The organism is Salinispora fenicalii (genome assembly GCF_000514815.1).
Taxonomy (GTDB): domain Bacteria; phylum Actinomycetota; class Actinomycetes; order Mycobacteriales; family Micromonosporaceae; genus Micromonospora; species Micromonospora fenicalii.
Genome location: NZ_AZWQ01000026.1, coordinates 1 through 57,671 on the forward strand (window position 1 = coordinate 1; position 57,671 = coordinate 57,671).

43 protein-coding genes and 5 pseudogenes (1 of these 48 running past the window's edge) are annotated in these 57,671 nt (G+C 69.4%); 31 read left to right on the plus strand and 17 right to left on the minus strand.

Features of this window, described 5'->3' with window-relative positions; translation table 11 throughout:
- The first annotated feature begins 63 nt into the window (after positions 1-63).
- The 8 genes and pseudogenes from B116_RS0114460 to B116_RS0114495 all read left to right on the plus strand — a co-directional run bounded on the left by B116_RS0114460 (position 64) and on the right by B116_RS0114495 (position 7,898).
- Positions 64-363, plus strand: coding sequence for a type II toxin-antitoxin system Phd/YefM family antitoxin (locus B116_RS0114460; RefSeq protein ID WP_188116001.1), 300 nt, complete (start codon positions 64-66; stop codon positions 361-363).
- Positions 360-603 (plus strand): annotated as a pseudogene (locus B116_RS27510) (type II toxin-antitoxin system RelE family toxin). The gene B116_RS0114460 and the pseudogene B116_RS27510 overlap by 4 nt, the downstream one beginning before the upstream one ends.
- Before the next feature lie 917 nt (positions 604-1,520).
- A pseudogene (locus tag B116_RS26715) lies at positions 1,521-1,687 on the plus strand (prevent-host-death family protein); the annotation flags it as partial.
- A gap of 9 nt (positions 1,688-1,696) precedes the next feature.
- Positions 1,697-1,858, plus strand: a pseudogene (locus B116_RS29010) (type II toxin-antitoxin system RelE family toxin); the annotation flags it as partial.
- Positions 1,859-2,104: 246 nt separating this feature from the next.
- Entirely contained in the window at positions 2,105-3,697 is a 1,593-nt protein-coding gene (locus B116_RS0114475) for a GGDEF domain-containing protein (RefSeq protein ID WP_027660483.1), read from the plus strand.
- Positions 3,698-3,877: 180 nt separating this feature from the next.
- Positions 3,878-5,857: a Na+/H+ antiporter NhaA gene (nhaA, locus tag B116_RS0114485; protein WP_027660484.1), complete on the plus strand. Its 1,980-nt coding sequence runs from the start codon at positions 3,878-3,880 to the stop codon at positions 5,855-5,857.
- Between the two features lie 92 nt (positions 5,858-5,949).
- Positions 5,950-6,255, plus strand: coding sequence for a hypothetical protein (locus tag B116_RS0114490; protein ID WP_018723490.1), 306 nt, complete (start codon positions 5,950-5,952; stop codon positions 6,253-6,255).
- A 197-nt stretch (positions 6,256-6,452) separates the two neighbouring features.
- Positions 6,453-7,898, plus strand: coding sequence for a glucose-6-phosphate dehydrogenase (locus tag B116_RS0114495; RefSeq protein WP_027660485.1), 1,446 nt, complete (start codon positions 6,453-6,455; stop codon positions 7,896-7,898).
- A gap of 25 nt (positions 7,899-7,923) precedes the next feature.
- Here the strand turns inward: B116_RS0114495 and B116_RS29015 are convergent.
- Both B116_RS29015 and B116_RS0114500 read right to left on the minus strand, forming a co-directional pair.
- Positions 7,924-8,022, minus strand: a pseudogene (locus tag B116_RS29015) (IS5/IS1182 family transposase); the annotation flags it as partial.
- Positions 8,023-8,147: 125 nt separating this feature from the next.
- Positions 8,148-9,140, minus strand: a complete 993-nt coding sequence (locus B116_RS0114500) for a GlxA family transcriptional regulator (protein WP_027660486.1) — start codon at positions 9,138-9,140, stop codon at positions 8,148-8,150.
- Positions 9,141-9,191: 51 nt separating this feature from the next.
- Here B116_RS0114500 and B116_RS0114505 point away from each other — a divergent pair, with 51 nt between their 5' ends.
- The 13 genes and pseudogenes from B116_RS0114505 (at position 9,192) to B116_RS0114565 (ending at position 27,976) form a co-directional block, all read left to right on the plus strand.
- Positions 9,192-9,587 (plus strand): cupin domain-containing protein, encoded by a 396-nt coding sequence (locus B116_RS0114505; protein WP_027660487.1) that lies wholly within the window; start codon positions 9,192-9,194, stop codon positions 9,585-9,587.
- A gap of 359 nt (positions 9,588-9,946) precedes the next feature.
- Entirely contained in the window at positions 9,947-13,594 is a 3,648-nt protein-coding gene (locus B116_RS0114510; RefSeq protein ID WP_027660488.1) for a DUF4132 domain-containing protein, read from the plus strand.
- Complete coding sequence (locus B116_RS0114515) at positions 13,591-14,727, plus strand: ATP-binding protein (RefSeq protein ID WP_027660489.1); 1,137 nt, start codon at positions 13,591-13,593, stop codon at positions 14,725-14,727. The genes B116_RS0114510 and B116_RS0114515 overlap by 4 nt, the downstream gene beginning before the upstream one ends.
- Positions 14,727-17,006: a DUF5682 family protein gene (locus B116_RS0114520; protein ID WP_027660490.1), complete on the plus strand. Its 2,280-nt coding sequence runs from the start codon at positions 14,727-14,729 to the stop codon at positions 17,004-17,006. Before B116_RS0114515 ends, B116_RS0114520 begins: the two co-directional genes overlap by 1 nt.
- Positions 17,003-18,136, plus strand: coding sequence for a VWA domain-containing protein (locus tag B116_RS0114525; protein ID WP_027660491.1), 1,134 nt, complete (start codon positions 17,003-17,005; stop codon positions 18,134-18,136). Before B116_RS0114520 ends, B116_RS0114525 begins: the two co-directional genes overlap by 4 nt.
- Positions 18,133-20,178, plus strand: coding sequence for a hypothetical protein (locus B116_RS0114530; RefSeq protein WP_027660492.1), 2,046 nt, complete (start codon positions 18,133-18,135; stop codon positions 20,176-20,178). The genes B116_RS0114525 and B116_RS0114530 overlap by 4 nt, the downstream gene beginning before the upstream one ends.
- A gap of 175 nt (positions 20,179-20,353) precedes the next feature.
- Positions 20,354-20,676, plus strand: a pseudogene (locus B116_RS28300) (hypothetical protein); the annotation flags it as partial.
- Between the two features lie 113 nt (positions 20,677-20,789).
- Positions 20,790-22,322, plus strand: coding sequence for an ABC transporter substrate-binding protein (locus B116_RS0114535; protein ID WP_027660493.1), 1,533 nt, complete (start codon positions 20,790-20,792; stop codon positions 22,320-22,322).
- Positions 22,323-22,372: 50 nt separating this feature from the next.
- Positions 22,373-23,317, plus strand: coding sequence for an ABC transporter permease (locus B116_RS0114540; RefSeq protein ID WP_018723500.1), 945 nt, complete (start codon positions 22,373-22,375; stop codon positions 23,315-23,317).
- Positions 23,314-24,195 (plus strand): ABC transporter permease, encoded by an 882-nt coding sequence (locus B116_RS0114545; RefSeq protein ID WP_027660494.1) that lies wholly within the window; start codon positions 23,314-23,316, stop codon positions 24,193-24,195. The genes B116_RS0114540 and B116_RS0114545 overlap by 4 nt, the downstream gene beginning before the upstream one ends.
- Positions 24,192-25,181 (plus strand): ABC transporter ATP-binding protein, encoded by a 990-nt coding sequence (locus tag B116_RS0114550; protein ID WP_027660495.1) that lies wholly within the window; start codon positions 24,192-24,194, stop codon positions 25,179-25,181. The genes B116_RS0114545 and B116_RS0114550 overlap by 4 nt, the downstream gene beginning before the upstream one ends.
- Complete coding sequence (locus tag B116_RS0114555; RefSeq protein WP_027660496.1) at positions 25,178-26,200, plus strand: ABC transporter ATP-binding protein; 1,023 nt, start codon at positions 25,178-25,180, stop codon at positions 26,198-26,200. Before B116_RS0114550 ends, B116_RS0114555 begins: the two co-directional genes overlap by 4 nt.
- A 306-nt stretch (positions 26,201-26,506) precedes the next feature.
- Positions 26,507-27,976 carry an MDR family MFS transporter gene (locus B116_RS0114565; RefSeq protein WP_027660498.1) on the plus strand — a complete coding sequence of 490 codons (1,470 nt, stop codon included), beginning with the start codon at positions 26,507-26,509 and terminating at the stop codon, positions 27,974-27,976.
- A gap of 207 nt (positions 27,977-28,183) precedes the next feature.
- Here the strand turns inward: B116_RS0114565 and B116_RS25155 are convergent, their stop codons facing one another.
- The gene (locus B116_RS25155) at positions 28,184-29,521 is read right to left on the minus strand and encodes an MFS transporter (RefSeq protein ID WP_223874583.1); all 1,338 of its coding nucleotides are present in this window, start codon (positions 29,519-29,521) and stop codon (positions 28,184-28,186) included.
- A gap of 72 nt (positions 29,522-29,593) precedes the next feature.
- Here B116_RS25155 and B116_RS0114575 point away from each other — a divergent pair, with 72 nt between their 5' ends.
- A complete protein-coding gene (locus B116_RS0114575) occupies positions 29,594-30,499 on the plus strand; it encodes a LysR family transcriptional regulator (protein ID WP_027660499.1) in 906 nt (301 codons plus the stop codon).
- Between the two features lie 57 nt (positions 30,500-30,556).
- On the opposite strand, the gene B116_RS0114580 is transcribed toward B116_RS0114575, so the two are convergent.
- The 3 genes from B116_RS0114580 to B116_RS0114590 form a co-directional block, all read right to left on the minus strand.
- Positions 30,557-31,258: a cation transporter gene (locus B116_RS0114580; RefSeq protein ID WP_018723507.1), complete on the minus strand. Its 702-nt coding sequence runs from the start codon at positions 31,256-31,258 to the stop codon at positions 30,557-30,559.
- Complete coding sequence (locus tag B116_RS0114585) at positions 31,255-31,635, minus strand: ArsR/SmtB family transcription factor (RefSeq protein ID WP_188116030.1); 381 nt, start codon at positions 31,633-31,635, stop codon at positions 31,255-31,257. The genes B116_RS0114580 and B116_RS0114585 overlap by 4 nt, the downstream gene beginning before the upstream one ends.
- Positions 31,636-31,716: 81 nt before the next feature.
- The gene (locus tag B116_RS0114590) at positions 31,717-33,588 is read right to left on the minus strand and encodes a hypothetical protein (RefSeq protein ID WP_027660500.1); all 1,872 of its coding nucleotides are present in this window, start codon (positions 33,586-33,588) and stop codon (positions 31,717-31,719) included.
- Between the two features lie 201 nt (positions 33,589-33,789).
- On the opposite strand from B116_RS0114590, the gene B116_RS0114595 reads away from it, so the two are divergent.
- Positions 33,790-34,215 (plus strand): SCP2 sterol-binding domain-containing protein, encoded by a 426-nt coding sequence (locus B116_RS0114595; protein ID WP_026321946.1) that lies wholly within the window; start codon positions 33,790-33,792, stop codon positions 34,213-34,215.
- Positions 34,212-36,287, plus strand: coding sequence for an amylo-alpha-1,6-glucosidase (locus B116_RS0114600; RefSeq protein WP_027660501.1), 2,076 nt, complete (start codon positions 34,212-34,214; stop codon positions 36,285-36,287). The genes B116_RS0114595 and B116_RS0114600 overlap by 4 nt, the downstream gene beginning before the upstream one ends.
- A gap of 39 nt (positions 36,288-36,326) precedes the next feature.
- Here the strand turns inward: B116_RS0114600 and B116_RS0114605 are convergent, their stop codons facing one another.
- Positions 36,327-37,181 carry an alpha/beta hydrolase family protein gene (locus B116_RS0114605; protein WP_027660502.1) on the minus strand — a complete coding sequence of 285 codons (855 nt, stop codon included), beginning with the start codon at positions 37,179-37,181 and terminating at the stop codon, positions 36,327-36,329.
- Positions 37,182-37,340: 159 nt separating this feature from the next.
- The gene (locus B116_RS0114610; protein ID WP_027660503.1) at positions 37,341-38,615 is read right to left on the minus strand and encodes an SGNH/GDSL hydrolase family protein; all 1,275 of its coding nucleotides are present in this window, start codon (positions 38,613-38,615) and stop codon (positions 37,341-37,343) included.
- Between the two features lie 405 nt (positions 38,616-39,020).
- Here B116_RS0114610 and B116_RS0114615 point away from each other — a divergent pair, with 405 nt between their 5' ends.
- On the plus strand, positions 39,021-41,120 hold the full coding sequence (locus B116_RS0114615; RefSeq protein ID WP_027660504.1) for a DNA gyrase/topoisomerase IV subunit B: 2,100 nt from the start codon (positions 39,021-39,023) through the stop codon (positions 41,118-41,120).
- 71 nt (positions 41,121-41,191) lie between these two features.
- Positions 41,192-43,675 carry a DNA gyrase/topoisomerase IV subunit A gene (locus tag B116_RS0114620; protein ID WP_027660505.1) on the plus strand — a complete coding sequence of 828 codons (2,484 nt, stop codon included), beginning with the start codon at positions 41,192-41,194 and terminating at the stop codon, positions 43,673-43,675.
- Between the two features lie 141 nt (positions 43,676-43,816).
- On the opposite strand, the gene B116_RS0114625 is transcribed toward B116_RS0114620, so the two are convergent.
- From B116_RS0114625 to pseB, 6 genes are read right to left on the minus strand one after another with little or no spacing between them, the layout of a single operon-like run.
- The gene (locus B116_RS0114625; RefSeq protein WP_027660506.1) at positions 43,817-44,872 is read right to left on the minus strand and encodes a PseG/SpsG family protein; all 1,056 of its coding nucleotides are present in this window, start codon (positions 44,870-44,872) and stop codon (positions 43,817-43,819) included.
- Positions 44,869-45,600: a cytidylyltransferase domain-containing protein gene (locus B116_RS0114630; protein WP_026321948.1), complete on the minus strand. Its 732-nt coding sequence runs from the start codon at positions 45,598-45,600 to the stop codon at positions 44,869-44,871. Before B116_RS0114630 ends, B116_RS0114625 begins: the two co-directional genes overlap by 4 nt.
- The gene (locus B116_RS0114635) at positions 45,597-47,372 is read right to left on the minus strand and encodes a methyltransferase domain-containing protein (RefSeq protein WP_033667644.1); all 1,776 of its coding nucleotides are present in this window, start codon (positions 47,370-47,372) and stop codon (positions 45,597-45,599) included. The genes B116_RS0114630 and B116_RS0114635 overlap by 4 nt, the downstream gene beginning before the upstream one ends.
- A gap of 22 nt (positions 47,373-47,394) precedes the next feature.
- Positions 47,395-48,252: a hypothetical protein gene (locus tag B116_RS0114640; RefSeq protein WP_027660508.1), complete on the minus strand. Its 858-nt coding sequence runs from the start codon at positions 48,250-48,252 to the stop codon at positions 47,395-47,397.
- 10 nt (positions 48,253-48,262) lie between these two features.
- Positions 48,263-49,408: a DegT/DnrJ/EryC1/StrS family aminotransferase gene (locus B116_RS0114645; RefSeq protein ID WP_188116031.1), complete on the minus strand. Its 1,146-nt coding sequence runs from the start codon at positions 49,406-49,408 to the stop codon at positions 48,263-48,265.
- A gap of 5 nt (positions 49,409-49,413) precedes the next feature.
- Positions 49,414-50,391 (minus strand): UDP-N-acetylglucosamine 4,6-dehydratase (inverting), encoded by a 978-nt coding sequence (gene pseB, locus B116_RS0114650; protein ID WP_027660510.1) that lies wholly within the window; start codon positions 50,389-50,391, stop codon positions 49,414-49,416.
- A gap of 251 nt (positions 50,392-50,642) precedes the next feature.
- Here pseB and B116_RS0114655 point away from each other — a divergent pair, with 251 nt between their 5' ends.
- The 5 genes from B116_RS0114655 to B116_RS0114675 are packed head-to-tail and all read left to right on the plus strand — an operon-like array spanning position 50,643 to position 55,278.
- Positions 50,643-50,885, plus strand: coding sequence for an acyl carrier protein (locus tag B116_RS0114655; RefSeq protein WP_027660511.1), 243 nt, complete (start codon positions 50,643-50,645; stop codon positions 50,883-50,885).
- A complete protein-coding gene (locus B116_RS0114660; protein WP_027660512.1) occupies positions 50,866-51,618 on the plus strand; it encodes an SDR family NAD(P)-dependent oxidoreductase in 753 nt (250 codons plus the stop codon). The genes B116_RS0114655 and B116_RS0114660 overlap by 20 nt, the downstream gene beginning before the upstream one ends.
- Positions 51,615-53,012 (plus strand): AMP-binding protein, encoded by a 1,398-nt coding sequence (locus B116_RS0114665; RefSeq protein WP_027660513.1) that lies wholly within the window; start codon positions 51,615-51,617, stop codon positions 53,010-53,012. Before B116_RS0114660 ends, B116_RS0114665 begins: the two co-directional genes overlap by 4 nt.
- A complete protein-coding gene (locus B116_RS0114670) occupies positions 53,006-54,055 on the plus strand; it encodes a LuxE/PaaK family acyltransferase (RefSeq protein WP_018723526.1) in 1,050 nt (349 codons plus the stop codon). Before B116_RS0114665 ends, B116_RS0114670 begins: the two co-directional genes overlap by 7 nt.
- Positions 54,052-55,278, plus strand: a complete 1,227-nt coding sequence (locus tag B116_RS0114675; RefSeq protein WP_018723527.1) for an acyl-CoA reductase — start codon at positions 54,052-54,054, stop codon at positions 55,276-55,278. Before B116_RS0114670 ends, B116_RS0114675 begins: the two co-directional genes overlap by 4 nt.
- Before the next feature lie 120 nt (positions 55,279-55,398).
- Here the strand turns inward: B116_RS0114675 and pseI are convergent, their stop codons facing one another.
- The 3 genes in view from pseI to B116_RS0114690 are tightly spaced (each overlapping or abutting the next) and all read right to left on the minus strand, a layout consistent with a single transcriptional unit that may run on beyond the window.
- Positions 55,399-56,451 carry a pseudaminic acid synthase gene (gene pseI / locus B116_RS0114680; protein ID WP_027660514.1) on the minus strand — a complete coding sequence of 351 codons (1,053 nt, stop codon included), beginning with the start codon at positions 56,449-56,451 and terminating at the stop codon, positions 55,399-55,401.
- Positions 56,448-56,951, minus strand: coding sequence for a GNAT family N-acetyltransferase (locus tag B116_RS0114685; RefSeq protein ID WP_018723529.1), 504 nt, complete (start codon positions 56,949-56,951; stop codon positions 56,448-56,450). Before B116_RS0114685 ends, pseI begins: the two co-directional genes overlap by 4 nt.
- A protein-coding gene (locus B116_RS0114690) for a glycosyltransferase family 2 protein (RefSeq protein WP_027660515.1) crosses the window boundary here: on the minus strand, positions 56,948-57,671 show its 3' portion. The gene runs 377 nt beyond the window's last position; the window shows 724 of its 1,101 coding nt (coding positions 378-1,101); its start codon lies beyond the right edge, outside the window — the gene reads right to left on this strand; it ends in the stop codon at positions 56,948-56,950. Before B116_RS0114690 ends, B116_RS0114685 begins: the two co-directional genes overlap by 4 nt.

Sequence of the window (57,671 nt, forward strand, 5' to 3'; positions counted from 1 at the left end):
CGGGGTCTCGGGCTGCGCCGCTTCTTCTCATGTCAAACGGTACCGCATGGTACGGTGTGGTGCATGACGAGGATTACGTTGCGGGAGTTCCGTGATGGCGCGGGTCGGGTGCTGGACGGGGTTGAGCGCACTGGTGAGCCGGTGATCATCACGAAGTACGAGCGGCCCGTGGCCGTCCTGGTGGGTATTGACGAGTGGGAGGAGATTGAGGCGTTCCGGGATCGTCGGGACGCTGCGGTGATTGCTCGGTCCCGTGCCGAGGGTGAGTTCGTGTCGTTGTCGGCGGCTCTGGAGTCGCTTGGGGTGGATCCTCGTGAGGTGGAGGCGCTGCTCGCCGACCGGGCCGGCGGTGCGGCGGCGTGAAGGTTCAGATCGACCGGGACGTGCTGGTGTGGCTGCACAAGCAGCCCCGCAACGTCTTCCTGACCGTCCTGAGCGCGATCCTCGGCCTGGTCTCCGACCCCGCGCCCACAGAACTCGACCGAGATGCGCGACGGATCCGGGCGCCGATTGCGCGTCGGTGACTACCGCGTCCTCTACCGCCTCGACGGCAACGAGCTGACCATCCACGCCGTCGGGCACCGCAAAGACGTCTACTCATGAGCCGTCCCGCGTCCCTATCCGGCTGCAATGGGCTCACGGCCAAGGACCACCACTCACCGGCGTCGCCGCGGTGTCCGAGGAATTGAGCAACAAGGAACTCTTGGATGGGATCAACAATCCCGCAGATGGTGATGGAATTCTTGGCTCCCGTGACGGGAGTATTCTTGGAGGTCGCCACCGCTTGGACGAACTTCAGCGAAGGATCAGTGACGGCGAATCGGCCCGAAGACACAAATCCGCATCGACGTCTACGACGGAGGGTGGCGCCCAATGCCTGTTATTCGTTCTACCGACCATGAATTTCGGGTCTGTCAGATCAGCTTCGATACGCTGATTGAGATTCAGTTGGAAGCGGAGGGTCGAGGATGGGCGACCCGGTGGACCTCGGTAGACGCGCTCCGCAGCCAGGTTAAGGAGGACTTCATTGTCGTTCAGTCGCTGTTGCGGGAGGAGCGAGGAGGGGCTGTGCGCGCCTACCGATGCCTCCTGTTGTTTTCGACCTTGGATGATGGAGGCGCCGGAGGAGTTGCCACAATGGATATTGATCCGGCAAGGTTCGAATCGCTGGAGCGACTCGATCGAGATCCAGATGTTCGAAAGGTACTTGCCCGGATGTTCTCCCTTATGTCGGGCGGGACTTCGACAGTTTCCAAGAAGTAGTGGCTCTTCTCGTGCTCCAAGGGCGGTGCGGTCACTATTGGAGGCGGTTACATGATTGCCTTGGAGTGCCTTTGGTGGCGCGGCAGAGAATGGCCTTTCATGGCTGTATGACGGGATAGCGCGTCGCTACCTAACGTATTCGCGCTGCTTCCTTGTGCTCTTGGGTGGTGGTTGTTCGCGGAGGTTGCTGTCAGGACCTGGGCCCTTATCTAAATAAATGAAAGGGGGCGCGATCGCGACTGTGGGCAAGTATCCGCTGGGAGGAGATCGAGGCGTTCCGGGACCGCCGGGACGCTGAAGTGATCGCCCGTTCCCGGTCTGAGGGTCAGTTTGTGCCGCTGTCGGCGGTTCTTAAGTCGCTTGGGGTGATCCTCGTGAGGTAGAGGCGTTGCTGGCCGACCGGGCCGGTGGTGCGGCGGCGTGAAGGGCTCCGATCCTCGGTCTGATGTCCGACCCTGCGCCGCAGAACTCGACTGAGATGTGAGACGGATCCGGGCGTCGGTTGCGCGTCGGTGACTACCGCGTCCTCTACCGTCTCGACGGCGCTGAGCTAACCTCCCACGCCGTCGGGCGCCGCAAGGACGTCTACTCGTGAGGTGATGGTGCCGCCCAGGCTCGGCGTCATGTCCGGCCGTAGTGAGCTCCGGGGCCAAGGGCCACTATCGGGCTGTCGTACGGCGGCGCCGTCGTACGACTTGTCGAGGCCGGGCACCGGGTGACGGGAATCTGACGTCGCTCGACCGCGAACCGGTCACGCACGACGCCCGGGTCGACGGGATCATGGTTGCGGTGCCAAAACGTGGTCGTTGCCGCTAGCATCGTGCTGTTCTGAGGAGACCGGATGGACGACGTCACCCTCCGGGCCCTGTGCCTCCTCGAGGAGGCACAGGCCGGCGGCGCGGCCCAGGTGCTGGTGGCCGCCGAGTCCGCGCTGCGGACACCGACCGGGGACATCTGCGACGGCCCAGCCGCGATGCACTTCGCGCGCGTTGTGGCGTTGACCCGACTGGGTGACCTGCGGGGCGCCGTCACCGCAGCCGACCTGATGCTGGCCGCCGCCGACCGGGAGCACAGCGTGGGATGGCGTTCGTGCGCGCTGTCGCTGCGTGCCATCCGGCGGCTGCGTCTCGGCGACCTGGACATCCGTGAGCACGACATCGTCGCGGTGCTCCGGGATCTGGTCACCGCGGAGACCGCTCTGCTCGCCGGTGAACCCGACCCCGTGATCGCGGGCAACGCCCACACCGGGATCGCGATCGGGTACGCGCAGCTGCGTCTGTACGAGCTGGCCGAGCCCCAGTTCCAGGCGGCGTACGAATCCACCCTTCAGACGACGTACCCGGACAACGGCAACCGGGCGATGTGGTTGTGCAACCTCGCCGAAAGTAACCTGATGTGGGCCCTGGAGCTGTACCAGGTCGGCCAGGTGGCGGAGGCGGAGCAGCATCTCACGGTGGCCGAGGACTACGCGGTACGGGCGGCGGCGGAGGCCTCCGGGCCGAAGGCGGAGGTGTGGCGGCACCTGGGGTTGCTCTTCGCGGCGTCCGCGCGTGCCGAAGGCCGGGATCCGACCGGCGCGGCCGATGACATCCCTCGGTGCATCGCCCAACTCCAGGCCCTCGGCGTGCCCGCGCAGCAGGCGGAGGTACTGCTGTGCCGGCCTTTTCACGCGGTCGCGCTCAACCGCTCCGGTCGGCTGGACGAAGCCCTGCGCGTCATCGAGGAGGCTGTCGTCGACCTGTCATCCGACGTCGCCTGGCTGGTGTCGGCGGCGTTGCACCGGACGCACGCGGTGTTGCTGGCCAAGAATGGTGCACGCGATGCCGGGCCGGGGCTCACCTACGGCGACACGCTCGCCGAGCTGTTGTGGCGCCAACGGCACCGTTGGCTGCACGCGGCGGTGACGATGCAGTCGTACGACCTCCTGCGCTGGCAGCATGAGCAGGCGGAGCGGGCGGCGCGGACCGACCCGCTCACCGGGGTGGCGAATCGGCGTGGGCTCGACACCTTCCTGCGGGACCTGGCGGCCCCGGGGACGACCGACGACCACCGGGTCGCGGTGCTCGCCCTGGACATTGACTGTTTCAAGCGGATCAATGACTCCCAGGGGCACGCCGCTGGCGACGAGGTGCTGCGCGCTGTGGCGCAGGCGCTGACAGCCAGCGTCCGCAAGGGCGACTTCGTGGCCCGGCTGGGCGGCGACGAGTTCGTCGCCATCCTCCCCGGTGCCGACTGCGCCGCCGCGGAACAGGTTGCCCTCCGGGCAGTTTCCGCCGTGGGCGGATTGACGCCGTGGCGGACGGGGGTCAGCGTCGGGGTCGCCAGCGGTGCCGCCCATTCGCTCGGGATATCGCTGGCTGATGCCGACCGTGCGATGTACGCCGCGAAGCGGGCCGGCGGCAACCAGGTGAGCCGCGGGCACGTCGCGACCTGAGCTCGGCAGCGACTCCAGCCGCGTCGGGGCGATGAGGGTCGGCCTCGTCGGGCGTGACGGTGGTCGGCCGCGTCGGCGTGACGATGTTCGGCCGCGTCGGCGTGACGATGTCCGCCCCCATGGGCGCGGTGGCTGCCGATATCCGGGCCAGCCCGTGAGTAGGTGGGGGAGGATCCCCACGTGACGGGCGAAATTCCTCGTGGGCGCCGGTGGTCCGCCCGGAGCACCGGGGCCAGCCGGCGCAGTTCCCCACTGCGGGCGTTCCTGCACACCGAGACCGGCAGCGCGCGGGTGCTGCTGGCCGCCGCCGTGGTCGCCCTCGTGTGGGTGAACCTCGACGAGTCGTCGTACGAGTCACTGTGGGGCACCACCTTCTCTGTCCAAGTCGGCAACTGGCAGGTCGCACACGATCTGCGGTTCTGGGTCAACAGCGGACTCATGACGTTTTTCTTCCTGGTAATCGGCCTGGAGGTACGGCGCGACTTCGATCTGGGCGAACTGCGGGAGCGGCGCCGGTTGATGCTGCCGCTGCTGGCGGGGATCGGCGGCATCCTGGCGCCGATCGCGATCTACCTGGCGTTCAACGCCGGGAAGCCGACGGCTATGGGTTGGGGCGTGGTGATGGCGACGGACACCGCGCTCGCGTTGGGCATGCTCGCCGTTCTCGGCCCCCGCTTCTCCGACCGGTTGCGGAACTTCCTGCTGACCGTCGCCGTCGTGGACGACCTGATCGTGATCGCGGTGTTGGCGATCGCCTACCCGGAGCACCCGTCGCCCACGGCGTTGTTCGTCGCAGCCGGCATCTTCGCGCTTGTCCTGCTGATCCGTGCGGCCGGTGTGCGGTGGGGGCCGGGATACCTGCTGCTGGGGGTGGCGGCGTGGCTGGCGGTGTCGGAATCGGGGGTCGACCCCGTGGTGGTTGGTCTGGTGATGGGGCTATTCACCTACGCCTACGTCCCCGCCCGCACCGAGCTACGGCAAGCAGCCGATCGGTTTCGGCTGTTCCGGGAGCAACCCAGCCCGCAACTGGCGCGATCGGTCCGAGACGGGCTTGCCGCGGCGCTGTCCCCGAACGACCGGCTGCAACACATCTACCACCCCTGGGCCAGTTATCTGATCGTGCCGCTCTTCGCGTTGGCGAACGTCGGCGTGGTGGTCGACGGTGACCTGCTGGCTCGGGCGGTGACCTCACCGGTCACCCTCGGCGTCCTCTTCGCCTACCTGGTCGGCAAGCCGGCCGGAATCGTAGTCGCCTCGCTGCTGGTGGCCCGGCTCAGCCAGAACCGATTCCGGGCACCGGTCGGCTGGGCCGCGATCATCGGAGTCGGCACCGTCTCCGGTATCGGGTTCACCATCGCGTTGCTGATCGCCACCCATGCCCTCCACGGGCCCGCCCTCGACGAGGCGAAGGTCGGCATTCTCGTGGCGACAGTCGGCGCGTCCCTCACCACCTGGCTGGTGTTCCGCCTCGCCGCCCGGCTTGCCCCGGCGCGGCGGGCCCGTGCGCTGCTGGGCGCCGCGGAGGGGATCATCGACCTGATGGTCCCGGTCGATCCGGATCGAGACCATATCCGTGGTCCCCGCGAGGCACCGGTGACAGTAGTGGAGTACGGCGACTTCGAGTGCCCGTACTGCGGGCAGGCCGAGCCGGCGGTCCGGGAGCTGCTGGCCGAGTTCACCAGCATCCGGTACGTCTGGCGGCACCTACCCCTCACCGAGGTGCATCCCAATGCCCAGGTGGCCGCCGAGGCCGCCGAGGCAGCGGGGGAGCAGGGGGCCTTCTGGGAGATGCACGACCTGCTGCTGGCGCACCAGGGTGAGCTGCGCCCTGCCGATCAGCTCCGGTACGCCGAACGACTCGACCTTGATCTGGACCGGTTCCGCGAACACCTCGCCGATCGTCGCGGCGCTGCCCGGATTGCTGAGGATGTCGACGCGGCCGATCTGAGTAGCGTCTCCGGTACGCCGACCTTTTTCGTCAACGGTCGCCGACACCACGGCCCGTACAACATCGAGGCGCTCTCCGCGGCGGTCACGGCGGCGTTCGCCAGCGCGCGGCTTCGCCCCGAGGGCGGCCGGGAACCGGGCCACCGACGCGAGGGTGGGCCGGAGCGGCCGGACACGGAACCGGGGAGTTCAGAGTCCCGGCCGGCAGAGTGACCGGGGCGGGTGCCGACGGCGTGACGGATGCGGACAGCCGTGGGCGGCGGGGCGGGAAGGTTTCTGGTCGACCCGTCGGGGAAGTCAGCGGTATGGCCGAAACCTTCGCGGATCAGGATCTGGCTACCCTGCGGTCCATCGCGCGTGGCGCCGGGATAGCGGACACCGAACGCATGCCGCACGACGAGTTGGTCGAGATGCTACGCCGGGCCGGCTTGGCCGAACCGGACAGCGATGCGGCCGAGCAGCCGACTCGGGATCCGGCCGGGCTCGCCGGCCTGCCCCGCAGTGATCTGACCTTGGGCGACGAGAGCACTGGTGGACGGGCCGCTGAGGAGTCGATCGGTGCCTGGCCGGGCGAGTCGGGCACCGAGATCCCCGACCGTACCGAGCGCTGATTGCCGACTGCTGACTACTGAGTAAGGGCGCACCGCCCCCGGGGCCGAACCAGCCTGTTCGGCCGGGGGCGGTGCGTGCTCAGCCCAGCCCGGGAACCCCGTCGAGCCGGAGGCCGGAGCGAGCCCGCGATGTGACTGGCGGGCGGTCCCCGCCGAACCGGGCCGTGTCGACCGGCCCGGCAGGGCATGGTGGGGGTATGACGACCTCGCAGTCCAACGCCGCTGGTCACCCCGCCGATCGAGGGGACTGCCACCCCCAGACGTTGCTCCTGCTGGGGGCGTCCGGTGATCTGGCCGACCGGCTGCTGCTGCCGGGCCTGGGTCGGCTGGTGGCCACGGGTGACCGGCCGAATCTCACCCTGCTCGGCAGCGGCGTGGACGACTGGGATGACGAGCGTTGGCGGCGCCGGGTGGCGGACGCCTTCGCCGCGGCGGGCGCGACCGGTCCCCGAGTCAAGGAGGTGGTCCGCACCACCTGCTATCTGCCCGCCGACGTGACGAAGGAGGAGGATCTACGCCGGCTGCTGTCGAACTGTCACGACCAACTCGTGATCTTCTTCGCGCTGCCGCCGGCGATCACTGCCAAGGCCGCCGCTGCGCTAACCCGGATCGGCGTGCCACCGGGCACCCGGCTGATGTTGGAGAAGCCCTTCGGTACCGACGCTGTCTCGGCCCGCTCCCTCAACGAGGTGCTGGCCCGGCTGGTACCGGAGGAGCAGGTCTACCGCATTGACCACTTTCTCGGTAAGTCCACGGTGATGAACATCCTCGGGCTGCGCTTCGCCAACCGGATCTTCGAGCCGATGCTGACCTCCACGCATGTGGCCTGCGTGGACATCGTCTTCGACGAGACACTGGGACTGGCCGGGCGGGCCGGCTACTACGACGGTGCCGGCGCGCTCATCGACATGGTGCAGAGTCACCTGCTCCAGGTCCTCGCGCTGATCGCGATGGACGCCCCGCCCACCCTCGCCGCCAGAGACCTGCGGGGTCGGAAGGCGCAGGTGCTGCGGGCCACCCGGGTGTGGGCGGACGACCCGGCGACGTGGAGCCGTCGGGGTCGGTATGCGGCGGGGGAAGTCAACGGGAAGCGGCTGCTCGGGTACGCCGACGAGTCCGGCGTTGACCCGAACCGGGGCACCGAGACGTTCGCCGAGGTGGTCCTCTGCGTCGACACCTGGCGCTGGGCCGGCGTTCCGTTCCGACTGCGTACCGGCAAGGGGCTCGCGGCTCGCCGCAAGGAGGCCGTGGTCACGTTCAAGCAACCGCCCCGGGTGCCATCCGGCCTGATCGGGTACGACCAGCCCGACCGGCTGCGGATCGGCTTCGGCCCGGACCGGCTCGGCCTCGACGTGAACATCAACGGCCCCGGGAACCCGTTGGAACTGGGCCAGGCGCACCTGGTGGCCGACTTCGGCCCGGGGGGCCTGCCGCCGTACGGGGAGGTGCTTCGCGGCGCCTTCGACGGCGACCCCACGCTGTCGGTCCGGGGGGACACCGCCGAGGACTGCTGGCGGATCATCGCGCCGGTGCTGGAATGCTGGCGGGCGGGGGCGGTGCCGCTGCGGGAGTACCCGGCGGGCAGCTGGGGCCCAGAGGATTCCCTGCTGATCCCGGTGCCGGGCGTGGCGACCGGGGGCTGACCCGCCAATGCCCGGCGCAGCGACTGCGCCGCAATGCTCGACGTGGCGGTGGGCTGACCGCAATGTGGACCAGTGCGGCGATGACGTGCTTGAACACGACCCGGTCCGGGATTCGGCGGCGGTGGTGCAGGCAGGCACGGGACTCCATCGATCACTGAGCGTAGACAACTCTGATGATCGACGTCCGGTGCCTGTTTGCTACATCGGAGTACCGGCGGATCTTGGATACCTACTGCCGGTCGCTCTAAGCTAGACCGCTCCGAGGCTGAACCGGCGCCGATACTGCGAGGGAGCTAGCCCCGTCTCGCGGCGCATCAATGTACGCAGGTTGGCGGTGGTGCCGACCCCGCTGTTCCGCGCGACCACCTCGAGGCGTGACTCACCTTGCTCGATCAGCCGACATGCCAGGTTGAGGCGTTCCCGAGTGAGCCAGGCCAGCGGCGTTGTGCCCAATTGCGCTCGAAAACGGCGGTGCAGCGTCGCCGGGCTGACCGAGGCATGCCTCGCCAGGTCAGCAACGGCTAATGGCGCGTCGAGCCGCTCCTGGGCCCATGCCAGGGTGGGCGCGAGGGACTCGTCGGGAATGTCGAGCGTGGGCCGCTCGATGAACTGCCGCTGGCCACCGTCGCGGTGCGCCGCGAAGACCAACCGTCGACTGACATGGTTGGCGATCTGCACGCCGTGGTCTCGGCGGACGATGTGCAGCCCGAGGTCGAGGGCGGCCGCGCTGCCCGCAGCGGTGAGGATGTCGCCGTCGTCCACGAACAGTACGTTCTCTTCGAGTCGGACGGCGGGGAAGCGGTCCCGGAACGAGTCCGCCCACTGCCAGTGCGTGGTCGCCCGTCGCCCGTCGAGCACTCCGGCCTCGGCAAGGGTGAAAGCGCCGCTGCAGAATCCGACCAGTCTCGTACCGCGTGCGTGCGCCCGCCGTATGGCATCGAGTACAGCAGGGCGGCGGGGCACGTCAGGGTCAGGCCGATTCGGGACGATCAAGGTGTCTGCCGTGTCGGCCGCCTCGAGACCGTGGACGCCGGTCAAGGTGAAGAAGCCGTCCCGCATCAATGTGCTCAGCCCGGGCGAGCAGAGACGGAAATCGTAGAGATCGCGGCCGACCTCGGGTCGACGCAGGCCGAAGATCTCGGTTGCGCAGCCGAGCTCGAAGGGGTTCGAGTTCTCGTCCACGATGACGACGACGCGGTGGGGCTGCGTCGAAGCAACTGGCTGCGAGGATTCTTGCGACATGCGCTATTTATAGCACCCACACCGACCTGGTCAACGGAGGATGATTTCCGCATGAGCCATGAACCGATCGCCCTCAGTGCGGCCCTGGCCTCCTTCGACGCGCTGTGGAGCCCCCGTATCGTCACTCGCGTCAATGACTACGACGTGCGCATCGCGCGGGTTTCGGGCGAGCACATCTGGCACGTCCACGAGGACACCGACGAGTTCTTCCTGGTCCTCGACGGGGAGCTACACATCTCCTTGCGCGAGCCGGCTGGGGAGCGCACGGTCCGGCTTGCGCAGGGTTCGGTCTTTACCGTCCCACGGGGTACGCAGCACAAGCCGTACGCTCCCGCCGGCGCGGCAATCCTGATGTTCGAGCCGACAGGAACGCCGACAGTCGGCGATCGCCATGACGAGATTCCTAATCACATCGACGCGACGACGGGACACCTCCTCGACTCCTGAGGCCCAGGCATCGCCGCTTTTCACGGTGTAGGTCATCCAGCTATCCGCGACACGTTGCGCCCGGACCGCCAGGCTTGGCGGTCCGGCAGGCGCGAGGTGGTACGAAGCGGCCGTCGGCTTCCGCGCCTCGTCCACCAACCGTTGCTGTCCACCCACTTTGCCGCTCCCGCCATATGGAGGACCGCGCGGCCCGTGCTGTTGGGACTCCGTCGGTCGCCACCGCTATGGTTCCGTCGTTGCCCCGCCAGAGGGGGTGCGATCGCGCTGATGGTGTCGCCAGCCGCGCCGATGGCTAGTGCACGCTGTCACACACCGCGTGGCCCGGCAGCGACCGGTTCGTTCGAGCAGGAGGTTCGTGAGTGGGCAGCACCCGTAGCTTGGAGTTCGTAGGCGGTGGGTCCCCGAAGTTCTGGGAGATCACCTGCGACGGCCGTGAGGTGGTCGTCCGGTACGGCCGGATCGGAACGACCGGCCAGACCACCACCGAAACCCTGAACACCGAGGACGCGGCCGCCGTCTACGTCGACAAGCTGATCGCGGAGAAGCTGCGTGAGGGGTACCTCGAATCGAGCAACGCCCCGGGGCAACCGTCAGCCGCCACTCCGGTCGCGGCGGCACCGACGGTCGTCGGGGTCAACCAGGAGGATGAGCCGGCCCCGGCAGAGGTCGCCGCCTCCGCGGCGCCTGCCGTCAGCGAGGACACCTTCGTTGTGCCGCCGTCGTGGCGCCGCAACCTCTTCCCCCGTCGAGGGGCTGCCGGTGCGGCGGTGCGCAAGCCCGACCTGACCTCCCGCGCCAAGGGGGTGGCGCTGCTTGACAAGCTCTCCGGGCACATCGAGCAGGCCCTTCGGCACACCCAGACCGAGCCGGAGGTGGCCGCGGCCGGCCTCCAGCAGCTGGCTGGAAGCCCGTCTCCGCTGGGGGCGGCGGCGGTCGCCGCCGCCGTGGTGGACAGATTCACCTGGCGCGAGCGGGACGAACCGCGGGGGCTTGCCGACCTGTGGCTGGCCGACTACGGTCTTCGCTTTGCCGTGGCGGCGGCGGTCGAGCTGCTGTCGCTGGGCTGGAACTGCGGCAGCCGCCACCAGTCGGGAGCCACCCCGATTCGCCATCTGCACCCGGACGAGATTCGATCGTGGTGGGTGCACGAGCCCGGGCTGACGATCGCCGGACGGGTCCGAGCCGCGCTCGCCGTCGCACCGGACGACCGGTATGCCGACGCCCTGGCGGCCCTTGGCCCGTTCCGGGAAGGCACGCTGCACCAGCGGGTGGCGGCGGCGTTTCTCGCACCCACCGAGACCGACTGGCACGACGAGACCGTCGCGGCCGTCTCCGCCGCCGGCAACCGGGTTCTGGCGACGATCCTCCTGACCGTGGTGACCTCCCCGACGCACGTCGCCCAGGCCGTTGACAACGCCCAGGACCATTCTGTTTTCCCGTCGGCGGCACTGCTCTACTCGTTCGTGGCCGGTGCCGGCCCGGCCGCGGCACCCACGCTCGCCGCCTGGCTCGACGACGCGTACGCCGATGCCGACATTAAACGCAGGCTGCTCGCGGCGTTGGCCGCGTTGCCGGGCGACGAGGCGTTCCACCTGCTGCTCGACCGGTGCGACCAGAAGTACGTGCCAGCTGCCCTGCTGGACGCCGCCGGACGGTTTCCCGTCCGTGGGCTTCGGCTGCTCGCGGGAAGCCGGCAGCGCGGTGTGGGTGACCTGCTGCGGGCGCACGTGCTCGCCAACCCCGAGCTGGCCGAGCGGATGCTCCCGACGCTGCCGGACGACACGGCGGGACGGATTCGCGCCGTCCTGGCGGCGACGGTCGCGGTCACCGAGGCATCCGCGGAAGTTCTTCCCAACCTGCTCGTCCGTCCGCCCTGGATGGGCAAGCGGCCGGCCCGCCGACCGATCGTCGTCGACGGCCTGGTGTGCCGGGACGAGCCGACGATGGTGTGGGGCGCTGGCGAGCGCGAGGCGTGGCGTGACGACAGCGGCCACCACCGGGCCTGGTCCAATCGCAACCGCAGCTGGGAGTCGCTGACGGCGCGGGTGCGCGACGGCCAGGCGACCTGGTGGGAGGCGGCTGACTTCTTTGTTCGCGCGTCCGACGAGATCGCCCGCCCGCTGATCAGCGGCTGGCGTCCGCAGGACCTGTGGGACGGCGGGTCGTGGATGCGCATCGTGGTGGGCCGTTTCGAACTCGACGCCCTACCTGCCGCCCTCGACGCCGCCCGGCGCAGCCCGGTGACGATGGCCGGAACGCTGCTGCCGTACGCGGCCCCGGAGATCGCGGTCTTGATGGTCGACTGGCTTGGCCGGCTCAAGTCGACCCGGGCGACGGTCCATGCCTGGTTGACCCGGCATACCGCGGTGGCCGCCCGGGCACTGGTCCCGCCGGCGCTGGGCCGGCCCGGAGCCGCACGGCGTCAGGCCGAGCGGGCGCTGTGGGCGTTGGCTGGCAGCGGGCACGCCGACGACATCCGCACGGCCGCGAAGGAGTACGGAGCAGAGGCGGCTGAGGCGATCGACGAGTTGCTGGCCGTTGACCCGCTCGACGTGCTGCCGGCAAGGATCCCGAAGCTGCCGGACTGGGCAGATCCGGGCCTGCTGCCGCGCGTCCAGTTGCGCGACGGGTCAGGTGTCCTGCCGCTGCCGGCCGCCGGCCACGTGATCACCATGCTCGCGATGTCGCGCCACGGCGATCCGTACGCTGGTGTCGCGGTCGTCAAGGACGCCTGCGAGCCGCGCAGCCTCGCCGACCTCGCCTGGGCGCTGTTCCAGAACTGGCAGGCCGCGGGTACCCCGTCGAAGGAGAGTTGGGTGCTCGACGCGCTCGGGCTCGTCGGCGACGACGACACCGTGCGCCGGCTCGCGCCGGTGATCCGGGCCTGGCCCGGCGAGGGCGGTCACACGCGGGCGGTCGCCGGCCTCGATGTACTCGCCGCGATCGGCACCGACGTGGCGCTGATGCATCTGCACGGGATCGCGCAGAAGGTGAAATTCAAGGGCCTCAAAGAACGCGCCAACGCCAAGATGCGCGAGGTCGCGGCGGGGCTGGGGTTGGCACCGGATCAGCTCGCCGACCGGCTGGTACCGGACCTGGGGCTCGACGCGGCGGGCAGCCTGACCCTCGACTACGGCCCGCGGCGGTTCGTGGTGGGTTTCGACGAGCGTCTCAAACCGTACGTGCGCGACGCTGACGGCAAGCGGCGCAAGGATCTGCCCAAGCCCGGCGTCAAGGATGACGCTGCCCTCGCGCCCGCCGCCTACCGACGGTTCACTGGGCTGAAGAAGGACGTCCGTACCATCGCCAGCGAGCAGATCCGCCGGCTGGAACAGGCGATGGTGACGCAGCGACGGTGGACCGGCGCCGAGTTCCGTCAGCTCTTCGTGGGGCACCCGCTGGTGTGGCACCTGGTACGGCGGTTGGTGTGGGGGCGCTACGACGATCGGGGCGAGCTGGTCGGTGCCCTGCGGGTGGCCGAAGACCGGACGTTCGCCGATGTGGATGACGACCCGGTCTCGCTTCCCGACGACGCCGTGGTCGGTGTCGCCCACCCGGTGCAGCTGGCCGATGCCGTGGCCGCCTGGGGCGAGGTGTTCGCCGACTACGAGATTCTGCAACCGTTCCCGCAGCTCGGCCGGGACGTACACACGCTGGTCGAGACGGAGCTGACAGCGCACCGGCTGACTCGGTTCGAGGGGATCACCGTGCACGTGGGCAAGCTCCTCGGCCTGGAGCGCCGTGGGTGGCACCGGACATCACCGGGAGACGGCGGTGTCCAGTATGTCGAGCGCGAACTGCCGGGCGGGGGCGCCGTCGTGATCGGGCTCGACCCAGGCATCGCCGTCGGCCTGGTCGGCGAGTTCGTTGACCAGAAGCTCACCGAGATCTGGGTGCGGCGTGCCCAGGACAGTTACTGGGACAACGTACGGGTGGTGTCGTTCGGCGACCTGGACCGGGTTACCGTTTCCGAGATCATCCGTGACCTTGAGGAGATCACCGCATGAGCGTGGCTAACGGGCGATCGGCCGGCGCGGTGCGCGCCGACGGCGGCGCTACGCCCCAGGCGCAGCGGCCGCCGGCCGAGGTGCGCTACGCCGACGAGTTGGCGCGGCTGCGCGCCGAGGACACCGCGGAGCGGCCGCCCGGCTGGGCGCTGAGCCTGCAGGCGGCACGGCGGTTCATTCTCGGTGACGAGCAGGCCGGCATCCGTCGCAAGTTCGTCGGTGACCCGTCGCTCATCGACCGCGCCCTGGTCACCCTCGCGACCAGTCGCGGCCTCATGCTCGTCGGCGAGCCGGGCACCGCCAAGTCGCTGCTGTCGGAGCTGCTGGCCGCCGCGGTTAGCGGAAACTCCACATTGACCATCCAGGGTGGCGCGGCGACAACCGAGGACCAGATCAAGTACTCGTGGAACTACGCCCTGCTTGTCGCCGAGGGCCCGTCCCGGCGGTCCCTGGTGCCGGCGCCGCTGTTGCACGGCATGGCGGAGGGCAGGGTGGTCCGGTTCGAAGAGATCACCCGATGTCCCCTGGAGGTGCAGGACTGCCTGCTGTCGCCGCTGTCCGACCGGGTGCTCGCGCTGCCGGAGCTGACCGGCGACGACGCGATGGTCTTCGCCCAGGAGGGATTCAACATCATCGCCACGGCCAATACCCGTGACCGTGGTGTCAACGACATGAGCTCTGCGCTCAAGCGGCGGTTCAACTTCGAGACGGTCTTCCCGATCGCCGACTTCGACACCGAACTGGCGCTGGTCGTCACCGAGGCGGGTGAGCTGCTACGTCGCTCCGGGGTGACGGTCGAGCCACGGCGCGACGTACTCGAGGTACTGGTTACCGCCTTCCGCGAGCTGCGTATCGGCCAGACATCCCGCGGCGACGCGATGGAGCGCCTGTCAGCCGTGATGAGCACCGCTGAGGCGGTGTCGGTCGCCCACGCCGTCGGGCTACGCGGCTGGTTCCTGCGGGGCGAACCAGGCACGGCGGCCGATCTCGTGTCGTGCCTCGCCGGCACGGCCGCCAAGGACAACCCCGACGACCTGGCCCGGCTGCGGCGCTATCTCGAGCAGCAGGCCAGTCGGCGCTCCGGCGGGCAGTGGAAGGAGCTGCACATCGCCCGGCACCTGCTGCCCGGCTGATGGGAGCCACCTTCATCGGCGTGCGCCACCACAGCCCGGCCTGCGCCCGGCTCGTCGCCGAGACAATCTCGGCACTACGACCGGCGTACGTACTGGTCGAAGGACCAGTCGACATGAACGGGCGGCTCGACGAACTGCTACTCGGCCACGAGCTGCCCGTCGCGGTCTTCACAAGCTACCGCGACGCGGAACGGCAGCATGCCTCCTGGGCGCCGTTCTGCGCGTACTCCCCGGAGTGGGTCGCGCTGACCACGGGCCGCGAGGTGGGTGCCCAGCTGCGCTTCATCGACCTGCCCGCCTGGCATCCCGCGCTCGCTGGCCGACGTAACCGTTACGCGGACGCTGAGCAGCGGTACGCCGACGTGGTGGCGTCGCTGTGCCGCACGTTTACCGCCGACAACGTCGACACGCTGTGGGACCACCTGTTCGAGGTCCCCCCGGCCGATGGCCTCGCCGAGCGGCTCGCAGTCTACTTCGACCTGGTCCGCGGCGAGTCGACGGCTGGTCCGGAGGACGCCGAGCGGGAGGCGTACATGGCCCAGTGGGTGCGGGCGGCCGTCGCCGACGCCGGGGACCGACCGGTCGTGGTCGTCACCGGCGGGTTTCACCGGCCGGCACTCATCCAGCTCAGCGCCACCACCAACAGCGCCCCCTCCCCGGTCGACCCCACCTGGCCGCAGGCACCAGAGCTCCCGGCGACAGCGGCCGGCGGCAGCTACCTGGTGCCGTACTCGTTCCGCCGGCTCGACGCCTTCGACGGCTACCAGTCCGGGATGCCGTCGCCCGACTACTACCAGCGGCTCTGGGATACCGGGCCGGAGTCCGCCGCGGACCAGTTGATGGCCGCGGTGGTCGGGCGGCTGCGGGAACGGCGACAGACGGTGTCGACGGCGGACCTGATCGCGGCGCGAGTCTCGGCGGAAGGGCTGGCCCGGGTACGCGGCCACCGGCACCTCGCCCGGGTCGATGTCCTGGACGGACTGGCCGCCGCACTGGTCAACGAGGCGCTCGACGTACCCCTGCCCTGGTCGACCCGGGGCACCCTGCGCACGGGCACCCATCCTGCGATAGTCGAGATGGTCGCCGCTCTCAGCGGCGACCGCGTCGGCCGGCTGCATCCGTCGACCCCACTGCCACCGCTGGTGCACAACGCCGAGGCCGATCTGGAGCGGCACGGGCTCGACCGGCCCGGCGACATACGCCTGAAGCTGACCGACCCGACCGACCTGGAGCGCAGCCGGATCCTGCACCGGCTGCGAGTCCTGCGGATCCCCGGCTTCACCCGGCACGCCGGCCCCACCACCGGCATCGACCCGGTCCTCGACGAGGAGTGGAGCGTACGGGTCGACGACAACCGCTTGCCGGCCCTCATCGAGGGCGGCGGCCACGGCCGGACGCTCGATGAGGTAGCGGCCGCAGTGCTGGCGGATCGGATCGCCGCCGCCCGCGGTGACATGGACCAGCTGGCCGCCGCCCTGTTCGACACGGCCCTGTGCGGCAGCGGGCAGGTATCCGACCGGGTGCTGCACGACATCATCGGGGCGGTCGCCGCCGCACCCGAGGTGGGACCCGTCGGCCGGGTACTGGCGGTCGTCCTCGCGTTGTGGCGCCACGACCACCTGCTGGGCACCGCTCGCACCGGAATGCTGGGCGCGGTCGTCAAGGCCGGGGTAGAGCGCGTCCTGTGGCTCGCCGAGGGGGTTTACGGCGGGGCGACGCCAGCCGAGGCGGCGCGGATCGACGCGCTGGTGGCAGTCCGCGATGCCCTCGTGCACGCCCGGTCCGCGCTCGGGCTCGACCGCGAAGCGGCCCTGACCGTGGCAGCTCGGATCGCCGGCAACGCGGACGTGCCGCCGGACCTCCGCGGGGCGGCGTTCGGCTTCGCCTGGTCGCTGGGCGCCCAAGTCGAGCCGGTTCGCGCCGTGCGCGGCGCGTTCGTCCCGGGGTCGGTCGGTGACTGGCTCGCCGGGATGTTCGCGCTGGCCCGGGAGGAGGTCCTCGCGGCCGACGGCGTCCTCGACCTGCTTGACGAGCTGCTCAGCGGGATGGGTGAGCAGGAGTTCCTCGTCGCCCTGCCGGCGCTGCGCCAGGCGTTCGGGTACTTCCCACCCCGGGAACGCGAGACGATCGCCCGGCACGTGCTGGCCCGACGCGGCGTCGCCGGGTCGGGCCGGACGCTGCTGCGGCTGCCCATCGCACCCGACGTGGTCGCGGCCGGCCGCGACCTTGACGAGCGGGTCAACGCGCTTCTCACCAGGGAGGGACTGATGGGCACGTGACCGATCCCGAACTGGAACGGTGGCGGCTCGTGCTCGGCGAGCCCGGCAACGCCGCCCTCGGTCGCCGATCGCTCGCGGCCGAAACCGCGGCCCGCGACGCCGCGCTCGAATGGCTGTACGGCCGCGACGAGGAACTCGATCGCCGGGGCGTGCGCCGCGCCGGCGGCCGGCCCGGCGGCGACGGTCCCTCGACGCTGACCACAGTGGACTGGCTCGACGACATCACCCGGCTCTTCCCCCGCGAAACCATCGAACGACTGCAGCGCGACGCGGTGGAGCGGTACGAGATCCACGACATAGTGACCGACCCCGCCGTGTTGGAACGTGTGGAGCCCAACCAAAGCCTGCTCAGAGCGGTGCTGCGCACGAAGCACCTGATGAACCCGCAGGTCCTGCGGCTGGCTCGGCGCATCGTCGAAGCGGTCATCCGCCAACTCATGGACAAGCTGGCGACCGAGGTGCGGGTGGCGTTCACCGGCGCACGGGCCCGGCGGCCGAGCCGGTTCCGGCAGGCACGCAACTTCGACGTCCGGCGCACCATCAACGCCAACCTCGGCCACTACCGGCCCGACGAGCAGCGGCTGTTCATCGAGACGCCGTACTTCTTCTCGCGCACCCGCCAGCACATCGACCAGTGGCAGGTGATCCTGCTCATCGACCAGTCCGGGTCGATGGCCGACTCGGTCATCCACTCCGCGGTCACCGCCGCCTGCCTGTGGGGACTGCCCGGCGTCCGCACCCACCTGGTCGCCTTCGACACCGACGTCGTTGACCTGACCAGCGATGTCGACGACCCGGTCGAGCTGCTGATGAAGGTGCAGCTCGGCGGAGGCACCAACATCGGCCGCGCGGTCGACTACGCCGCGCAGCTCATCGAGCAGCCCCGGCGGGCCATCGTCGCGCTGATCACGGATTTCTACGAGGGCGGATCGGAGGAGCGGCTCGTGCGTGCCGTAAGTGGCCTGGTTGAGCAGGGCACCAAGGTGCTCGGGCTGGCCGCGCTCGACGAACAGGCCACCCCGGTGTACGACCGGGCGGCCGCGCAACGCCTGGCCGACGTCGGCGCGTCCGTCGGCGCGATGACGCCGGGCGAACTCGCCACGTTCGTCGCCGAGCAGGTGGGCCGATGAGCGCACCCCCCGCCACCCCCCGCGGCGACCTGCTGGCCCTGACGCCCGATTCCCTGGCCGCCCTGACCAACCGAGGGCTCGTCAAGCGGGCCATCAAGGAGCTCGACCAGGCCGCGCCGGCCGTCACCGTGGATGGTGACGGCACCGTGCGCAGCACCTTCCCCGACGGCACCGCAGCCAGCCTGCCAACCGGCGGCCTGGACGCTGGCGCCTGCTCCTGCGACGCCACCGCGGTCTGCCGCCACCTCATCGGGCTCATCCTCGCCTACCAGCGGCAACAATCCGCTGCCAGCTCGCTCGCCGACCCCGGCCCACAGCCACCCCGGCGGCCGGCGGCACCGCGTTCCCCGATCGACGTTCCGTCCGCCACCCCGCCGAGCACCGGCACTGCCCCGGACCCGTGGTCACCGGGTGCGTTCACCGACGAGCAGCTCACCAGCCGCATCGGCGCCCGGCTGATGGCCGCCGCCCGGCGGGTGGAGCGCGCCGGATTCCTGGCCCGGGTACGCCGTCCCACATCCACCGACCCCATCCCCACCGTCGAACTGGGCTCGACCACCGTACGCTTCCTCGTCCCCCACGACCTCGGGTTCGTACACACCGACGCCGTCGCCGGCACCCGCGACGACGTGGTAGCACTCGCGGTGTGGGCGTTCCGGATCGCGGACGAACGCGCGCCCGGGTTGGCCGAGGCCCGGGTCGAGGTCGGTGGCCCGGCCAACGACGACGGCAGCGGCTCCGGGTTCGAGGCGACGATCCTGCTCGCCGACCGGGTGCTGCGCGACGGCGCCGTGCACGTCGGAACCGGTATCGCGGCGGCTGTCGCCGAGCAGCAACAGGCCCTGGACGCCGGCGGACTGCGCTGGCCGCTGCTTGCCCTCGGCGACCTGGCCGACCAACTGACGGCGTACCGGGAACGCAGTGCCCGGTACCGGCCCGACACGCTGGCCGGGCTGATCCTGGAGCTGCATGCCCGTCACCGAGCGGTCTGCAACGGCGGCGGCAGTCTGCGGGCCCTGGTGCTCGGCACAGACGAGACAGCCGAAACCCCCCTTCGCCGATTACGGCTCGACTCCCTCGGCTGCCGGGTATCGGCGGTGGGCGAGCAGCGTACGGTGGAAATCTTCTATGCGCACGCCGAGACGGCCACGGTGCTGGTGCTACGCCGTAGCTGGGACGGAGAGGCCGACGGCGCCGCCCTGGCCCGCCGACGCATCGCTGGAACCACCGTCGATGCCTTGGCCACCGGCAACGTGATGACCGAGTCCGCCGTACGCAGCGCGAGCCGCGCTGTTCGGCTGGCCACCAGCCGGGTCGCGCACACCACAATCAACCCGTCACAGGGGAATTGGGACGCGCTACCCGAGGCGCTCGTCGTGCGGGACATCGATGCGCTCGGCGTCGAGCTCGATGCGCTACCACCGCGGATGGTCCGGCCCCGCATCGAGGCCGAGCTGGTACGCGCCGTGGCGGTCAGCGATGTCCTGACCGTCAACTACTCGCCCGGTCAGCAACGCCTCGACGCCGTCATCGTTGATGCGCACGGCACCCGCGCCACCGTCACCGCCACCCACACGGTTGCCGCGCCCGGCCGACTCGACGCGGTCATGGCGGCCCTCACCGGCAAGCACGGCCGGGTTCAATTCGTCAGCGGGATCGTGCACCGCTCCGCCGGCGAAGTGGTGATCGATCCTCTGGCGTTCGCCGTGGAGGGTGCGATGGTCGTACCGGACCTGGCGCCTTCGGTGGCGAGTCACCTCGGGTTCGACAGCGGCGACGAGCCCAGCCCGCTGGTCGCCGCGCTGCAAGGATCCCGGACGCTACTCACCACTGTTGCTCACCAGGGGCTGCTGCACCTGCCGACCACCTACCCCGACCGCCTGCTCGGCGCAGCCCGCGAGCTCACGACGGTGGGGCTGCGGCGGGTGGCGAGCGCCGTTGACGGCTTCGCCGGGACGCTCGGCGCGGACCCCGGCGAAGACGCGGTGCAGGCATGGGTGGACGCGTACTTGCGCGTAGAGGTGGCCCTCGACCTGTGTTGATGCGAGTCCGAGGCGTGACCGCCTCCCCCGCTCATCGGCGGACCGTGCGGCAAGCCTTGTCCCAACGCCCGGCGGCACTCATCGAAGGGTGCAGATATGTGCTACGCCGCGAGTCGGGCGGAGCATCGCCTGGAGCCGAGGAAGCTGCGACGGTCGGCGTGAACCCCCCGACCGGACGATCCGCCGGCGCTTGCACCTGTGGGCCAAGGCCGGCCTGGGCGAACGACTGCACGAACTGGCCCTGGACGCCTATGACCCGGATGATCGGCCTGGACCTGGCCGACGTCAGCGCCGACGGCGCCATCACCAAGGCACCCTGCGGCGGTGATCGGGCCAGCCGTTCCCCGGTCGACCGCGGCAAGGGCGGCATCCGACCACAACGCGGCGATCATCGACTTCTACCTGTACCCGACCGCCGCGATCGTCACGATCCGTCAACTCGTCCAACGAGCCCGCACCCTCTACCGCTGGAACACCCGACCGACAACCCGCCGACTCAAACGACGCCTGTTGCCGGTCGCTCTGAGCCCAATATTTTTGACATGGTCCGGCTCGGGAGTGAGACTCACATGATCGTTCACTTTGCCGGGAAGAGTCCACAGGGGGGACCATTGTCCAGCAAGAGATTCCGGGGGGCCGGTGTCGCGTTCGTCCTGACGTTCGGTCTGCTGGCGGGCTGCAGCGCCGGGGAGGGCGTCGAGGTCGACGGGGGACAGGCCGGCGCCGGTGGGGTGCTCACCGCCGTGATCAGCGGGGAGCCGGATCAGCTGGACCCGCACCAAACCTCGGCCTACCCCAGCTTCCAGGTGCTCGAGAATGTCTACGACACGCTCGTCGAGCCGGACGCGAACCTGGTGATGAAGCCTTCCCTGGCGACCGAGTGGGACACCAGCGATGATCAACTGACCTGGACGTTCACCCTCCGTGAGGAGGTGACTTTCAGCGACGGATCCCCGCTCACCGCCGAGGACGTGGTCTATTCGTACAACCGGATCATCGACGAGGAGCTGAACGCCGCGTACCGGTTCGCCACGGTCGAGTCAGTGACGGCCCCGGATCCGGGCACTGTCGTCGTGCAACTGACCGCACCCACCCCGAACCTGCTCGCCAGCCTCGGTGGCTTCAAGGGGATGGCGATCGTCAAGAAGTCCAACGTGGAATCAGGTGCGGTGAAGACGGAGCCGATCGGTAGCGGCCCGTTCGCCGTCTCCTCCTACAGCGCCGGGGACAGCATCAAGCTGGTGCGCAACGACAACTACTGGGGCACGAAGCCCAAACTGGACGGGGTGACCTTCACTTTCGTGCAGGACCCGACGGTGGCGCTGCAGAACCTGCGTAGCGGCGAGGTGCAGTGGACCGACAACCTGCCGCCGCAGCAGGTGTCGGCGCTTCATGAGGACAACGACCTCGTCGTGCGTTCCGCGGCGTCGAGCGACTACTGGTATCTGGCTCTCAACCAGGCTCGCAAGCCCTACGACGATGTCAACGTGCGCCGGGCGGTCGCCTTCGCGCTCGACCGGGCGGCGATCACCAAGGCCGCCAAGTTCGGGCTGGCGACGGTCAACCAGACCGCCATTCCGAAGGACAGCACCTACTACTACGACTACGCGCCGTACCAGCAGGACCTGGCGCAGGCGAAGCAGCTGCTGGCCGAGGCCGGCGGGACCGACTTGACCATGGATCTGATGGTCACCAACGAGTACCCGGAGACCGTGACCGCGGCACAGGTTATCGCGGCTCAGCTCAAGGAGATCGGCATCGCCGTCAAGATCCGCACGTTGGACTTCGCCCAGTGGCTCGACGAACAGGGCAAGGGGAACTTCGACTCGTTCATGCTCGGGTGGCTGGGCAACATCGACCCCGACGAGTTCTACTACGCCCAGCACCACAGTGACGGCACCTTCAACTTCCACGGGTACCGCAACCCGGCCGTGGACAACCTGCTCGACCAGGCCCGGACCGAGACCGACCAGGCCGCGCGGAAGCAGCAGTACGAGCAGGCGGCCAAGCAGATCGTCGACGATGCCAGCTACCTCTACCTCTACAACCCGGATGTGGTGCAGGGCTGGTCGCCGCAGGTCAGCGGTTACGAGGTCCGCGCCGACCGGGCGATCCGGTTCCGCGACGTCGCTCTTGCTCAGTGAGGTGGCGGAACCTTGCTGGTGATGCTCGGTGAGTTTACGGGTCGCTCCAGGTGACCCGCTTCATCCTGCGTCGGCTGCTCCAGTCCGGCATCGTCCTGCTCGGCGTGACGTTGGTGGTGTTCCTGCTGCTGCAACTCGTCCCCGGCGATCCGGTGCGGGTGGCGCTCGGCACCCGCTTCGACCCCGAGACGTACGAGGCGCTGCGTTCGCGGGCCGGGCTGGACCAGCCGCTGCCGGTGCAGTACGCCAGCTACGTCGGGCAGGCGTTGACCGGCGATCTCGGAGTCAGCTTCCGCAGCGGTCGGCCGGTGACCGAGATCGTGCTGGAGCGGTTGCCCGCGACGCTTTCCCTGGCGATCACCGCGGTCGTCTTCGCGCTCCTGGTCGCCTTCCCGCTGGGGGTGCTCTCAGCCCTGCGTAGCGGCTCGGTGTTCGATCACGCCGCGCGGGTGTTCAGCCAGTTCGGGGTCTCGGTACCGGACTTCTGGATGGGCATCATGGGCATCCTGCTCTTCGCGGGGGTGCTGGGTTGGTTTCCGCCCTCGGGTTACGTGGCCCTCACCGAGGATCCCGTCGGCTGGGCGTCGCACGTCTTTCTCCCGGCGGTCACGGTTGGCCTGGTCACCGCGTCGATCTTGACCAGGTTCATTCGATCCTCCGTGCTGGAGGTGCTCGCCGAGGACTACGTCCGGACCGCCGAGGCGAAGGGGCTGCCCACCCGCGTGGTGGTGGTGCGGCACGTCCTGCGGAACGCGCTGATCCCGGTGGTCACCGTCGTGGCGGTGCAGCTGGCCAGCCTGCTCGGCGGCGTGATCGTGATCGAGGTGCTCTTCGCCTGGCCCGGGGTGGGCCGGCTCACCTACGACGCGGTGCAGGCCCGGGACTACCCGGTGCTCCAGGGGGCGATCCTGCTCGTGGCGGCGTTGTTCCTGTTGGTCAACCTCCTGGTGGATCTTCTCTATGCCCGTCTCGATCCGAGGATTCGGGTGCGATGAGCGGAAACGGTGACTCGACGTCGCGCCGTGCCCTGGTGGCGCTGGGCCGCGACCCGTTGGCCGTGACCGGCGGTGTGGTGCTCGTATTGCTGGTCGTGGCGGGCCTGGCCGGGTCCTGGCTGGCGCCCGCCGGCATCAACGAGGTGGACGTTGACCGGATGCTTCAGCCGCCTAGTTGGGCGCATCCCTTCGGCACCGACGAACTCGGTCGAGACGTACTCAGCCGGGTCCTGGTCGCCGCCCGCGTCTCGCTTCAGGTCGGCGCGGTCAGTGTGGGGATCGCCCTGCTGGCGGGCGTGACGCTGGGGCTGTTCGCCGGCTACTACCAGGGGTGGCTGGACAACGTACTCATGCGTTGCATGGATGTGTTGTTCGCGTTCCCGGTCCTGCTGCTCGCGGTGGCCATCGTCGCGGTCCTGGGGCCGGGCCTGAGGACCGCGATGGTCGCGATCGGCGTGGTCTACACCCCGATCTTCGCCCGGGTAACCCGGGCGGGGGTGCTCTCCGTCCGCGAGCAGGTCTTCGTCCGGGCGGCAGTCGCCACCGGGGCATCGGATCTGCGCATCATGCGGCGGCATGTGTTGCCCAACATCGCGGCGCCGCTGATCGTCCAGACGTCGCTCTCGCTGGCCTTCGCGATCCTGTCCGAGGCGGCGCTCTCCTTTCTCGGGTTGGGGGTGCAGCCGCCCGAGCCGGCCTGGGGCCGGATGCTCTACGACGGGCGCGGATTCGTCACCGACGCATGGTGGCTGGGCTTCTTCCCCGGTGCCGCGATCTTCCTTACCGTCCTGGCGTTCAACCTGGTCGGAGACGCGCTCCGCGACGTGCTCGACCCTCGCCAGCTCACCGTCAGCGAGGCGAGGAGGAACGCCGGATGACCGATGAAGCCGTGCTCTCCGTCGCGGATCTGACCGTGACGATCGGTACCCGCCGGGGAGCGGCCCGCGCGGTCGCCGGCGTCGACTGGTCGGTCCGGGCGGGGCAGACGCTGGCCCTGGTCGGTGAGTCGGGCAGCGGCAAGAGCATGAGCGTGCTCGCCGCCACCGGGCTCGCCCCCCGCGCGGCCCGGGTCACCGGAGACGTTCGGCTGCTCGGTACCGATCTCGCCACGCTGTCGGCGGCACGTCGCCGGCGGATGCGGGGACGGCACGTCGGGTTCGTCTTTCAAGACCCGATGACCTCGCTGAACCCGGTGCTGACCGTGGGCCGCCAGATCGGCGAGGCCAGCGAGGCCCACCTCGGGCTGACCCGACGGGCAGCCCGGGCCCGCGCCATCGAGATGCTCGAACTCGTCGGCATCCCCTCCGCCGCCGAACGGGTGGACGCCTACCCGCACCAGCTCTCCGGCGGGATGCGCCAGCGCGCGGTGATCGCCATGGCCCTGGTCTGCGAGCCGGATCTGCTGATCGCCGACGAGCCCACCACCGCGCTCGATGTGACCACGCAGGCCCAGATCGTCGAGCTGGTCGCCGACCTGCAACGGCGCCTCGGCACCGCCGTCGTCTGGATCAGCCACGACCTCGGCGTCGTCGCCGGGCTCGCCGACACCGTGGCCGTCATGTACGGCGGTCGCATCGTCGAGCAGGGGGCGGTGGACGCGGTCTTCGCCGAACCCGCGCACCCGTACACCGCCGCGCTGCTCGCGGCGCGACCGGACCCGGACGCGAACGTCACCGAACTGGTCACCATCCCGGGTACGCCACCCAGCCCGCTGGAGCTTCCCGAGGGGTGCGCGTTCTGGCCCCGCTGCTCGGTCCGGGGGGACAGTCGCTGCGAGCGGGAGTTGCCGCCGTTGGTGCCGGTCGCGGCGGGGCACCAGGTGCGGACCTTCTATCCGCGGCAGCCGACTGGGGAGGACCGATGACCGGGAAGAGCGTGGCCACCGACGCGGTCGCGGAGCTGACCGACCTGGCGGTGCGGTTTCCGACCCCGGCGGGGGTGGTCCGGGCCGTGGACGGGGTGTCCCTGAAGGTACGCCGCGGCGAAACCCTCGGTCTCGTCGGTGAGTCCGGTAGCGGCAAGTCGACGACCGGGCTGGCGCTGCTGCGCCTGGTCGAGCCGACCGCCGGTACCGTCCAGGTAGCGGGGCAGGACGTGACCCGCTGGTCGCGGCGGCGGTTGCGCCGACTGCGCCGCCGCGTCGCCATGGTGTTCCAGGATCCGCAGGCCTCCCTCGATCCGCGGCACACCGTCGGGGCGAGTATCGCCGAGCCGCTGGCCGTGCACCGGCTCGCCGCCAGCGGCGCGGCCCGGCGGGACCGGGTAGCCGAACTGCTCGACCTGGTCGGCCTGCGGCGTGATCTCGCCGAACGGCACCCGCACGAGCTCTCCGGCGGCCAGCGGCAGCGGGTGGGCATCGCGCGGGCGCTCGCCGGTGAGCCGGACCTGATCGTCCTCGACGAACCGATCGCCTCCCTGGACCTGAGCGTGCAGGCGCAGATCATGAACCTGCTCCGCGGGCTGCAGCGAGAGCTCGGGCTGACCTACCTCTTCATTGCGCACGATCTCGCCGCCGTCGAGCACATGAGTGATCGGGTGGCCGTGATGTACCTCGGCCGGATCGTGGAGAGCGGTGCTCCGGCGCAGATCTGGCGGGAGCCCGCCCACCCCTACACCGCCGCCCTCCTGTCGGCGGTGCCGGTGGCCGACCCGCCGGTGCAGCGTAGTCGCCAGCGGATCATTCTGGCCGGTGATGTCCCGAGCCCGATCGACCCGCCGACCGGCTGCCGGTTTCGGACGCGGTGCCCGCAGGCCCGGCCCGACTGCGCCCAGACCGACCCGGTGCTGGTCGAGATCGGCACCGGGCACGAGGCGGCCTGCCTCTTCGCCGGCGAGGCGGTACGCGCGATGCGGGCAGAGCCCGTCAACGCCCCCTCGCCCTGACCGCCGCAGATCTAGCGGCGGTACACCTGAGCGATCCCCCGCTGGCCGAAACCTGACACCGGCCCGGCCCGGTCCGAGCCATGAGCTCCGGGAGCGACGGCGTCGAGCCGGTGGTTGCTGACTCGTCCACCACGAGATCGAGCTGTTTCGGGTGACACCGCGATCTCGTCGTCCACCGCGGCGGGATGCGCCACCCCCTCGGCCCCTCGGCGGGAGATCTCGGCGGTGAGGGAGGACCGGGACTGGGGTACGGAACCGGCGAGCTCAGGTTTACCTGAACCCGACTTGAGGTTGTAGAACGGCAAGGTGGCTCAACACACGATCACCAACCGCCCATCGTCCTCCTCCGACCACCGGCGACTGCCATACCGGTACTGGGTCGCCATCATCTATGTGCTGGGCCTGTTCGTGGAGATCATGGACACCACGATCGTCAACGTGGCGGTTCCCGCCCTGGCCGCCGAGTTCGGGACAACACCCAATCACACGCACTGGGCGGTGTTGGGCTACCTGCTGTCACTGGCCCTGTTCATACCCGCTTCGGGCTGGATCGGTGACCGCTTCGGCACCAAGCGCGTCTTCCTCGTCGCCCTCGCCCTCTTCACCGTGGCTTCGGCCCTGTGCGGTCTGGCCCAAACGCTGGACCAGCTCATCGCCTTCCGGATCCTGCAGGGCGTGGGCGGTGGCATGCTGACCCCGGTGGGCGGCGCCATGTTGTACCGGGCCTTCCCACAGTCGCAGCGTGCCAAGGCCGCCACTGCCGTGTTCGGCGTTGCCGTACTCGCTCCCGCCGTCGGCCCCGTGCTTGGCGGGTTGCTGGTCGACACGGCCTCATGGCGATGGATCTTCTACATCAACATTCCCCTCGGCATTCTCACCATGGCCCTGGCCGCCGCCGTGCTGGTGGAGCATCGTGAGCCCCACGCCCGCCGCTTCGACATCGCCGGGTTCGTGCTGGGGGGTGCGGCCCTCACCACGACGCTCTACGGACTGTCGCTCGGCCCGACGTTGGGATGGACCTCGCCCACCATCGTGGCCGCCCTGACCTGCGCACCGCTGCTGGCGGTCGCCTTCGTCATGGTCGAGCGCACCAGGTCCGAGCCCTTGGTGCACGTGGCGCTGTTCAGGGATCCAATGTTTCGTATCGGCAACATCGCCGGCGGGTTCCTCATCGGGGGTTACCTTGGCCTGATCTTCCTGCTGCCGTTGTTCCTTCAGGGGCCCCAGGGCCAATCCGCACTCCACAGCGGTCTGATCCTGCTACCCCAGTCGGTCGGAGCCCTCGTCTCGTCGCAGATCGCCGGCCGTTGGTGGTACCGCCACTACGGACCCCGCCCGCTCATGGTGTACGGGGCGCTTCTGGCCGCGGCCAGTGGCGTCGCCTTCCTGGCTGTCGGGGCCGATACCGACCCCCTGGTCACGGCCGCTCTACTGGGGCTACGGGGGCTGGCCATCGGACCGGTGTTCATCGCCCTCCAGACCGCCACCTACGCCACCATCAGCCCAGCCGCGACCGGGCAGGCCGTCGCCATCTACAACACCCAACGTCAGGTCAGTGCTGCGATCGGTATCGCCCTGGGGGCGGCATGGCTCACCGCCCGGACCCCGGAACGGGCCGAGGCCGCCGATACGGTGTCGGCCTTCCACGAGTCCTTCGTGCTGGTCAGCATTCTTCTACTTGTCGGCGCGTTGATTTCGGCCAGGATTAAGAACGCCAACGCTCAAGCCACCATGGATCCGGTCCCCGAACCACCTACCCGCCCCATCCGTCGTTGAGTTCGCCCGCCGGTCGCGTGGGCCCTGGCCGAGGCGCTGATCGCCTACCACGACCCGGGTGACAACGGGACCGGCTCGTACCGCGCCACCGGCCGCCTCGATACCCCGATCACGGGCTTCGGGTCCGACTCGCGGTACGAGCGCAGAGCGCGGTGTCGCTGATGCTCTACCTCGCCTAGTTCTTCGTCGAGGCGGGTGTGGACATGCCTACCACCGCCTCAGCCTCGACCTGGCCTGGCCTGGGTCAACAGGATCACCGTGGCAGGCGGCGTCTGCGGCCAGGTGGATCCGGTGCGCAGCTGCCACAGCATCCCGTCGCTTCGACGCCTTGCTCGTGACGGGCTTCCAGGCCCACCCGGCCCCGACGATTGCGGCGGCGATCTGGAGGAGCCCGGTGGTCAGGAGTACGGCCTCGGAACCGGCCCAGCCGATCAGGGCTCCGCCCGCCAGCAGCCCCAGGGAGATCCCTCCGGAGTGCAGTACTGTCTCTGCGGTGAAGGCTGCCCGGCGTTCGCTGCCGCCGGTCTGCTCGCTGATCAGAGCGTTCAAGGCGGCGATCCCCCACGGCATCGAGGCTCCGCCCACTGCGGCCACGGCTGCGACACCGGTCAGGCTCGGTGCCACCAGTGGCAAGGCGACGAACACGGCCCCGAGCACGACCCAGGAGAGCAGCATCGCCGTCATGCGCGGTAGACGGTCGATGACCACCGGCAGCAGCAGGGAGGCGGCCACGGATGCGGCCCCGTACCCGCTCATGCCCGCGGCGATGAGTGCGCCGGGCAGGTCGTGCTCGACCCCGAGTACGGCCAGGCCCAGGCTGAACCCGAACCAGCACACCCCGCCAACCCCAGCCATGAGCACGCCGGCCGCGATTTGCGGGCGGGAACGTAGCACCGCCAGAGCGGAGACCGGCCGTCCCGGCGTGGCTGCTCCCGGAGCGCCGCCCTGGCCTTCGTGGGGTGTCGTTCCGCGGGTGGGGACGGCCAGGAAGACGATCGCGGCCAGGGCGACCACGGCGGTCTCGCACCACAGCAGCGCGTCCGCGCCCAACATGGTCACGGCCCAGGCCCCGGCGGGTGGGGCGAAGATCATCGAGACCCGGTGGGCGAGGTCCTGCCAGGCCAACCACTTCGCTGGTCCGGTCCGGCCGCCACGGGCGACGTGTTCGTCGGCGAGGTCGGAGACCAGCGATCGTTCGGCGGGGCCCAGCAGCGCGCCCGCGACCCCGGTCACCAGGCCCGAGGCACACAGTGCGACCGCCCCGACCTGATCCACCAGGGAGGCCACGGGGACGATGGCGAGCCCGGCGGCGTTCACGCCTGCCACTACCGCCAGGGCTCTCCCACCGGTGAGGCGGTCCCGCAGCCCCTTGCCCCACCAGCCCACCGTCAGTAGGGGCAGCCCGGCCATCCCACCGACCAGCCCGGTGGTCCAGGCCTGCCCGGTCTCCTCTAGTGCGACCAGGGGCAGGGCGACGGCGGTCATCCTCGTCCCGACCCAGGTCACGAACGTGATCACGGTCAGTAGTAGCAGTCCTCTCCGCACGCACTGATCCTCAACCGCCCTTCTCTGACCGGGTAGAGATCTCTTCGTGTAGCCGGCTCATACGCTGGAGGCATGAGACCCAGCCTGAAAGTCGAGGACCTGGTGCTGGTCGAGGCCGTGTCCCGGCACGGATCGGTCGGAGCCGCGGCCAAGGAACTGCTGACCACCCAGCCCTCGGCCTCGCGTCGACTGGCCGCGCTGGAACGCCGCCTGGGAATCAGGTTGTTCGAGCGGGACACGACCGGGGCCCGCCCCACCCCGGCCGGGCGGGAGCTGGCCCGGCGAGCCGTACGCCTGCTGGCTGACCTCGACGCACTCCCCGCCCAACTCGCCGCTGCGATGCAGGCCCCGTCGTTGAGCTTGGGCACGATCCAGGCGCTGGCCCCGATCGTGTTCACCGTCGCCCGGATCGAACTCACCGGCGTGACGCTCCAGGCCGAGGTCGAGCACGGCCCCACCCTGATCGGCCGGGTCCACCAGGGCCTGCTGGACGCGGCGATCGTCACGATCGCAGACCAGGCCGTCCTGCCCCACGGACTCCAGGTCACCGGGCTCGGGGCCTCCCCGCTGGTCCTCGTCCTGCCCGCGGGCACCGCACCCCTGGCCCCCGGCAAGAAGGCGCTGGCGGGAAGGGAAGTGCTGTACTCCTCGATGGATCTGGCCGGCGAGCACCTGCACGCAGGGTTGACCGGGCTCGGCGCGCTCCCGCAGCCGGGCCCCACGATCGAGGCCACCCTGCGCATCGCCCGGCACCGCAAGATCCCGGCCGTGGTTCCCGTCCTCGCGGCCCGCTGGTGGGATGACCGCACCGACCGCCTGCTGCCCTCCCCGGTGCCGGGGAAGGTCGTGCTCTCGCTGGTGACCCGGCCCCCGCGACCATCTCACCTGGCGCGGGTGCTGCCTGCCCTGACCGTGCGGATCCTGGGCGTCGCGCAGGATGCACCGGACAGGCCCGAGCTGGGCGTGGCTCGCCGGTAACTGCGGCCCGGCAGCCGCTCGTCCCTGGCCTGCCGAGCAGGCGCACCGCCGGAGCGGCTACGACTGGGGTGTGGCCGCGTCGGATTGGCACCCGTCGGTGCAGGTCGGTGCCGGGTCGGCGGTGGCGCGGGTGGGCGGCGCGCAGTCGTCGCACTGGTCACCCCGCCACGCCGCGATCCCTTCCCGCACCGCGACGGCCGCGATGACGAGCGCGGCGATCGGGTCTGCCCAGGACCAGCCGAGCCCGGCGTTGAGGAGCAGGCCCACGAGGAGCACCGCGGAGAGGTACGTGCAGAGGGCGGTCTGGGTGGAGTCGGCCATGACGGTGGCCGAGCCGAGTTCCCGGCCGGTACGCCGCTTGGCGCGGACCAGGAGGGGCATGACGATCAGTGAGGCGACGGCGAGGCCGATGCCGACCGGGCTGGGGCTGGCGTCTCCGTCGCTGAGTAGCGCGCGCCCGGCGTCCACGGTGATCCAGGCGGCCAGGGCGAAGAACGAGACACCGATCAGTCGCAGCGCCAGCCGTTCCCGCTCCTCCGGCACCCGGGAGCGGAACTGCCAGATCACCACGGCCGCGCTGGACACCTCGACGAACGAGTCGAGGCCGAAGCCGATCAGCGCGGTGGAGGAGGCCGCCGCGCCGGCGGCGATCGCGACCAAGCCCTCCAGGAGGTTGTATCCGGCGGTGGCGTAGGCCAGCCAGAGGCTGCGGCGGGACAGGAGCGCGCGCCGCTGGGGGGTCAGGGTGGAGGTGGTCACGCGTCGTCTCCTCGAACCGTGGACGAGCCGTATGTCGGGCAGAGGGCGACTGCTTCGCCGGTGGCGGCGAGGAGCTGTTCCGCGGAGCGCAGCAGGGCGGGTAGCTCCGGTCGGGCCAGCGCGTAGAACGACTGGCGACCCTCGACCCGGAAGTCGATCAGTTGACAGTCCCGAAGGCAGGAGAGGTGTTTCGAGACGGTCGACTGCGCCAGTTGCAGCTCGCGGGTCAGGTCCACCACCCGGGCCTCACCGCGGGTGAGCCGGAGCAGGATGGCCAGCCGGGCTGGGTCGCCGAGGGAGCGGAACAGCGCGACAGCCGGCGCGAGGTCGGGGGAGCAATCAATCGCCACGAAGCGATGATAGCACCGCTGGTGCATCACTTTGTCGTGGCCGGGTCACGGGTCGCGGAGCTCTGGTCGGCACAGCGCGACCCGTGACTGGCGGTCAGCGGCAGGGGATCAGTCAACCGGATACTCGGTGAGATAGACCGGCGCGCCGACGCGGGTGGTGTCGGCCGCCGCGCCGACCCCGTTGACCACATGATCGATTGTGCCGGCGTTCAGGTTGACGGTCATCACGCGATGAAGCTGCACTCCGGGGCGGTCCGGCACCTCGAAGCCGTTCTCGGTGTGGATCGACGGGTTGTTCCGGTTGTACACGTACACCCCGCCGCCGTAGAGCGTGTGGTGCTGCACCCGGTCGTTGACCTTGTAGCCGGCCCAACCCTGCACCTCGCCCTTCATCCAGTCGGCCTGCGTAGGCGGGTCGTAGGGCAGCTCGTTCTGGTAGAGGATCGTGGTGCCGTGTTCGCCGTTCCACACCGTGTTGTGGCGCTGGAAGTGCTCGACGAAGAGGCCGGTGGCGGTAACTCGGTCGCCGTTGATGATCGCGCCGTACCGCCCGGTGTTGGTGCGCCAGCGGTCGGTGTCGCCCTTGACCCCCTCGGTGAAGTCCTCCACGCCGTGGTCGCCCCGCCACACCCAGGTGTGGTCGATCAACACGTCGTCGGCGTTGACCTCGAGCGCGGTGTGGGTGCGACCGATGTGGGGGCCACCGACCCGGAAGTACACGTCCGAGAGCGTGATCGGGTTCTGGGGGGTGCTGTGGTTGCGTCCGTGCCGTTTGCCGACCCGGAGCAGGACCGGCGACTCGTCGAGCCCCGCGTCGATGGTCACCCCGGCCACCACGACACCGGGTACGCCGGCGACGTTGAGCGGCGCGGCGCCGTCCACGGCGGTCAGCGTGGCGTGCCCCAGCCCGAGGACGACCGTGTCCGGCCGGCGGATCTCGATGCTGCGGGCGATGTCGTACCGGCCGGGGGTGAGCAGGAGATGCTTGCCCCGCGCCAGCTCCCGGTTGATCGTCCGTACCGAGTCGCCGGGGCGGGCGAGGTAGAAGTCGCGGATCGGAATGGTCCGGCCGGGGGTAAGGCCCGCCCCCCACGAGATGCCCCGGGTGTCGCGGCGAGCAGCCGGCACCCGTACCTGGTAACGGCCCTGATCGTCGACGAAGAGGTACGGCTTCTCCCGGCTCAACGGGGTGGTGTCGAGCGTCGTGTACGGCGGGTCGGGGAAGCTGTCGTCGGCTGGTGCGCCGTCAACGCCCGTGAAGACCTGGTTCCAGACGCCGTTGGACCAGCTGTCGATCTCGCTGTTGCGGGTCAGCCACTGCTGTTGCGAGCCGTTGACGACCTCGGGGAGCCGGGAGTCGGCGATGAACCCACCGCTGGCGTACTGCGGGCCGGCGGTGCAGTAGTCCATCAGGGAGAGGGTGCCGCCGCTGACGTCGAGGCGCCGCATCGACACGGCCTGCGACACCGCCCAGAAGTTCGCCGAGGAGCGGCAGTCGTCCTGCCCAGCGGGGTCAATGCGCAGTGCCAGGTTGGACAGGGTGCGCCAGAAGTTGACCAGCGCGAGGCAGTTGCTGGTCCCTTCGTCGTCGAGGCAGCGGTTGTAGACCTCGATCTTTCCGTTGACCTGGACGTCGGTGGGGGTGGCGCCGAGGCCGGAGACCTGGGTGTAGTAGCCGAGCTTCACCTGCAACGGCTGGTCAGCGCTGCCGTACGTGCCGGGCAGGAAGAGGTAGGCGTGCCGGTCCGTGCCCATCTCGGCGTCCACCTGCGCGGCGTGCCGCGCGTCCATGGCGGCCTGGATCTCGTCGATGGGCGTCTCCGGGCTGAAGATCGTCACGTTGGGGCCGAAGTCGGGAGCGCCGGACCGGGGTCCGCCGGCGGTGGCGGCGCCGGGGGCGGCGGCGGTGACGGCGACCATCAGCGCGAGGCTGAGCCCGAGGGCTCGGCGTACGTGTCGTCGTGGGTGGGGAAAGGTCATGCGTTCGTCCTCTCGTCACACGCTGGGAGAGCGCTCTCTCGGTGTTGCTGGGGACGGGCTGGACGGGGTGGGGGTTGACCCCGTTTCTACCGGGTGAGCAGGCCGGAGGGAAGGGGGTCGATGACCACCGGTTCACCCGGCGCAGGTGAACCGGCCTCACCCGAAGTGATGCGAACCTGCCGGATGACGGAGGGGGAGCCGATGACAACACCTGCGGCGAAGCTGATCGGCCGGCTCGAATCCGGCCGCCACCCGGACCTGCCCGAGACCACATCCGGCACGGTACGGCTGGACCTGCGCGAGGACGGCCGGACCGAACACTGGCACCTCACCATCGCCGACCAGCAGGTCCGGGTGGACCAGCGCGGCGGCGACGCGGACCTTGTGCTGCGGGCCGACCGCGCGGTCTTCGACCGGATCGCCAGCGGAGCGCTGCACCCCGCTGCCGCGCTGGGCCGCAACGACCTCACCGTGCACGGCGACATCCGGCTGTTCATGATGCTGCGCCGGCTCTTCCCCGGCCCGCCCGACGCGCGGCACCCCCGGGAGGCTGCCAACTCGGCACCGGCCACGGCCGGGGAAGCCGACTCCGGCCCGGCCGGGCGTGCCACCGGGAGTCAGCGGTGAGGCAGGAGCGGGTGCACGTGATGGCGGGCAACGCCTTCGCCATCAGCGACGCACAGGGGGACATGGAGGGTGATCCCACGGCTCCGATCGGCCTCTTCTCCTGGGACACCCGGTTCCTCGCGCACTGGGTGCTGCGGATCGACGGTGAACGGCTGCAGGCACTCTCTCGCGACGATGTGACGTACTTCGAGACGCGCTTCTTCCTCGTCCCCGGTACCGCCAGCCACTACGTTGACGCCGATGTCTCGGTGATTCGGCACCGGTCCCTCGACGACAGCTTCAACGAGCGACTGATCGTGCTGAACCACTCGCCCGAACCGGCCGAGCTGACCGTACGGATGGAGATCGGGGCCGACTTCGCCGACATCGCCGATGTCACCAAGCCCGGCTCCGTCCGGAACCGGCGGGTCGAGGTCATCCCCGACTCGCAACTACGGCAGCTTCGGCTGCGGTACCGGCGGGAACGCTTCGTCCGGGAGGCGGTGGTGACCAGCACCGAGCCCGTCGAGGTGGATGAGCATGGGATGACCTTCCGCGCTCGGATCGAGCCGCACGGGCAGTGGGAGACCGACCTGCACGTCGGCATGGCTGTTCAGGGTGAGGGTGACCGGGACATGCGGGCCGACCTGGCGACCCACCGGCTCCACGTGCACCGGGACATGCGCGAGGACCTGCGTCGGTGGTTGGACCGGGCGCCGACCCTCGTTACCGACAACAACTCGCTACAGGGGACGTACCAGCGGAGCCTGGTCGACCTCGCGGCGCTGCGCTACGAGCCGTTGTCCTCCCTGGAGCGAATGCCGGTGGGCGGTCTGCCCTGGGCGATGTCGCTCTACGGCCGCGACGCCCTGGTCACTTGCCTACAAACGTTGCCGTTCACTCCGGAGCTGGCGCCGGTGGTGCTGCGCCTGCTGGCGCTGCTGCAGGGTGGCCAACTCGACGACACCTACGAGGAGGAGCCGGGAAAGATCCTCGCCGAGCTGCGTTACGGCGAGGCCGCCGCCTTCGGTCACGAGCCGACCACGATGTACTACGGCGCCGCCGACACGACACCGCTGTTCGTGATCCTGCTCGACGAGTACGAGCGGTGGTCCGGCGACACCAACCTGGTGCGGGAACTACGCCACCCGGCTCGGCTGGCGCTGGACTGGATCGACGAGTACGGCGACTCGCTGGGCGACGGGTACGTGCGCTACCAGCGCCGGAACAGCCACCAGGGCCTGGTCAACCAGTGTTGGAAGGACTCGGCCGAGGCGATCACCGACCGGGACGGCCGGCAGCCGGCACCACCGAGGGCGACCTGTGAGGTGCAGGGCTACGCGTACGCCGCGAAGCTGCGGGGTGCCCGGCTCGCCCGCCAGGTGTGGGGCGACCCGGAGTACGGGGACCGGCTGGAGCGGGAGGCGGCTCAGCTGAAGCACCGGTTCAACACCGACTTCTGGCTGGCCGACCAGCAGTACTACGCCCTGGCGCTGGGCCCGGACGGTGAGCCCGTGGACGCGCTGACGTCCAACATCGGCCATTTGCTCTGGAGCGGCATCGTGCCGGCGGAGCGGGCCGGGGCGCTCGCCGAGCACCTTCTCGGTCCGGACCTCTTCTCCGGCTGGGGAGTTCGCACGTTGGCAGCCGGGCAGCGGGTGTACAACCCGGTCGGTTCCCACCTCGGCGCGGTCTGGCCCTGGGACAACGCCATCGTCGCCAGCGGCCTGCGCCGCTATCACTTCGACGCCGAGGCGGCCCGAATCGCCGACGGGATGTTCGCCATGGCGGCGCGGATCGGTGGCCCGGCGCCGGAGGTCATCGCGGGCTACCCGCGGACCCTGACGAAGTATCCGGTGCCGCTGCCGATCGCCGGCCACCCGCAGGCGTGGTCCTCCGGCGGACTCTTGATGCTGCTGGCAACCGTGTTGGGGCTCCGCCCCTGCGGCGATGACCTACTGGTGAGCCCGGCGTTGCCGGCGGGCCTCGGGCAAATCGAGCTGCTTGACATTCCGGGGAAGTGGGGCCATTCGGATGCCTATGGTCGGGATCGCGCCGACGGTGTGCCGACTCGCCGGCCCGGGCTGAGCTGAAGCGGTCGGGCGGGCCTACCTGGCCCGCCCGCGTCCGGGCTACCGTTGGGTCGCGAACTGGGCGATTTGGGTGGCCAGCGGGCTCGTTGCGGTACGTGCCCAGCTGAAGTGGTCGAGTCGGCTGCCGCCCGGCTCGGCCCGGTGACGCTCGCGGGTGATGGAAGCGCTGGTGAGCTTGGCGCAGAGGTGGTCGAGGGTCTCGTGCGGGGTGTACTGGTCGTTGTCCACGCTGACCGCCAGCACCGGCGTGCGGAGGTCGCGCAGCGCCGCCTCGGCGTCCACTCCGTCCAGCCGGGGAAAGCGGCCGGTACGTGCGGTGTAGGCCCAGTCCCGGACCACTCCGCGCGCCTGCCGGCCGCCGAAGCCCCAGCCCGGCCAGACCCCGAGCAGCCGGGTGGTGGCGGCGATCGTCTGGGTGAACGGGAGGACGCCGTAACCTCGCGCTCCCGGCGGATAGGTACGCCACCAGGGGAGCCCGACGGCGACCAGGGCCAGACCATCCACATCGTGCCCGGGGTTCAGTGCCAGGTGCAGCAGGGCCGTCTGGCCGCCCAGGGAGTGTCCGAGCAGGAGGGTACGCCGGCCGCTTCGGTGTTCCTTCAACGCCGCCAGCATCGCGCCGACATCGGTGGTCAGCTCCGCGTACCCGTAGCGGCAGCGGCGACTCGGGCGCGGTGTACTCGCTCCGGTGCCGCGGAGGTCGGCGACCGCGACGGCGAGCCCGGCGGCGCGGAGCGCGGTGGCGAACGGGCGGTAGTACCGGGCGGAGACGCCCATGGCGGGGAAGATTAGCACCAGTGGGGCATCGGCGGTCTCCGCCGGCTCCGGATAGATCTGTAGACCGAGGCGGGCTCCGTCGACTTCGACGAATTCTTGCTGGTAATCCAGATTCACCAGCTCAATCTACGGTTTGGAGCTACCGACAGGTAACCGATCGGTGAGTGTCGTCACGTCGAGCTGGGCCGGCTGGCGTAGGCACACTGGGAAACATTGACGCCTCGCGGATCCGTTCGATGCACGGACCCGCGAGGCGTCGGGGTGTGTGGGTAGGGGTCAGCTCACCGTGATCGTGCCATTCGGGGAGCGGACACAGGAGACCTCACGGGAGTTCGTGGTCGCAGCGCCGGTCAGGCACTGCCCGAGCGCCAGGTGGCCGGCGGCGTTCGGGTGCCACGACTCCTGGCAGGTCTGGAAGTAGTCCACGCAGGTGTTGGCGATCCGGCTGATGTCGAGCTTGTTCGCCCCTTCGAGGCTGGTGACGTAGGTGCCGGAGGGGCCATCCATCAGGCGGACGGCGGTGGCGAGGGCCTGGTGCGGACCATCCGTCGTCTCACAGAGCCGGGCGCCATCGAAGGCCTGTTGCACGTTGAGCAGGACCACGTCGGCGTTGGGGAACTCGGCGGTGACGTCGGTGTGGACCTGGCTCACCATGCTGCCCAGCCCCTGCGAGAAGCGGTGGCCGGGGGCGAGGCTGGCGCGGTGGATCGGGCAGCCGGCCGCGTACCGTTCGCGGCCGAGGTCGCGGAACTTGTCCCGCGTGTCGTCGCGGTTGTCCTCGGTCCAGTAGGCCTGGGCCAACTCCTCCGGCAACGGGTTCGTGTAGTCCTGGAGGACAACCCGGTGCTCGCCGTCGGCGTCCACCTCGGCGAGCGTGCTGAGGACCTGCTGTACCGCGGCACTGGTCTCCGCGGTCGCCGCGGCGAGCTCCGCGGCGGTCGCCAGGTCGGCGTCGGAGCAGGGATCCTGTTCCACCGCCCAGGGCTCCGCCCAGAACTCCCACCAGCCGATCCAGGCGTCGGCGATGAACCGGTTCGCGCACTTCTCGGCCACCTCGCCGAAGGTGAACGAGCTGTTGTTCGAGCCGATGCCGACGAGGACCAGGTCGATATCGTGGGTTTGCGCCACCGCACGGAGCTGGTCGAGCTGGGCGGCGACCTGGCGTCCGTTCGCCCGGTCGGCGGAGGCGTTGGCGAAGTCGGCCGGCTGTCCGCCGGAGCAGGCGAGGTTGAACCGGTCGTCGATCCCGGGCAGATTGGCCCGGTGGAGTGAGGCGTTCGCCGAGCGGTGACAGAAGTAGGCCGCACTGTTCGGGGCGGACCATCCCGGGAAGGTGCTGGTCCCCCCATCGATGTCGACCACGGGAGCGTACGCCCCGGCGCCCTCTCCGCTGATGAAGCTGTCTCCGAGCGCTACCGCGGCGGTGGGTGGTGCCTCGGTCAGAGCGGCTGGTGGTGTCTCGGCCAGCGCCGGCGATGCGACTGTCACAGAGACTGTGGCCGTGGCGACGGCGATTGCCGCCGTCAGGACGGTACGACCCAATCTGGACATGTGATGATCACCCCTATCGAGATGTGAAAGATCCTCTGGATTTGATCAGAACACCCATCAATCGCAAGTGTCAATACTCACTAGTAACAAACCTCACGTCAGTGGGTTCGGCTAGCGGCGAGTGCTTCCCGCCCGTGGCGGGGGCGCCCCGACTGAGCGGGGCCGCTACCGGTCAGAGGCCACGGACGCGCTACAGATGCCGGGCGAGGTGTCGGCCCGCCCGGCGCCGGTGGGTGTCGGCTCCTGGGTAGCAGCGTCGGGGACGACTGTCGCCTGGGTCACGACCGGAATCGCCCGGCGGCCCGACCCGTTACTCCGGTTGTGGCCGGGCGAACGGGCCCGGCGGGGCCCGTCAGGGCCTACAGCTAGGCTCGCTGCGGCGTGCCGCATCGCCCAATACCTGTCGTGCGTGGCACCATACCCGCCGAGACCTGGGAGTACGACCAGTTGACCGCAGAGCCTGAGACCCTGTATGAGGCCGACGACCTCACGCATCTCGAGGGACTGGATGCTGTCCGTAAGCGTCCGGGGATGTACATCGGCTCGACGGACAGCCGTGGCGTGGGTCACCTCGTCAACGAGATCCTCGACAACTCCACCGATGAGGGTGTCGCCGGTCACGCGACCTCCATCGAGGTGACGCTGCACGCCGACGGGTCGGTGCAGGTGGACGACGACGGCCGCGGAATCCCCACCGACGTGCATGCGAAATCCGGAATATCGGGGGTCGAGCTGGTGCTCACCCGGCTGCACGCCGGCGGCAAGTTCGGCGGCTCCGGCTACAAGACCTCCGGCGGCCTGCATGGCGTCGGTGCTTCGGCGGTGAACGCCCTCTCCCGCCGGTTCGACGTGACGGTCCGTCGTGGTGGCAAGATCCACACGATGTCGTTCCGGCACGGTGTACCGGGTGCGTTCGACGGCGACGGGCCGCAGGCGCCCTTCACGGCCGGCCCGGGCCTGCAGGTGATCGGTGCGGCGAAGCGTCAGCAGCGCACCGGCACCTCAATCCGCTACTGGTACGACCCGCGCTACTTCGAGGTGGGCGCCACGCTGGACGCCGACGCCGTGCGGATGAAGCTGCGCAACACCGCCTTCCTGGTCCCCGGGGTCAGCTACTTGCTGCGAGACCACACCGGAGCGGAGCCGGTCGAGGAGCGGTTCCACTACCCCAACGGCCTAACCGACATGGTGGACTTCCTCACCCCGGCCGGCGACCGGCCGGTCTCCGGCACCCTGCTGGTCCGCGGCGAAGGGGCGTATCGGGAGAACGCCGCCGACGCCAACGGCGTGATGCAGGCCAACGTGCCGCGTCGCGCTGAGGTGGAGGTGGCCTTCCGGTGGGGCACCGGTTACGAGCGGACCGTGGAGTGCTTCACCAACACCATCCGCAATGCGCACGGCGGCACCCACCGCAAGGGCTTTGAGCGGGCTCTGACGCGGACCCTCGCCGAGGCCATCCGGAACACCCGTGGCCTGCTCAAGGCCAAGGAGGATCCGCCCACGCTGGACGACATCCTCGAGGGCCTGACCGCGGTCGTGCACGTGCGCGTCCCGGAGCCGCAGTTCACCTCCCAGACCAAGGATGAGCTCTCCACCGCCGGTATCACCAAGGTTCTTCAGCGCCTGGTCGAGCAGCACCTCAAGGCCTGGCTGGAGGAGCGCAAGTCCAAGACCGAGGCGCGGACGGTCCTTCAGAAGATCGCCGACGCTGCCCGGGTCCGGCTTACTCAGAAGCAGCAGAAGGAGGCGGCGCGGCGCAAGACCGCCCTGGAGGGCGCGTCGATGCCGGCGAAGCTGGTCGACTGCCGGTCCACCGGGGTGGAGCGCAGCGAGATGTTCATCGTCGAGGGGGACAGCGCCCTCGGCACGGCGCGGTTGGCCCGCTCGTCGGAGTACCAGGCGTTGTTACCGATCCGCGGCAAGATCCTCAACGTGCAGAAGGCGAGCCTTCAGCAGGTGCTGGACAACGCCGAGTGCGCCGCGATCGTGCAGGTGCTGGGGGCTGGGTCGGGGCGCACCTTCGACCTCTCCGCCGTGCGGTACGGCCGAGTTCTGATCATGGCCGACGCCGACGTGGACGGCGCGCACATCAGGACGCTGTTGATCACGCTCTTTGCCCGGTACATGCGACCGTTGATCGAGGCCGGCCGGCTGTATGCGGCGATGCCGCCCCTGCACAAGATCACCACAAAGGGGCGCAAGCCGCAGACCATCTACACCTACACCCAGGAGGAGATGGAGGCGACCGTCCGACGACTGGAGCAGGCGGGTAAGCAGATCGTCACTCCGATTCCGCGGTTCAAGGGTCTGGGCGAGATGAACGCCGACGAGTTGTGGGAAACCACGATGAACCCGGCTGGGCGGGCGGTCCGCCGGATCACGCTGGAAGACGCCGAAGAAGCTGAGCGGATCCTGGAACTGCTGATGGGGGAGAAGGTGGAGCCCCGCCGGAACTGGCTGATCGCCTCCGCCGACCGGGTTGACCGCGAGGCGATCGACGCATGAGACCCGGACCGGCCGCGGATCGCGCGGGCACCGGCACGAGCACGGAAACAGTCCGAGGGGAAAGCTGAGTAATGGCACGCCGCAAGGGCCCGAAGGTTGACCTGTCCGCGTTCGACCAAGCGGGGGCACGGGTTTTCGACAATCCGCTGGTCACCGAGGTCTCCGACTCCTACTTGGAGTACGCGTTCTCGGTCATTCACTCCCGCGCCCTGCCGGACGCCCGAGACGGGCTCAAGCCGGTGCACCGGCGCATCCTCTGGTCGATGTACGAGTCCGGCCACCGCCCGGACCGGGGGCACGTCAAGTCCGCTCGCGTGGTCGGCGACGTGATGGGCAAGTACCACCCCCACAGCGACGTGGCGATCTACGACGCGCTGGTCCGGCTGGCGCAGGGCTTCTCCCTCAACACCCCCCTCATCGATGGGCACGGCAACTTCGGTAGCCCCGACGACGGTCCGGCCGCCGCCCGCTACACCGAGGCCCGGATGTCGCGGGAGGCGATGCTGCTCGTCGGTGAGTTGGGCGAGGACACAGTCGACCTGGGGCCGAACTACGATGGTTCGTTGACCCAGCCCACCGTGCTGCCGGCCGCATTCCCGAACCTACTGGTCAACGGTGCCTCGGGGATTGCGGTCGGGATGGCGACCAACATGATCCCGCACAACCTGGGCGAGGTGGTCTCTGCTGCCCGCTGGTTGATCAACCACCCGGACGCCACGCTGGACAAGCTGATGGAGTTTGTTCCGGGGCCGGACCTGCCGACCGGTGGGCTGTTGCTCGGTCTGGACGAGGTACGGCGGGCATACGAGACCGGCCGCGGCGTGGTGCGGATGCGCGCCAAGGTGGAGATCGGCCCGATCGAGGGCAGCCGTGGCCGGCAGGCGATCACCGTCGTCGAGCTGCCCTACGGTATCGGCGCCGAGAAGGTCATCGCCGCCGTCACCAACGAGGTCACGAAGACCAAGCGGCTCACCGGGATCGCCGATGTCAAGGACCTGACCGACCGGGAAAACGGCACCCGACTGGTTATCGAGTGCAAGGTCGGGGTGAATCCGCAGGTACTCCTCGCCGATCTCTACCGGCTGACCCCGCTGGAGCAGTCGTTCGGTGTCAACAACCTGGTGCTGGTGGACGGGCAGCCGCAGACCCTGGGGCTGAAGGCCCTACTGGAGGTCTTCCTGGCCCACCGGTACGAGGTGGTGACCCGACGCAGCGCGTACCGGAAGCGTCGGCGGGAGGAGCGGCTGCACCTGGTGGACGGGCTGCTGGTCGCGCTGCTCGACATCGACCAGGTGGTAAAGCTGATCCGGGGCAGCGAGGACGCGCAGGCCGCGAAGGACGGTCTCATGCGGCGTTTCGGGCTCTCCGGGATCCAGGCGACCTACATTCTCGACACGCCGCTGCGCCGGCTCACCAAGTACGACCGGTTGGAACTGGAGGCCGAGCAGGAGAAGCTTCGCGGCGAAATCGCCGAGCTATCCCGGCTCCTGGACGACCCGAAGGTCCTGCGGAAGGTTGTCTCCAACGAACTGGCCGCGGTGGTGAAACAGTTCGCCGCGCCGCGCCGTACCACCCTGGTTGACGGGGATCTGAAGGAGGTGCTCGCCGCGTCCGTGCCGGCCGGCCCGCTGGAGGTCGCCGACGACCCCTGCCAGGTGATCCTCTCGTCAACCGGACTGGTCGCCCGGACCGCCGCCGAGTCGGAGGAGGCGGTCGAGGGACATCGCCGGCATGGTCGGGTCCGGCACGACGCAGTACGCGCCATCGCCCACTCCACGGCCCGCGGCAAAGTTCTGCTGGTCACCAGTGGCGGCCGAGCATTCAAGGTGGACGTGCTGCCGTTGCCGGTGCTACCTGAGCAGTCCGGCACGGTCTCCCTGCGCGGCGGGATGTCCGCGGCCGAGTTGGTGCCGCTGGCGTCAGGGGAGACGGTGGTGGGGATCGTACCGCTCGGTGCGTCTGCGGAAGGGTCGCCGGGGCTAGCTCTCGGCACCCGGCAGGGCATGGTGAAGGTCGCTGCGCCGGATTGGCCGGTGCGCGCCGACGAGTTCGAAGTGATCAGCCTCCGGGATGGGGACGAGGTGGTCGGGGCGACCTGGCTGACCGACGGAGCCGAGAGCCTCACCTTCGTCACCTCGGAGGCGTCGCTGCTGCGCTACTCGGCGGGGTTGGTCCGTCCACAGGGGTTGCGGGGCGGCGGGGTCGCCGGGGTCAGCCTCCCCGGTGACGCGCGAGTGGTCTACTTCGGTGCGGTCCGCACCGACGATCCCGCCCACGGCGAGCCGATGGTGGTCACCTCGACCGGCGCCACGGTGAAGGTGACACCGTTCGCGGCGTATCCGGCGAAGGGTCGGGCGACCAGCGGCGTACGCTCCCAGCGCTTCCTCAAGGGGGAGACCGAGGTGGCCGTCGCCTGGGTTGGTCCGCGTCCGGTCGGTGCAACAGCGAACGGTGAGCCGGTGGAACTGCCGGCAGCGGACCCGCGCCGCGACGGCAGCGGTTTCGCGGTGCTGCTCGGCCCTGCCGTGATCGGCCATCAGATCGACCGCGACTGACCTACCGTTGGCCGCCGGGGGCGGCCGGGGTACCGGAGCCCGATGGTACCTCGCGTCCCCCGGCAGGCCGCTGCCCTGCGGCTAGGCGGCCTGCCGGGGGAAAACTCCCCCGGGCGGCGGGCGCCCCGAGAACGGGAAGTGTCAGCGGGCGGCGGGCGCAGCGACAAGCGCCTGGACAGCATCAGCTACGCGGGCCCGGCCTCGTCCATCCACCATGGCCCAGGCGCGGGCGGCGAGTTCGGCCCGGTGGGCTGCGGAGGTGAGCAGCCTGCGCAGGGTCAGGACGGCGTTGGTGCGGGCGGAGGTTCCGGCCGGCCCGGTGGCGGTCAGCTCGGTCAGCTCGCCGACTCCGGCCGCGATGCCTTCCCGGATCACCCGGTGGTACGAGTCGCGTTGGTTGTCCACCACGCAGACTAGTGCCGAGGGGATGCCGAGGCAGCAGAGCTCCCAGGTGGAGGTCCCGGCGGCGGAGACCACTAGGTCCGCCGCGACGATCAGGTCTGGCAACGTGTCGGTGGGCGGTACCGTCCGCACCGTCTGCTGGGGACCGGGGCGTAGCGTCGCCAACTCCGCCCCGATCGATTCGCCGGCGACTACCACGGTCAGGTCCAATGGTTGTCCGGTGGCGAGTAGTAGCCGGGTCAGCGGCGGGGCGGCGCCGAACGCGTCGGTGCCGCCGAAGAAGGCGAGTACCCGGGGCCGAGCGGTCGGCATCGGCGGTCTAGGTGCGGCGGGCCGCCGGTCTAGTATCTCCCGGCGGAGCAGGGCGTAGTTGGTGCCCGCGAGTAGCCGGTGGGCTGCTGCGATGCGACCGGCGCCGAGGTTCTGGTCCAGGTACAGGTCGGCGTCTTGACCGCGGGTGTCTCCGTCCACCACGGCGAGGGTGCGAATGCCCGCCGCCCGTAGCGCCCCGGCGCAGGCCGGGTCCAGCTCGTAGGAGTCCAGGACCAGCACGTCCAACTCGTGTTTGCGGGCGACGGCGACCAACTCGCCCGGGGTGTCCGGTCCGGGGTAGCGCCCGATGCCCTGGTTGGCGAGTTGGCGGGCGGCCCAGCCCACGTCGGTCACGCTGCCCAGCAGCTCGACGTGGGCGTTTCGGGCTAGAAATTCCTCGCCCAGGGCGAGGCAGCGGATGAGGTGGCCGACGCCGCGACGCGGACCCGCATCGCAGCGTAACCCGACCCGGAGCGTCGTCACGCCTCCTCCAGCCGCTTCTGCCGGACCTCGGCGTTGAGGGCCCGCAGTGCTGGTTGCCCGGCCAGCCAGTCGGCGAGCGTGGCCAGCGGCACGCTGACATCACCGAAGTGGTCGGCTACCGCGCGTACCAGAGCCAGGTCCTGCTCGGTGTCGAGGGTGAGCCTCAGGTTGGAGCGGTCGGGGGTGAGGGTCACCCCAAGCACCCGGAACAGTTCCGGATGGGTGTACGCGTACGAGGTGACGTGGACCCGGTGATGGTCGGTGGCAATCCGGTGCAGGGTTCGCAGCGCGTCCGCGTGGATAATCTCGACATCCATGCCCCGGGGCAGGGTTCGGGCGATCGAGGTACTTACGTAGTCGAGGCCGGGGACTGCCTGGTAGACGTCTGCGACGAGTCGGACGATCTCCGGATCGAGGAGGGGACAGTCGGCGGTGAAGCGGGCCACCGCGTCCCCCGGGTGCGCGTCGAATGCGCCGATGAAGCGGTCGAGGACGTCGTCCACCGATCCGCGGTGGCAGGCGACGTCGAGCTTGGCGCACTCGTCCACGACCGCGTCGTCACCTGGCTCGGTACTGGTGGCCACGACCAGGTCGGACAGCCTTTCGCTTTCCCGGGCGGCCCGGACCACCCGGCCGAGGACGCTACGTCCGGCGAGCGGACGTAGCACCTTACCGGGAAGCCGGGACGAACCCATCCGAGCCTGGACAATGCCGACGATCCTAGTCACTGCTGCTCACCCCGCATCGCCCGCTGCTTCAGCGCCCTACGTAGGCGTCGCTTCAACGCCCTGGCGGCACGTCTGGCCCAGCGAGCCGGTATAATGACCAGTCGGATCACCCGGAAGCTGACCGATCCGCTCAACATTTTGATCATGCTGTCCGCTCGGCGTAACGCCCGTTCCCGGTTGGTGATCAGGTCTTCGGTCCAGCGCAGCACCGCCTGTATCCGGCCCAGTTCCTCGCGCTGGCGTAGCCACGCCTCGTGTAACTGTTGGTAGCTTCGTGGGCCGGGGGGCGGCGAGCTCGGCTCCAAGGCGTTCAACTCGTCAAGGAGCTTCTCTTCGCCTGCCGGGTCCAAACCTGTCACTGCGGCGACGAGCGCAGCCTCGGTCTCCACCGCCACGCGCACAGTGGCCCGGTCGAGGTCACGACCAGCCACCCCGCCAAGAACAACGGTGAGCCCCGCCAGGTCGAGAGTGGAAGACCAGGGGTGGGAGTAGCCGCCGGTCAGCAGGGTGGTGGCGAACCGCCAGAGGCCGCGGGCCAGCGCGACATCCACCGGAAGCGGGGCGGCCGCCTGCCAGCTCGGGTCGAGTACGGCGAACCGCTCCCCGTCCACCACCACGTTGTCGAGCCCGGCCAATGCCGGCGCGCCGGAGATCCGGCCGTCAACGGTGAACGAGTCGAGCCAGTGGGCGTATCCGGAGAGCAATGTCCGTAGCTGCTCCAGGTCCTGCCGTAGGCAGGCGTCCAACAGCAGGGTGCCCAGGAGGCGGCCAGACGGAACCGGCCCGGTCAGCGCCCCGAGGTCCCGGTACGCCGGTCCGGTATTCGGCGCGGTTCGCAGCGGCGGCTGGGTAACCTGCCAGTGCCAATCCTGCCCGGCGGTCACCACCGCGATTCCCCTCGCGTCGAGCGGACCGGTCTGGACCAGCGCCACCGGCAGGTCGGTCGGCTCCGCCGCCGGGAGCGGGCCGCGCCGGGCATGCACCACCCATGCCGGGGCGAGCCCCGAGGCTAGTCCGGCGTGCAGCGCGTCAACCGCGAGTCGGGCCGGGTCCTGCAGGACCGACTGGTCGGCGTACCCGTCCGAGCAGGAATTGTGGAGCACGGCGTCGAGCAGGCCTGCGGAGGCCCCCTGGTCGAGTGCTCCGGTCGCCACCAGGGCAGTAATCGCCTTGGGGTGCGGATATGCCGCGAAAGAAGTGTCTGGGATGAGGCCGGCATCGGCGAGGCGGCTGCGCAACTGGTCGAGGCTCGCGGGGTGGCCGGCGTCCAGGACCCCTTCCACGGTCCACCGGTTGTCGTCCCGGGCGGCGTACCAAGGGGATACGTCAACGATCCGGTGCAGACCAACGGGGTTGTCTAGGCGTAGCAGCAGGGTCCCGCCCGGACGCAACCGGTCGGCCAGCACGGCCAACACGCCATCCCAACCGAGACGGGCTCCCTCAATGGATTCCATCGAATCCAGTCCGGACGTGGCGATAACCACGTCATACGTCTCGTCGGCGGGCAACCCGGTCGGGCCGCCGACGATCACTCGTACCGGGAGCTCGGCCGCGTGTTCGGCCAGCGCCACCCCGTCCAGGTGGCTGCGGAGCAGACAGGTTACCTCGGCGTGGGCTAGCTGATCGAGGACGCCGGGCGCGTGTGGCCCGGCCAGCAGCACCCGGGCGCCGGCCGGCACGACCCGGGCACCGAGGAGGCCGAGGGGCCCGCCGTCGGTCGGCTCCTCGGTTTGTAGGTCAGACCACGCCAGCATCTCGCCGCCGGGCAGCATGATCTGCTGAGCTTGGTCAGTGTCAGTCGTCAAGGTCGTTCTCCTGAAGATGCGCCCAGCCGAGTAGCTCGCGTAGCTCGGCCGGGGCGCAGCGATGGTCGGTGCCCAATTCGGCGCGGGCGATCTCGACGGCGGTGGACAGCTCGATTGACTCGCCGTGAAGTTCCGGCCACTGTCTACGGATTCGGGCCGTGCCGCCGAAGGTTGGATCTTCGTCGGCGAGCACCATCGGATCACCGTAGACAGCCGGCTCACACCCGGCGGCGATGCCGTAGAAGATGGCGCTGGTCAGCCGATTGGAGGCGACCCGCTTGTGCCGGCGCAGCTCGGTGAGCTGCTTGTCGAGGAAGAGCGGGTCGGTATCCCGCCACCAGTGGCCGCGGTAGCCGTGACAGATGACCCGGAAGCCGGCCTTCTCGTAGCGCTGGCGCACCCGGCGCATGCCGTACTCGTGCCAGTAGAGACACACCGTCACCGGTCCGGGCTCGGTATCCCGGATCCGGGCGATCAATTCCTTGTGGTTGCCCTTGACATTCTGACCCTCCCAGCCATGGAACGGGTACCAGATGGTGCCCTCCCGTACCGTCGGCTTGGCCTTCGCCGGTGGGGGATCCGTCGGACGCAGCGCGAGTAGGTAGGTGAAGGGCGCCCCGACAACGACGACGTTTCGCCGTCCCACCGCCCAGGCCCGACGACGGGTCTGGGCGGACCAGAGGAGGCTCGGTGTTCCCTCGACATAGGGGTGCCCAGGTGCCAATCCGTCACCGATGTTCCAGCCGTGCTGGACATAGCCGTTGATCCGGGGCGGGTGCCGGTCGCCGAACCCACAGTATCGGGTCAGCACATGGGCGTGGCCGTAAAAGTGGTTGGCGTGGTGCATCGGGTCCGTCTCAAACAGTGGTCGGCGCCGGTGTCCGCAGCGCGGTGGTGAGGGCGTCAACGACCCGTTCCTGGTCGGTGTCACTGAGCCCTGGGTACAACGGAAGGGAGAGCTGCTGTTCGTAAAACGCCTCGGCGACCGGACAGGACCCGCGCCGGTAGCCGAGGTCGGCGAAGACCGGGTGGAGGTGCGCCGGAAGGTAGTTGACCTGCACCCCAATGCCGGCGGCCCGCATCCGATCGTAGACTTCGCGCCGCCGCCCGTCGAGCACCCGGATCGGGTACAGGTGCCAGGCTGGGCGAGCCCAGGAGCGGCGGGTTGGAAGCAGCACACCGGGCAGGTCGGCGAGCGCCTCATCGTACCGTCGCACGAGGCGTTCCCGGGCGGTGAGGAACTCGCCGAGCCGACGCAGCTGGCTGCGGCCAAGCGCACAGAGGACATCGGGTAGTCGGTAGTTGAGGCCGAACTCGTGCACCTCCTGGTGCCAGCCGCCCTCGTCCGGCCAGCGCTGCTCGGATCGGTCCCGGACCAGTCCGTGGTTGCGGAACCGACGGGCGCGCTCCAGCACGGCCGGGTCGGTGGCCGCGACCGCGCCGCCCTCCGCGGTGGTGAGGTTCTTCGTGGGAAAGAACGAGAATGTGGTCAGGTCAGCCAGCGAGCCGACCGGCTGGTCGCGGTAAGCGGCACCGATGGAGTGTGCGGCGTCGGCGAGTAGTAGCGCGTCGCTGCCGGACAGCGCTGGACGGAGGGCGTCGTAGTCGGCCGGGTGGCCGGCGTAGTCCACCGCCGCCACCACTCGGGTCCGGGACGTGACCGCGGCGGCGGCCGCCCGCGGGTCCAGGGTGAAGGTCTCCTCCTCGACGTCGGCGAAGACCACCTTGGCGCCGAGGGCCATGGCGGTGCTGGCGGTGGCGACGAAGGTCATCGGCGGCACGACCACCTCGTCGCCGGGGCCAACCCCGGCCGCCGCGTAGGCGGTGTGTAGCGCGGCGGTGCCGTTGGCGACCACCGCGCAGCCGACTCCGCCGGTCCAGCGTGCCAGGTCACCCTCGAACGCGGACACTTGGGGACCGGTGGTGAGCCAGTCCCCACGGAGAACGTCAACGACCGCGGTCACATCGTCTTCGACGATGGACTGGCGGCCGTACGGGAGCATTGTCGTCACGCGGTGATCCCGAGCATTTCGCGCATTTGGTCTGGGGTGAGCCACAGGTCGTTGCTGTCCGACTGGTAGGCGAACCCGTCCGGCACCCGCTCGCAGTCACTTGGCGGCTCGTAGCCCCAGGTGGCGATGGTCGGCTGCACGATGAACCGGTCGGCGGCCCGCAGCGTGCGGCGGCTGTCGTCCGGCGCGATCATCTCCTCGTGCAGCTTTTCGCCGGGACGAATGCCGATTTCGTGCGTGGTGGCCTCCGGGGCGACCGCCTCGACCAGGTCCACGATGCGCATGCTGGGGATGCGCGGCACGAACAGCTCTCCGCCCTGCATCTGCTCGAACGAGTTCAAGACGAATTGGACAGCCTGCTCCAGCGTGATCCAGAACCGGGTCATTCGCTTGTCGGTGATGGGCAGACTCCTGCCCTCGGCGGCGAGCCGCTGGAACAGCGGCACCACCGAGCCACGGCTACCCATCACGTTGCCGTAGCGGACCACGGCGAAGCGGGTCGGGTGGCCTGCGGCGTAGTGGTTGGCCGAGATGAAGAGTTTGTCGGCGACGAGCTTCGTGGCCCCATATAGGTTGATGGGGCTAGATGCCTTGTCAGTGGAGAGTGCGATGACCTTCTGCACCCCGGCTTCGATGGCGGCGTCAACGACGTGCTGGGAGCCGGTGATGTTGGTAGCGATGAATTCCGAGGGGTTGTACTCCGCGGTATCGACCTGCTTGAGGGCGGCGGCGTGCACCACGAAGTCGATGCCGTGCATCGCCCGAGTCAGCCGGTGGCGGTCCCGGATGTCGCCGATGAACCAGCGCAGGCGCGGGTCGTCGCCGAGCTCCCGACGTAGTTCGTATTGCTTGAGCTCGTCTCGGGAAAACACCACCACCCGAGCCGGTGTGCTCTCGGCTAGGACATTGCGGAGGAATGCCTTACCGAAGGAGCCGGTTCCTCCGGTGATCAGAATGGACGAACCGTCTAACACGCTCAACTTCGTGCTCCGTTCCTGGTCATGTGGCTACCGCGCTAGGGGTTCCCTGGTTGGCACTGGCATGATACGTGCGGGTGAGGGGAATCGCTACGCCCGATGTTGGGACTTCCACATGGGCGGGTGCATGCTAGCATCCGCCCGAACAGAGACGTCAGGTGAGCCTGGCGGCCATAATTGCTGCGATTTCCTCAGCTACACTCGGCCGTCGATCCGGCCGTGCGAGCCGGGTGGTGAGGGGTGCCACAGTGAAACTCGAACGGCTTAGACACGTCTTTCGGAATTCCCTGGAACTGTCAGATGACAGTCCAGTGGACGATTTGGAATATCGCGGTAACGCACAGTGGGACTCGCTTGCCCACATGTCTCTGGTCGCTGCGATCGAGGACGAGTTCGGAGTGATGCTCGACACAGACGAGGTGATCGACCTCAGCTCCTTCAACCGCGCGCAGCAGATTCTGGAGAAGCACGGTGTCGTCCTCGCCGACTGAACTGCCGGACACGCGTTACGCGTTGATTACTGGATCGACTCGGGGTATCGGTCGAGCCATCGCGACGCGGCTGGCCTCGGCGGGTTACATTGTCGCCGTTCACGGCCGGACTCTCGGAGACGCTGAGCAGGTCGCGGCGGCGTTGCCGGGCGGTCCACATCTGGCGGTGCACGGTGATGTCGCGGACCCCGAGCAGGTCCGCGCGTTGGTTCGGCTCCTCTTCCAGCGATGGCGCCGGCTGGACGCACTGGTGGTCAACGCCGGTGTGCACGCGGCCGGTCTACTTGGTTCCGTCGCCGATCCGACGATCGAACGGCTCTTCTCAGTCAATGCGGCAGGCGCCGCGCACACCCTCCAGCAGGGCGTACGGCTGCTGCGGCGGGGACAACGTCCAGCCGCGGTGCTCACCGCCTCAGTGGTTGGTACGGCCGGCGCCGCGGGCCAGGCCGTCTACGCTGCCAGCAAGGCGGCTATTGAGGGGTTGACCCGAGCCGCCGCGAAGGAGCTCGGCCCGGCGGGAATCCGCGTCAACGCGGTGGCGCCCGGCTTTATCCGTACCGACCTGCTCGCTGACCTGGACACCGAAGGTCGTGCGGCCCGGGTGGCGGCCACCCCGCTGGGCCGGCTGGGGGAGCCGGAGGATGTCGCCGAAGTGGTGGCCTTCCTGCTGGATCCGGCGGCGAGCTTCGTAACCGGCCAGGTGGTCGGAGTGGACGGCGGTCTCACCCCATGATTGGCCTGCTACACCCCGACGCTCGCCTGGTTGAGGCGGCCAACGGTGCCACGCTCGGCGGCGTCGACCTACATGACCAGGTTGCGGAGCTTAGCGCCGCGCTGGACCGGGAGCCGCCCGGAATGGTGCTGGCCGCCATGCCCACTACGGTCACCGCGGTTCTTCGGTTCCTCGCGGCGCTGCGCGTGGGTCGGCCGATCGCACTGGTCGATCCGCGAATCGATGGGGAGCGGCTGGCCGACTTGGCCGATCGTTTCTGCCCGGCGGTGCTGTTCGGCGATGCCGAGTCGCTGCCTGGGTATCGCCCCGGGCCGGACCAGCGGCTGGGCGACTACCAGCGCCGCACCGGGGATCCCGGGCCGGCCCCGCACCCCGACCTGGCGCTGTTGTTGGCCACCTCCGGCTCGACCGGCAGCCCCAAGCTGGTCCGGCTCTCCCGGGCGGCGGTGCTGGCCAACGCCGCGGCAATCGGTGCGGCGCTTGAGATCGATGGTGACGAGGTCGCGCCGACCAGCCTGCCGCTGCACTACACGTTCGGGCTGTCGGTGCTCACCAGCCACCTTCACGCTGGCGCCACCGTGGTGGTCGAGGAGAACGCCTTCACGACGCGGGACTTCTGGTCCAACGTGGACCGACATCACGTCACCTCACTGGCCGCGGTGCCATACCAGTACGAGATGCTGCGTCGGCTTCGCTTCGATCCCGCCCGCTACCCCCGGCTACGGACGCTCACCCAGGCCGGCGGACGGCTGAACCCCGACCTGGTCGAGGACTTCCATCGCCGGATGGCTGCGGTTGGTGGCAGGTTCTTCGTCATGTACGGGCAGACCGAGGCCACCGCTCGAATGGCGGTGCTGCCCGCGGATCGACTGCCCGCGAAGCTCGGCTCAGTGGGTGTTCCGGTGCGTGGTGGTGAGATCACTGTTAGCCCCGGCGACGGGCCCGAGACGACGGAGCCGGGACGCACTGGTGAGATCGTCTACCGGGGCGCCAACGTGATGATGGGGTACGCCGAGACCGCCGCGGATCTGGCCCGGGGCGATGATCTGGGTGGGGTGCTGCGTACCGGAGACCTCGGCCGACTGGACGACGAGGGATTCCTGTACATCACCGGCAGGATCAAGCGTATCGCCAAGATCTTTGGGGTACGAGTCAACCTCGACGACGTCGAGCGGTCCCTCGCGCGGCATGGCCCGGTCGCGGCGGTGGCTGGTCCAGACCGCTTGGTGCTGGTCGCTGAGGGCGCCGACGACGACCGGTTGGCCCGGATTCGAGCTGAGGCGGCCGAGGAGCTGGGCACCCACTCCTCCGGCATCTTGGTCCGCAGCGTTGACGCGCTGCCGCTGACCACCACCGGAAAGCCTGACTACCGAGCTCTGGAGGACCAGTGCTGACCGACGTGTTCACGCGGCCCCAGCCAGACAAGGAGAAGCAGCTACGTGACGAGCTGAACGCCTTGGTGTCGCACCATCGGCAGTCCTGCCCGCCGTACGCCCGGATCATGGACGCACTCGATGTCCGGGGCGAAGCGGCGACGGTGGCCGAACTGCCCTGGCTGCCGGTCCGACTATTCAAGACCAAGAAGCTGGTGAGCGTTCCCGAAGATCAGGTGATCCGGGTGCTCACCTCCAGCGGAACCACCGGTGAGGTGAGCCGGATTCACCTGGACCGCGAGGCGGCGGCCACCCAGTCCCGAATGCTCGCCCGGACCCTCGCGACCGTGCTCGGCGCGCGCCGGCTACCGATGCTGGTGGTAGATGGTCGTGGCGTGGTCGGCGACCGTCGCTCATACTCTGCTCGGGGCGCGGGTGCGCTTGGCATGGTGAACTTCGGTCGGGACCATCACTGGCTGCTTGACGCCGACGACCGACCGGACGTTGAGGCGCTGCGGGCCTTTCTGGACCGGCACGGTCATGAGCCCTTCCTGATCTTCGGGTTCACCTTCATGGTCTGGACTTACCTCTACGAGGTGGCCCGTGAGCACGGACTGGACCTTTCCCAGGGGATCCTGGTGCACTCCGGTGGCTGGAAGAAGCTTGTTGATCGAGCGGTCGACAATGCCGAGTTCCGTCGCCGCTTCGGCGCAGACACCGGTCTGACGCGGATTCATAACTTCTACGGAATGGTCGAGCAGATTGGCACGGTCTTTCTGGAGGGGCCGGAGGGCGGCTCGCTCTACTGCCCAGACTTCGCTGACGTGATCATCCGGGACCCGGTGACCTGGCAGGAGGTGCCGGTGGGCACGCCGGGCGTCATCGAGGTGCTGAGTACCTTGCCGACCTCGTACCCCGGGCATGTGCTGCTCACCGAGGACCTCGGCGTGGTGCATGGGATCGACGACGGGCACTGGCCGGGTAAGCGGTTCAGCGTGCTCGGCCGGTTGCCCCGCGCTGAGGCGCGCGGCTGCAGCGACACCTACCAGGGAGGTACGCCATGACGCTTCGGATGCGTTTCCCCGTAGGCGGGGCCGTCTCCTCCGTGGCGGACCTGCTGGCTCCGGACGAGGTCGAGCCGTTGGCCGTGGGAGATCCGCGGATGGTGGATTTCCTGGCTGCGGTCGCCAAACGGCTACTCACTCCGGCGCTGGCCCGACGGCACCCGGAATTGGGCTCACTCGGGTTCTTCCTCCGTCGCCGGGAACTACTGGGCGCAATAGAGCGGCTGCACTCAACGCTTGGGCCGGACACGCTTGTGTTCCCCCGCGGGCGGGTATTTCACGTCCCACCGGCGAACGTAGACACAATTTTCGTCTACTCGTGGGCACTGTCCGCGCTGGCCGGTAATACCAATGTGGTCCGGGTGTCGCCGCGTTCCGCGGCAGCCGCCGACGCGATACTTGAGGTGCTCAACGCCAGCCTCGCCGAGGCCGACCCGGTGGTAGCCCGTACTCAGCTCATGGTCACCTACGGGCATGATGACGCGGTGACCGCCCAGCTGAGCGCTACCAGCGACCTACGCGTCCTCTGGGGCGGGGACCAGGCGGTGGAGAACCTCCGACGGCATCCGCTCGCGCCGGCAGCCCGGGACCTCACCTTCCCTGATCGGTCGTCCTTCGCCATGTTGTCGGTGCCCGGCTGGGCAGCGGCCTCGCCGCAACGGCGGCGAGACGCGGCCAGCGCATTCGCCAACGACGCGTACTGGTTCGATCAAGCAGCCTGCGCCTCTCCACGTACCGTCTTTCTGGTTGGTGCGGCGGAGCAGGCTGAGGAGGTCCGAGCCGAGTTCGTCGCCCTGTTGGAAGACGTGGTCCAGGAACGCGGCTGGGACGTGGACGCGGCGATGGCGGTGGAGAAGCGGGTCGGCGCGTACGGGTTGGCTGCTGATGGGGGAGTGCGGCGGATGGTCTTCCACCGTAATGCCCTGGCAACACTGGAACTGGCAGAGGTTTCAGCCACCCCGCGGCACTGGCTCGGCGCCGGCACCTTCCCCTTCGTCACTGTGTCTGACCTGACGGAGCTGGTGCCGTTCGTGCGTCGCCGCGACCAGACCCTCACCCACTTCGGCTTTGATCGGGATGAGCTGACGGCCCTAGCCCGGAGCCTAGGAGGGCGGGGAGTCGACCGCATCGTGCCGTTCGGGGCGGCATTGACCTTCGCTCCAGTGTGGGACGGTCACGATTTGCTGCGGGAGTTTGTTCGGCTGGTCACGGTCAACGACTGAGGACAGCTGCGGTCGGGGCGGAGAAGGCAGCTCGCGGACCGGTAGGCGGTTCCAGCGCACCGCACCTGCGCTGACCCGGGGCCCGAGGTGATCACTACCTCGGGCCCCGTTCGTTTCCAGTTAGATCTGTTCCCAGCCCAGTGGAGTGCCGCATCGCACGTCCTGAGTGAAGGTGCGTCCGAGTACCCGGTCCAACTCGTCTGGGTGCAGGCCGCCAGCCGGCCGGATGGATCGAATGTTCGCGCGGGTCACCGGCTCCCCGGCCCGCACATCGGCGACCACATGTAGGGAACGACGGAAGCGCAGGCCTTCACGTTCGGTGGGGGTGGGGCCGACCACAGTGCTACCCATCGCCGCCCAGGCCCGCTCAGTCTCCACCCGCAGCGCGGCCAACTCGGCCGGTTCCAGAGAGAAGTCCGAGTCCACGCCCCCGTCTGCCCGGGCCATCGTGACGTGCTTCTCGACCAGACAGGCCCCCAACGCCACCGAGGCCACTGGTACGCCGATGCCCGGAGTGTGGTCGGAGAGGCCGACCGGCAAGCCGAAGGCGTCGGCCAGCACCGGTATGCGGCGCAGGTTACTGTCCTGCGGCGGCGCCGGGTAGGAGGCGGTACAGGCGAGGAGGACCACGCCGTCGGCCCCACCCTCGCGAGCCGCCCGGACCGCGGCGTCGATCTCTGCCATCGTGGCCATCCCCGTAGAGATGACCAGTGGTTTGCCGGTACTCGCGACCAGCCGGATCAACGGCAGGTCCACCAGTTCCGATGAGGCGATCTTGTACGCCGGAACGTTCAGCTCCTCCAGCAGCTCCACTGCGGTGTGATCGAACGGCGAGGAGAAGACGGTCAGTCCATGCCGGCGGGCCCGCTCGAAGATGGGTTTATGCCACTCGTATGGAGTGTGCGCCCGCTGGAAGAGCTGGTAGAGGTTCTCGCCGCCCCACAGGTCGTGCCCGTCGGAGATGCGAAAAGCCGGACTGTCGTGGTCGATGGTGATGGTGTCCGGCGTGTACGTCTGCAGCTTGAGCGCTTGTGCGCCGCTCGCCGCCACAGCGTCCACGATCTCCAGCGCCCGGTCCAGGCTGCCGTTGTGGTTACCGGAGACCTCGGCGACCACGAGTGGCGGCTCGCCCGGGCCTACCAGATGCGGCCCGATCTTTACTGTACTGCTCATGCTCTCCTGCTCAGTTCCGTCCACACTACCTGGTGTGGCTTGCCGTCAATTTCTCGTTCATAGCGCCGGACTACCTGGAACCCGAAGCGGCGGTGTAGCGCCAGTACTGGTCGGTTGTCGGCCAGTGTCTCCCCACCGAGCGTATGGGCCGCGAGAGATTCGAAGGCGTGTTCAATCGCGGCCTGCTGCAGCCCGATCCAGGCGGGTAGGAGTAGGCCTTGTTCTTCAAGCCCCTCGATGTCCAGGTAATACCCCCAGGTCAGGGCTTTCTCCGGGGATGCGATGCCGGTGAAGGTCACTACCCCGGCCGGATGCCCCCCGTGTAGGTAGATGAGCACTCGGCGGTCGGATTCCTCCCGCACCGCCGACCACCAGGCGAGGTGTTCCTCAGGACTGATCTCGTGCTGGGTCAAGCTCGTGCTGCGTACCTGGGGGTGGTTGCGCCAGCGCCGCATCCGATCGAGGTCTTCGGTATCGGCCGGACGCAGGGTCGCGGTCATCGCTGTGCCGCCATCAGGTGCGGCTGCCGCTCGGCGGACTCCGCGATCGGGCCGGTGACCGGGACTCTTTCACGCGCCGGAGGCCGCCGAGTGACGAGCCGGTGAGCATTGCGCAGCGCTTTGTACGCCAGGTAGCTATTCGAGGCGATGAGGCGATGCTTCAGACCGCCTATTCCGCCGGGACGGGGATAGCCGTCGGTCGGCCGGTAGCGTCGATAGTACGCGGATACCCGATGGAAGAAGGAGCGGCGTAGCTTCGCCGGCATCCGATGGTTGTTGCCCACGACCACAAGCAGGTGGCTAATCATCCTTTCGAACAGGTCGGCGTGCAGCCTGGTCTCCTGGGGTCGGGCGCTGAGCAGCCAGTCAAATAGCCGGTCGTACTGTTCGAACGCGTCAAAGTGCCGTTCGCTGGAGGTGGCGGTAATCGCACCGGGGCGACCCTGACGGTAGTGGTAACAGATTCGGTCGAGCACCGCGATCCGCTCCGCAGCGATCAGTAGCGGGTGGCTGAACGGGATGTCCTCGTACCAACCGGGGTAGAAGCGTATGCCTAGACCGGTTAGGAAGGTTCGACTGACCACCTTGTTCCAAGCGGTGTGTTGAACCCGGAGTAGCTCGGGGCGCTCGTCCAGCCGGACGCAGCCGTCCACCCCGCGTAGCAGATGGCTACTGGCATCCATCTCTCCTCGGCCATTGTGATGCACCCGGAGATGGTCG

Excerpts from the sequence above, each read along its gene's own strand:
- B116_RS0114460 (WP_188116001.1), top strand. The coding sequence starts at position 64 with ATGACGAGGATTACGTTGCGGGAGTTCCGTGATGGCGCGGGTCGGGTG.
- B116_RS0114475 (WP_027660483.1), top strand. The coding sequence starts at position 2,105 with ATGGACGACGTCACCCTCCGGGCCCTGTGCCTCCTCGAGGAGGCACAG.
- B116_RS0114490 (WP_018723490.1), top strand. The coding sequence starts at position 5,950 with ATGGCCGAAACCTTCGCGGATCAGGATCTGGCTACCCTGCGGTCCATC.
- B116_RS0114495 (WP_027660485.1), top strand. The coding sequence starts at position 6,453 with ATGACGACCTCGCAGTCCAACGCCGCTGGTCACCCCGCCGATCGAGGG.
- B116_RS0114500 (WP_027660486.1), bottom strand. The coding sequence starts at position 9,140 with ATGTCGCAAGAATCCTCGCAGCCAGTTGCTTCGACGCAGCCCCACCGC.
- B116_RS0114505 (WP_027660487.1), top strand. The coding sequence starts at position 9,192 with ATGAGCCATGAACCGATCGCCCTCAGTGCGGCCCTGGCCTCCTTCGAC.
- B116_RS0114515 (WP_027660489.1), top strand. The coding sequence starts at position 13,591 with ATGAGCGTGGCTAACGGGCGATCGGCCGGCGCGGTGCGCGCCGACGGC.
- B116_RS0114520 (WP_027660490.1), top strand. The coding sequence starts at position 14,727 with ATGGGAGCCACCTTCATCGGCGTGCGCCACCACAGCCCGGCCTGCGCC.
- B116_RS0114530 (WP_027660492.1), top strand. The coding sequence starts at position 18,133 with ATGAGCGCACCCCCCGCCACCCCCCGCGGCGACCTGCTGGCCCTGACG.
- B116_RS0114545 (WP_027660494.1), top strand. The coding sequence starts at position 23,314 with ATGAGCGGAAACGGTGACTCGACGTCGCGCCGTGCCCTGGTGGCGCTG.
- B116_RS0114550 (WP_027660495.1), top strand. The coding sequence starts at position 24,192 with ATGACCGATGAAGCCGTGCTCTCCGTCGCGGATCTGACCGTGACGATC.
- B116_RS0114555 (WP_027660496.1), top strand. The coding sequence starts at position 25,178 with ATGACCGGGAAGAGCGTGGCCACCGACGCGGTCGCGGAGCTGACCGAC.
- B116_RS0114575 (WP_027660499.1), top strand. The coding sequence starts at position 29,594 with ATGAGACCCAGCCTGAAAGTCGAGGACCTGGTGCTGGTCGAGGCCGTG.
- B116_RS0114585 (WP_188116030.1), bottom strand. The coding sequence starts at position 31,635 with ATGCACCAGCGGTGCTATCATCGCTTCGTGGCGATTGATTGCTCCCCC.
- B116_RS0114590 (WP_027660500.1), bottom strand. The coding sequence starts at position 33,588 with ATGACCTTTCCCCACCCACGACGACACGTACGCCGAGCCCTCGGGCTC.
- B116_RS0114595 (WP_026321946.1), top strand. The coding sequence starts at position 33,790 with ATGACAACACCTGCGGCGAAGCTGATCGGCCGGCTCGAATCCGGCCGC.
- B116_RS0114610 (WP_027660503.1), bottom strand. The coding sequence starts at position 38,615 with ATGTCCAGATTGGGTCGTACCGTCCTGACGGCGGCAATCGCCGTCGCC.
- B116_RS0114620 (WP_027660505.1), top strand. The coding sequence starts at position 41,192 with ATGGCACGCCGCAAGGGCCCGAAGGTTGACCTGTCCGCGTTCGACCAA.
- B116_RS0114635 (WP_033667644.1), bottom strand. The coding sequence starts at position 47,372 with ATGCTGCCCGGCGGCGAGATGCTGGCGTGGTCTGACCTACAAACCGAG.
- B116_RS0114640 (WP_027660508.1), bottom strand. The coding sequence starts at position 48,252 with ATGCACCACGCCAACCACTTTTACGGCCACGCCCATGTGCTGACCCGA.
- B116_RS0114645 (WP_188116031.1), bottom strand. The coding sequence starts at position 49,408 with ATGCTCCCGTACGGCCGCCAGTCCATCGTCGAAGACGATGTGACCGCG.
- B116_RS0114665 (WP_027660513.1), top strand. The coding sequence starts at position 51,615 with ATGATTGGCCTGCTACACCCCGACGCTCGCCTGGTTGAGGCGGCCAAC.
- B116_RS0114675 (WP_018723527.1), top strand. The coding sequence starts at position 54,052 with ATGACGCTTCGGATGCGTTTCCCCGTAGGCGGGGCCGTCTCCTCCGTG.
- pseI (WP_027660514.1), bottom strand. The coding sequence starts at position 56,451 with ATGAGCAGTACAGTAAAGATCGGGCCGCATCTGGTAGGCCCGGGCGAG.
- B116_RS0114685 (WP_018723529.1), bottom strand. The coding sequence starts at position 56,951 with ATGACCGCGACCCTGCGTCCGGCCGATACCGAAGACCTCGATCGGATG.